This is a genomic window from Kitasatospora sp. NPDC093679 (assembly GCF_040683455.1).
Lineage (GTDB): Bacteria > Actinomycetota > Actinomycetes > Streptomycetales > Streptomycetaceae > Kitasatospora > Kitasatospora arboriphila.
Map to the genome: position 1 here is coordinate 1 of NZ_JBFBDW010000013.1, position 55,866 is coordinate 55,866.

A 55,866-nucleotide genomic window follows, 5' to 3' on the forward strand; every position below is an offset into this window, starting at 1 on the left:
GATGTCGTTCGTAAGCCGCTCGGGCGGGCAGGCCCCGGCCGCCGCCGTGGTGGACCCGGGCCTGGCGGAGTCCGTGCAGAAGACGGTGCACCGGCTGGCCCGCCAGTGCCCGCAGGTTCTGCGCCGGCCGGGAACCACGCTGCCCCGAAACGCCGCCTACGACCTGGCGACCGCCCCGGGCGTGCTGAAGGGCGCCGGTTTGTTCTACGGCGCGGCGGTCGTCATCTCCCCGCTGTCGTTCCTGATCATGACCGGGGTCCAGAAGGCGCAGGGCACCGCGCCGGTTTCCGTGGGCACGTTCGTGGCGGTGGCGGTGTGGGTCTACGTCGTGATCGCCCTGCTGGTCGCCGCGATCGAGTGGCGCCTGGTGCTGGTGCCCGGCGGGAAGCGGGCCGTCGCCGAGGACCTCGCCGCCGCGCAGGGCCGGTACCTGATGCTGGGTGAGGACCTGGACGGCACGGACCTGGAGATGGTGCTGCGGGCCCAGGACGCGGTGAACTCGGCGCTGGCCGCGGCCCGGTTCGTGACCGTAGTCGAGGTGCCGAACCGTGGGGCGCTCGCCGCCGGGGTCTGGTCGATGGCCCGGCGCCTGGCCGCCGGCGAGCCGCAGGGCAACGGCTGGGCGATGGTCGTCGCCGTCGAGGAGTATGCCGAGCGTCTCGAAGAGGCTGGCGCCGTCTGGCGGCGGGAGCTGGAGGCCAAGACTTGGCAGCCCGGCACCACGTCGGCGCCGCTGGCCAAGGCCGTCAAGCGGGCCGATGCCGCCGGTGCCCACGCGGTCGCCCTGGCCGCCAACGTCTGACCAGCCCTGCCCACAACGGTGCCCGGCCGCGATGCGGCCGGGCACTCACGTATCCACCCTGCGGCCAGCCGATCACCACCCTGCTGCTGGCCCGAGCGACGGGCACGCTCGGGTCAATCGGGCGCACTGGCCACGATGAGCTGCTTGACCAGGGCCACGGTCTGCGCCGGCGCGAGGGTTCCGTGGTCGGAGCCGACTGCGGCACAGGCCGAGATGAGCAGTTGCAGCAGCGCGGACTGCTGTAGCCGAGCGGGCGCGAGTTGCCACAGTGCGTGCGCCGCGGCCGCGCCCGCGTCCCGGTGCGCGGCGAGGCACTCCAGCACCAGGGCGGTCAGCGGATCCGGCGTCGTACGGGCGACCTGCCGCAGCCGCTCCACCCCGGCATGCTCCGGCAGGCTGTACACCGGCCGGGTGGCCAGGACGCCGAACAGGAATAGCGCGCCTTGCCACAGGTCGTCCTCGCCCCGGCGTGCCAACTCGGCGACGAGCTTCTGTGCCGCGGTGCCGTCTCCGGTGCGGACGCTCTCATCGACCGTACGGTCCACGAGCTCTTCGACCTGCAGCGATTCGGCGTCCATGGCCCGAACCTACGCCGCTGCTGCGACATGCCGGTTCGGCGGCTCGCGGTCAGGCTGTGGCGCCGGGTTCGGACAGGACGACGATGGCAGCGTCCTTGGCCTCGTCGACGGCCTGCGCCAGGGCCCGGCCGGCGGCCGCGGTCTACTCGGCCAGGATGCGGGTGCCCGCGGCAGCAAAGTCGCCAGCGGCAGTACGGGCGAGGAGGTCGAGGACCTGCTCGGCGCGGGCTTCGAACCGCGCGACGGCGGCGAGCTCCTCCAGGCGCCGGTCAGCCTCGACCGCGCCCGTCGCGGACAGCGCACTCCCCCCAATATTGAACACGTTCAAACGTGCTGCCAAGATGGACTCGCTCCGAGGGGAGTCGCCCCGCTGCAGGCAAGCGGCCGGGCATTGTGCTGGACGAGGGGGCCAGGTGGACGAGACAGCAACCGCACATCGACGCGGTAGCAATACGGCCGGAGGATCTGCGCGGCGATCGCGCCGGCTCGCCCGCGCCGTCGTCTGGCCGCTGGTGCTGGCGTCCTGCATCGCGGCGGCCCCGGGCTGCGGGGCCCTCGGAAGCCGTCCCGACGAGGTGCTGATCAACCAGGCCGACCTGCTCGGAACCTGGCACAGGCCCGACGGCGTGACCTTGCGATTCGACCCCGACCATCGCGTTATTGCCAGCGGCCCGGGCCGCTTCTGCCCCAGTGCGCTCGAAGGCACCTGGGAGTTCGAGGTCCGCTACTCCGACTCCTCCGGACACTCGGACAAGACCGCTACCGAGGGCTACGCGATCTTCGTCGACCTGCCCGGGGCGACCGGCCACGACTGCAGCCTCTTTCCGAGCATCTACCGCGACACCGCGGGCTACGCGCTGTGTCTCATCGAGGACCCCGACACGTTCTGCGCGGACAGCGAGCTCCTGCGCAAGACGCCGGCATCCACCGAGCAGAAGGCCCCCGCACCGCGTGCCCCGGCCCGCGCCCACTCCTGACGTGCCGTCCAAGCAACGAGAACTGTGGACTTCACCATGCTGATGATCAACGGTGCGTTCTTCGCCGTACTGCTCGCATCGCCGATGCTGGCCGTGTACGCGTACAGGCGGGTCGAGAGGGCCTTCGAAGTGTCCGTGCTGCGCGGCCTGACGGCCATCCTCGCGCTGGCGGCAGCAGTGCTCTGCTACATCGCGCTGTGGCTATGGCTCGGGATCTTCTCCGTGTAGCCCCGCTGCCGCGAGTAGCGCCTTTCGCCAGCAGCGTGGATACCGAGCGGCCGCGACGCGGCTGAAGAAGGCAGACAGGGCCCCGCGACGCCGCGGGCAGGAGAGGCGGCACCGGCACGACGGTGGCCTGGTCGGCGGCGTGCCGGTCGGCGGCCCACCGAGGACGGTGTCGCTCTTCACCGGCCGCCGGGCACCCTACTGCGCGCGCGGACGCCTGGAAGGGCCCCTATGTTGAGGATGAAATAGGACAAACCGTTCCCGATGCTGTTGTGGAGTCGTCGTCATGAACAAGGGACAGCTGGTCGAGGCGGTGGCCGGGCAGCTCGGCAGCCGCGCCGCTGCGGAGGATGCGGTGGATGCGGTTCTCGACGTCATGGTCCGTGCCGTGGTGGCCGGGGAGCGGGTGCAGGTCACCGGCTTCGGCACGTTGGAGAAGGTGGAGCGCGCCGGCCGCTACGCCCGCAACCCGCAGACCGGGGAGCGCGTGCGGGTCAAGAAGACCAGCGTGGCGCGTTTCCGGCCGGGTCAGGGGTTCAAGGATTTGGTCTCGGGCGCGAAGAAGCTGCCGAAGTCCGGCCCGGCCACGGCGAAGGCCCCCAAGGGCTCGCTCACCGCAGGGAAGAGCGCCGGGGCTGGGCCCGTCCGGAAGCGGACCGCGGCGAAGGCCGCCCCTGTCGCGGCCGGCATCGCCTCGGCGGTCGCGAAAAAGACCTCCGACACCGCCACAAAGACTGCTTCTGCAGCGACGAAGACCGCAGTGGCCGCCGCGAAGACCACCGCGCGGAAGGCCACCGCGGCTGCGAAGAAGTCAACGGCGCCCGCGAAGAAGGCAGCCACCATCGTGAAGAGGACCGCGCCGGGCGCCGCGAAGAAGGGGGCGCCGCCCAAGCGGGCCGCCCGCCGCACCAGCGCGTGAACAGGACGGCCCGAGCCCGTTAGGTATCGGGCCCGGGCCGTCTGTCTACTCGGTCGGTCACGGCCACGCGGATGTGCCCGCTTGCTCAGCGGCCGGTCCGGCCGCTCGCACCGTGGCAGTGCCGTGGTTCTTCCAGGTGGTGGCGCAGGACTTCGGCAAGCACATAGGGGCGAGGGCGCTTGACGGTTCCGTGGTCGCGGTCGCGGGTCTCGGGCTGGGCTCGGACGGCGGTGAGCACGGTGGGGCAGAGATCTGCGGTGCGCGTGCCCGTGTAGGGGGCGAGCGCAGCGGCGTGCGAGTCGGTCCGGCCGGGTGCGAGGTCGACGGCCCAGGCGTGCCACAGGCGGGCGTCGCGCAGGTCGCCGCGGGCGGCGGTCCACAGGTGCATGCACCAGGCGGCCTGCTGGGTGCCGGCGCCTGCGGCGAGTTGCCACCAGGTGCGGCCGGCGTCGGGGAACGCGAATGTCGCCCGGTCCGCGTCCTCACGGCAGGTGTGCAGCGCAGTCAGGTGGAGCAGGCAGGCGTGGACGAGCGCGCCGGCCGGGTCGATCAGGGGGTGGTTGGCCAGGCCGGCGAGGTGGACGGGGGCGGTGTCGTGGTTGACGACCAGCAGGCACAGTTCTTCGAGTTCGGCCGCTGCGCGGGCGGGGCGCAGCGCCGGTCGGATGCGGCCGGCCCGCGGGGTCGCGGGGTTGAGGAGGAGCCGGTCGATGGCCTGGCGGTAGTCGTAGACGCTTTCTGCGCGGCTGTTTGGGGTGATCTCGGCGGAGGCGAGCAGGCCGCGGTCGGGTGGAGGTGTGGTGGGGGTTGCATGCCGTCGCTGACGACAGGGGGCCATGGGCTGAGGTCGGGGTCGGCGAGTTGTTCCGTGCCGGGGTCAGTCACTGGTCCTCCGATCCGATGGCGGCGATTTCGTCGGGGTCGATGCCCAGGGTGCGGGCGAGGCGGCGGCGGGCGTCGCGGCGCAGGCTGTGGACGGTGGCGGTGGTGACGCTCATCATCCAGGCGGTGTGGCGCGGGGTGCAGCCGATGACGTAGGTGAGGACGACAGCGTCGAACTGCCGCTCTGGCAGGTTCGCGATCGCGCTGTACAGGCCGATGCGCTCCTCCATGAGTTCGAAGGTGTTCCGGGCGTCCTGCCGGACCCGGGCGAAGGCCGCGGTGTCGACGAAGCAGCTGCTGCCGCCGCGGGCGTCGAGGTGGTCGTCGAGGATCTCCTTGAACACGGCCCAGATGTAGGCGTCGACGCTGGGCTGTTCCAGCGCGAGGTCCCAGCACGTCGCCAGCTCGTAGAACAGCTCGTCGACGACCCGCACCGCGTGCTCTCGAGTGCCGAGGTGGGGCTCGGCGTATTGGACGAACTGCTCACAGCGGGCTGCGAACAGGGCGAGGAACTCACCGGGCAGCCGGTCAGGCAAAGGGCAGGCGCTCGCCTGCGGGAGCGCGGCCGACCGGGGCAGGTGGAAGAGCTGCTCGGGCAGGCGTTCTGCCGGATCACCCGTGTGGTCAAACATCTGCGCCGCCCGCGGCCGAGGTGGTGCTGCCGCTCATGGATGGTGGTCCCTCCCGGCCCGCCGCCGACAGCCCGGGTGGGCTGCGCTCGGTGCGGCTGGCTCGATCCATGTCCAGCCAACCCGGCGGGGGCCCGAATTCTGCACGTCCGTCAGATAGTGATCGTTATGGGTTGCCTCGGTCCGGTCCTGACCGGCCGTGGGTCGCGCGGGGGCTCAGGTGCTGGCCCAGCCCTCGCTGTCGTGAGCTCCCTGACGAAGGCCGTTGCCGCCGCCCCGAGGGTCACGGAGAAGTCGGCATCACCTCAGCGGGCTACCAGCTGTACCGGCTGGTGAACGGGACGGCCCGGGCCTGGTCATGAGTACGGGCCCGGGCCGTTCAGTGTGGTCGCTGCGACGGTGTGTTCACCCGTTCAGGGGGTTGGTGATGCCGAGCGATTGGTCGAGGTGCACGTCAGTGGCTGGTGATGTTCTGTCCGGTCAGGGCTTGGGCGATCTGCCAATGCTGCCCGCTGTTGGCGCCCTTCACCAGCACCCGGTCGCCCAGTCGCAGGATCGATTCGAGGTAGGCGGTGGCGGTGGGGTTGTCCGCGCAGATCGCGACCTCGGGCACGCCTGCGGCGCCGGCGGCGAGGGCGAGCTGCTTGGCGAGGTCTCCGCCGATGGCGAGGAGGACGTCGATGCCGTGTTCGGCGGCGTCCTGGCCGACGGCGCGGTGGCCCTCGACTGCGTCGTCGCCGAGCTCGCGCATCTCGCCGAGCACGGCGATCAGCCGGCTCCCGGTCGCCTTGGCCCCGATGTGCAGGGCGATGCCGCGGTGGGAGGCGAAGGTGTCGAAGACGTCCTCGGGCAGGTTGGCGGTGACGGCCTCGGGGGTGTGGCCGGACGGATTGCGGAAGGCCACGGTGCCGTCGTGGTGGCCGGTGACCAGGACCAGGTGGCCGCCGCGGCCGGGCGCGGGACGGTCGGGGCGGCGGATCTCCTTGTGCACCGAGGTGATCACCAGGTGGCCGGCGTCGAGTTCGGCGCGGAGCCTGTCCGGCGTCAGGTTAGTGATCACTTCGGCGGGCAGCTGGTGGACCTCGGCGGCGTAGTCGGCGAACTGCCGGTAGAACAGTCCGCCGACGGTGCCGTCCTCGCGCTCCTGGTAGGCGTCGAACTTCAGCGCTCCCTGCAGCAGCTCCCACAGCGTCGGGGCGTGGCCGTCGCGGGCGAACAGCGCCATGCGCAGGCACGCCATGCCGCACCAGCGGCCGGCCCAGTGCGCGTACGCCTCGCGGTCCGGCGCCCCGGAGTCGGCCCAGTTCGGGTCGTCGCCCTTCGGACGGCCCTCATAGGCGAAGGCGGCGATCAGGTCGGGCGAGGCGTACTGCGTGACGATCGGGATCGGGTGGCGCTGCGGCGACTCAGGCATGGGCGGCCTCTCTGCGGTGCGGCAAGGCGGTCATCAGCTGGTGGAACGAACCTATGCCGACGGACCCGCCGGAGATGACGACACCGACCGGTCCGGGCGGCAGGTCGAGCTGCTCGGCGGCGGCCAGTGCGACCGCGCCGGACGGCTCTGCGACCACCTTGAGGTGCTGGAACGCGGCCGCCATGGCGCGGATGATCTGAGCGTCCGTCACCGTGATGACGTCGTCGAGCATCACCCGGTTGACTTCCCACGGCAGCGCGGCCGGGCAGGTGTGGCGCAGGCCGTCGGCGATGGTGTCCGGAACGGAGGCCAGCGAGGTGAGCGCACCGGCCCGCAGCGAAGCGGCGGTGTCGCCCGCGGCCTCCGGCTCGACTCCGATGACCTTGATGGCGGGGTCGATGTGCTTGGCGGCGACGGCGGTGCCGGCCGCGAGGCCTCCGCCGCCGACGGGGACCAGGACCGCGGTGAGGCCGGGCGCCTGCTGGAGCAGTTCCAGGGCAACGGTGCCCGCACCGGCCATCACGTCCCGGTGGCCGGCGGACGGGATCACGGTGTAGCCGTGCCGGTCGGCCAGGTCGGCGACCAGGGCGTCCCGGTCGTCGCGTTCGCGGTGGTGGGTGACGACGGTGGCGCCGAGCGCCCGCGCGCCCTCCAGCTTCTGCCGGGGGGCGTCGTGCGGGACCACGACGGTCACCGGGGCGCCGAGCAGCTGGCCGGCGAGGGCTAGGGCCTGGGCGTGGTTGCCGGAGGACGCCCCGATCACGCCGTGGCGGCGGCTTGCGGGGGTGAGGGCGGCGAGTGCGTTGTAGGCGCCGCGGAACTTGAACGACCCGGTGTGCTGCAGTGCCTCCACCTTCACCGTGACCGGCCGGCCCGCGGCATGGTCCAGCACCGGGTTGGCGATGGCGGGGGTGAGGACGGCGATGTTCTGCAGGCGGCGCTGGGCCTCGTACACATCTGCCGCGGCCAGCGGCAGGCCCGCGGGGCTCACGGCCGGTACCCGGGGCGGTGGGCGGCTGCGAGGATGAGGCCGATGAGGTCGTCGTAGCCGATGCCGGCGGCGTGCGCCATGGTGGCGAGGTTCCCGTGCGGGGACAGGCCGGGCAGGGTGTTGACCTCCAGCCAGAACACCTCGCCGCTCTCGGTGACGATGAAGTCCGAGCGGGAGTGGCCGTGGCAGTCCAGTGCCCGGTGGGCGTCCAGGGCGGCCTGCTGGACGGCCGCGGTGACGGACGGCGACAGGGCGGCCGGGCAGCAGTAGCGGTGACCGTTCGGGTCGCGCTTGGCGGTGTAGTCGTAGAACTCGGCGCTGGTCGGCAGGGTCTCCAGCGGCGGCAGCGCACTCAGCTCGCCGTCGCGGGTGATCACGCCGCAGGTGACGGCGGTGCCGGAGCTGAACGGTTCGATCAGCCAGTCACCGCCGCTGGCGAGGACGGCGGCGAGCTCGACCGGGTCGCGGAAGACCAGCACGCCGATCGAGCCGCCCTCGGACGGCGGCTTGATGATCACCGGCAGGCCCAGGCGGGCGACGGCGTCCTTCGCCGCGGCCTCAGGGTCGTCACCGCCTCGGACCAGCAGGTGGGGCAGCACCGGGACGCCGGCCGCCTGCACGACGCTCTTCGCGGTCGGCTTGTGCATGCCGACCGCGGACGCCATCACCCCCGATCCGGTGTACGGGACGCCCAGGCTGTCGAGCAGGCCCTGCAGCTTGCCGTCCTCGGCCCACTGCCCGGCAATCGCCAAGAACGCCACGTCCGCCGTGCGGACGTGCTCGGCGAAGTGCTCGTCGGCGGGGTCGAGGACGACGTGCGGCACGCCCTGGCGGACCAGAGACTCGCGGACGGACCGGCCGGAGAGCAGGGACCGGTCCCGCTCCCCGGAGCGGCCGCCGGTGACGACGGCGATCGTCTGGGTGGAAGACATGGTGATCGTCCTTCGCTGGTGGAGGGTGGATGAGTGGTGCCGGTCAGCGGCCGGGGTACGGCAGCTGGGGCGGTCCCGGCGGCGGGGCGGCTCCGGTGGCGGAGACATGGCTGATCCCCTTTCGGCGGAAGGTGGTGTTCTGATCCCGCGCGGCGACTGCCGCGCGGGGCTGGGGTGTCCGGCCCAACCGGGTTGGACAGGTAGTGCTCTCGGCCTGGTGACAGGACCAGCCGGACGGGGACAGAGCAGCAGGAGCGCCGTGCGAAACCGGTGCCGTTGTCGGCCCCGCACGGCGCTGTGGGTGCAACTGCCCGCGCGGGGGTTCGGGGCTGCGCACCCTCCGCCCGGGCGGCCGGCCCGCGGAAGGGCCGGGGCTGCCGGGCGGGGTTCTCAGATGGCCGCAAACAGTCCGCGCGGTTCGGCGGCGGGCGACACGGTACTGGTTCCGGTCGGCCGGGCGGGCGGGGCGGCAGCGGCCAGTTCGGCGCGCAGCCGCTTGCCGTACACGGTCGGCACCACCTCCCACCGGCCGCGGGTGAGGTGCTCGACCAGCAGGGCAAGGCCGCGGCCGACAGTGGCCCGGTCGTCGGCGAACCGGGACGCCTGGCCCTCGCCCATCCGCCGGCCGGTGTCGTGGACCTCGACGGCCAGCCGGGCGTCGTCCGGCGACCAGGTGAGGACGACCAGCACCCGGCCGGGGGCGTGCAGGTGGGCGTTGGTGACCGCCTCGGAGGTGATGAGCAGCAGCGCGTCCAGGCGCTCCCCGTCGACACCCCATTCGGTCGCGATGGCGTGGGCGGCGCGGCGGGCGGTGGGCACCGCGACGGGGTGGGTGGCGTCGACGGCGAAGCGGCGCAGCAGCAGGCGGGTCGGAATGGTGGTCATGGCCGGGCGGCCTTTCTGGGGTCGCTGCCGTCGCCGCCCACTGGCTGCTGGGGCCAGCCGGCGGCGATGTCAGCGAGTTCGCGGCGCCGCAGCACCTGGGCGGGTGTGTGCCGGGCGGTCGTGGCCGGGCGCGGCACCCGGGCGGTGGGTGCGGGCCTGCGCTGGTCTGCGGCAGCGAGGAACTGGCCGCGGTCGCGGAGCAGGGCGGCGAGGCGGTCGAAGGCGGCGGTGTGCTGGGCGGGCAGGGCGGCCGGGTCGTCGTGGAGCATCGCCCGGCTCCAGGTGACCACGCCGCTCGCCCTGCGCTCGGACAGGGCCGCGGTGACGGTCCGCCAGCCGCGGCGCTGCTCCAGCGGCTCGGTGGGGTCGGTGTCGACGGCCGTCAGGGCGACGGTCCACTCGCGGGCCCAGGCGTAGCGGCGGGCGTGGCCGGCGAGCAGCTCGGCCGAGGCGGTGTCGTCGGCGCAGATGTAGAGGGCGATGGGCACCCGGCCGGTGCGGCGGTTCATCATTCCCCTACTGTCGCGGCCCAACTACCCGCAGTGAAGGCATGGTTGGTGGGAGCGGGCGAAGTTGTGGACGGGCGGGCGCCCCTCGGCGGCGGGCCTACCGGCAGCGGCACGGCCCGCACTCCTACCGGCGGTGGGAGTCGGGGCCGCCGTGGACGGGCTGGCTGTGCCCCAACGTCGGACGGCCGCGGGGCGGGGAGACTACGGGGGCGGACGGCTGCGGGGCGGACGGCTGCGGGGCGGACGGCTGCGGGGCGGACGGCTGCGGGGCGGACGGCTGCAGGTCGGAGGGCTGCGGGTAGGTGGTCAGCGGGTGCCGAGGGTCACTCCGCCGCGGGCGGCGATCCGGTTGACCCGCGGGCCCGGCACCGCAGCCGCCATGCGTTCGACGACCGCGCCAAACAGCGCCTGGTGCGCCACCCAGTTCGGCGCCATGCCGCACACCTTCTCCAGCGCGCTGCCGGCGGCCTCCCACTGCCGGGTCTCGGTACGGGTGAGGGCCACGTCCAGGTGGAACCGGGCGCGGGTCGCCAACGGCAGCGCCGCATCGAGGCGCACCGTGTCGATCAGGCGCACCGCCCGGCCGACGTCGCCGAGCGCGATCGCCACCGACAGCGCCTGCGTCGCCGCGTACGACGGGCCGAAGGGCTGGTTGTGGCCGCCGCGGGCGTGCTCGCTCCCGATCCGGGCCGCGACCGCGTGGGCCTGGCTCAGGTAGTCCCGCGCCGCCTCGGCCGCCCCGCCGCCACGGGAGGCGGCAACCGCCGCGTTCGTCACCAGCTGCCCGTAGACGCTGAGCCGGTCCGGGTCACGGTCCGACATCCGCGGCTCGATCGCCCCCGCGTACCGCTCCGCGACGGCCACGCCCTTGCCGGTGTGCCCGTCCCGCAGGTAGATCCACGACAGCGACGCCGCCAGGTGTGCGGTGCGCAGGTCGTCCCCGGCCTGCTCGGCGACCTGCCGGCCGTAGGTGATCGCCGCGTACCCCAGGTCCCGGGCGCCGAGCACGTTCGCCAGCACCGCCGCCGTCTGGTAGCCGTCCGCGAGCACGCCGGCCGCCCGCTCCCGCTCCGCCCCGCAGGCGGCGTCGTAGGCCGCCCGGGCCTGCGGCAGCAGGACGGACAGGGCGGCGCCGACCTCGGTGTAGCGGCCCGACCAGAACGCCGCATCCGCACGGCGCCCCTGCGCCGCAAGGTCCTCCACCGGGTCCGGCTCGCCCTCGGCGGCCAGCCCCATCGCGCTGTCGTGCACCGCCGCCGACACCGCGCGCAGTGCCGCACGCTCGCCGAGCTCCATGCCCTGGGTCGGCTCCTGCTGGCCCGTCACCACCGCCACGTCCGTGCCCAGCGCGACCGCCACGCGCAGCAGCGAGCGCACCGACAGATCGCCGCGGCCCTGCTCGACCTTCTGGATCGTCTTGACCGACAGCTCCGCGGCCGCCGCCAGTTCCTCCTGCGTCATCGAGCCGCCGCGCAGCGCCTTGATCCGGGCACCCGTGGTGCGCCTGGCCCACTCCGTCATGACCGTCTCCGTCCGCCCGCAGCGATCCCGACCCCTGGGACGGTACTCCACGTACCCGCTCGGACACGAGACGGCACCGCACAACAGGAAGGAAGTTGACGAACCGTCGGACCGAAGGACTCCGGTGCTGGGGCGGCCGGTCAGGCCGCGACCGCGGCCGCGCTCACGCCTAGGAGCTGCTCCAGCCGGGCGACCGTCTGCTGCTCGTCCTCGGCCAGCACGGTGGTGATCCCGAGCGCCTCGGCGGGCGGCAGGTTCACCGGGTGGTCGTCCACGAAGACACATGCCTCGCCGGGCAGGCCCATCCGCTCCAGCACGATCCGATAGATCGCCGGATCCGGCTTCGCCACCCGCTCGCGCTCCGAGATCACCGCGACGTCGAACAGCTCCCACACCCCGGCCGCCGCATACGGGTCGTACGGGTCCAGGCCGAAGGAGTTCGACAACAGCGCCACCGTGTAGCCCGCCGCCCGCGCCGCCCGCGCCAGCCGGATCATCCCCTCAGCCGGGCGCACCCCCGCCCACACCCGGCCCATCAGGTTCTCCGCCTCCACCCCCAGGATCGCCGCCGTACCGGCGTTCCACTCCGCCTGCCCGATCGCCCCGCACTCGAGAGCGGCATACAGCCGACGGCCCTCAGGGTGGTGGTTCAGCGCACTGCGCCACGCCTCCGCCTCCAGGCCCTGCTGCACGCACCACTGCCGGTGTGTCTCCAGCACACCCGTCGTCAGCACACCCGCGAAGTCCAGGATCAGCCCCCGGAACGCCGTCCCCGGCCCCATCCCACCAGCCACGCCACGCCCCTCTCGTTGCCCGTCGCTCCAGACCGTACCCGCCACCGACACTCCGATCGGCGGCTGCGCCGCGAGGACCATGCCACCGGGACGACTTGCTTCCAGATGTCGGCGCTGCGATCACCGTCCGTCCGGGTCAGCAATCGCGAGCGCCGAAGTGGCGAGGGAGCCGTTAGATCTCCGTAGCTGCGCCGACTGTCCTGCCGCGCGGTCCGGGGTTTACATAGTGGTAGCAACATTGGAGGTACCCGCGATGCTGAGTCTCTCTATGAAGGTGCTGGCGGTGAGTGCGGCAGGATTTTTGGCGGGTCTTGGCTTTGTCGCCTGCGGCTCGCAGGGCGAAGTCGGCGGGGCCAACACGGGACAATCGGCACCTGCATCATCGCCAAGGTCGGTTGTCTCGACTCCCGCGTCCGCACAAGCCTCGCCGGTGCCCACCCAGAGCTCGCCGACTGGAGGCGGAGAAGGCGACGTACAGCTTCTGAGCTGCACTGTAACCGACGATCCATTCGGGACGGGCTATCACAGCGGAAACTTCGTGGCAGTTGCCGATCTATCAGTGACGAACCATTCAAGCAAGGTCTCCGACTATTCCATCACTGTTGAAATCGTTGACCGTGCAGGGAACCGGCTCGACACCACGTATTCCTTCGTCAGCAGACTGGCTCCCGGACAGAGCCAGAACGACGGGGACGAGGATGCGAAAGGGATCAAGTCGATCGGTGAAGGCGCACAACCAACGTGCCGAATCCTCTCTGTCGATCGAATCGCGAGTTCGGTCTGATATGCCGCACGAGCAGATTCCACCGAGATGACCATGGCCGCCGCCTGCGGTCCAGTACGTCCCAAGTGAAGTGCCGGAGGCCGCTGCCCCCTGGGTAGCGGCCCCAACGTGCAGGTTGTCAGACGGAGAAGTCGGCCCAGGCGAGGCCGGTGAGGGTGACGTCGAGGCCGCGGGCGCGGCGGCCGCCGTCCTGGAAGTAGGCGCGGCCGAGGCCTTCGGCGATGATCTGTTCCTGTTCCTGCCGGCTGGCGCCGCGGTCGCGGGCGGCGAACAGGTCGCGGGCGACGCTGCCGGGCAGCCGCTGGGTGATGATCCGCTCCCGGGGGTCGTCGGTGCTCAGACCGGCGGACTTGAAGCCGAAGGAGGCCATGACCTCGACGGTGAAGCCGCGGGCCTCCGCGGCCTCCCGGACGCGCTGCCGCACGCGGGGCTGCCAGCGTTCGCGCACCGCGTCCTCGACCTTGCGGGCGTTCTCCTTGCCGATGCCGCCGCCGGTGCGCCAGCGCTCCACCGAGCGGATGGAGACATCGAGCGCGGCGGCGACGGCCCTGGTGGTCTTGTACTGCCGGACGAGGAAGTTCACCTGGCCGGGGAGGGTCTTGGGGATGGGCTGGGTCTGCAGGGCGCGTTCCAGCCCGCGGTCGATGGCGTCCATGTCTGGCTACTCCCCCTCGGCGACGGCGTCGCCGCCCTTGATGTGCCGGCCCGGGTTGGTGTCCTCGGCGATCAGTTCCAGGGCCCAGTCCATGGTCTGGGTGCCCTCGTGCTTGCACAGGCCCGGCGAGATCCCGAGCCGCCACACCGAAGTCAGCGCCCCGTCGCTTCCGCGCAGCAGGTCCAGGGCGGACGGGCCCGGCGACGGGTAGACGGTGCAGTCCGAGAGGATCGCGAGCGGGAACCGGCCGGTGGCCTGCGCGAATCGGCGGATCTTGCGGTGCTGGTTGACGGTGGCGGTGTCGATGATCAAAGCGCGGTTCAGCGGGTCCCAGGTCGGGCGCTCCAGGGCCGGCCAGCGCTGGCCGGGCCGGTAGGAGGCGCCGCGGGGGCGTTCGCGGAGCTTGCCGACGCCGCCCTTCGCGGTCGCCTTGATGGCGGCGAGGATGGCGAGCTCGACGGGGTCGCCGTGCTCCTGCAGGCCGGCCATCGCCGCCAGGAACGCCTCGGGGTCCTGCTGGCCGAGGTTCAGCGGGATGCCGAGCCGTTCCATGGTGGTGAGGTAGGCGGCGCGCAGGTGCTTGTGCCAAGGGTCGAGCCACGGACCGGACTCGTGCCGCAGCCAGCCCTCCGTGGGCCGGGGGTCGAGGCCGAGTTCGCGGGCGTAGGCGACCTTGGCGGTGGTGTACCAGGCCGGTCCGGTCGGCGGCAGGCCGTCCGGGGTGAACGGGTTCGGCAGCCGCGGATCCAACTCGGCGGTGGAGAAGTCGCACTTCCAGCTGCCGGGGATCTTCGGGTCGAAGACTGGGTTGAGCTCGTGCACCGGCTCCGACAGCGCCATCGTCAGCCGGCCCGCGGCGGCGAGGAACGCGGTGTTGATGTCCAGGCCCACCACGTGCGGCAGGGCACGCTCACCGTCGCCGATCGCCTCGATGGGGCGGATCCAGTCCCACGCCTCGGTGACCAGCACATCGGCGGGGTCGCGGTCCTGCGCGACCGGGTGCTCTCCTGGGGCCTCCGGCGGCGCCGGATCGAACACCCGCGAGCGCGAGCCCTCCACCGGGCCCGAGGTCCAGCCCTTCTCGGTGCGCACCGCGCGGGTCGGCGGGCGCAGCGCCTCCATCAACGAGAGGCCGGTGACGGCGGTGGAGCCGCGGGGAGTCATGACGCGTTCGGCGTAGCCGCCAAGGAGCGCCGCGAGGGCAGGAGCGTCCAGGCCTTGGGGGATGGTCCAGCCGGCGGAGGTGAGGGCGGCCCAGGCGGGGATGCAGTACTGGACGCAACTCCGCTTGGCTCCGTCCGGGGTGCGGTAGACGCGGGCCCAGGGGCCGAAGCCGCGCTGGGTGAGCTGCCAGCCGGCCTTGGTCAGGGCCTTGACGGTCTTGTGGGTCTCGGGGAGGCGGCCGAGGCGGCGCTCGAACTGGCCGGGTTCGGTGCCCATCGGCGGCAGGCCGAGCAGGGTGGCTGCGTCGTCGGTGAGGACGATCAGCGGGTCGCCGTCCTTGCCGTGCTTGTGCAGCCGCGACTCGCCCAGACCGGCCGTGAGCGTCCACTCGGTGAGCTCCGGCAGCGTCATCACGGCAGGGACGTCGAAAACGCGGCCGTCGACCAGGTGCGCGACCAAGCCGCGCCCGGACGGCGCCGGGTCGACAACGGCAAGCGGCCCGTTGGGGAACTTCTCGGCCGCCGCGGCCCGGACGTCGTCCACCGGGGCGGCAGCGCGGGCCGGTGCCTTCCGCGCCGGGCGGGCACCGGGACGCGACGCGGCGGCCGGGCGGGCCGGGCGGGCCGACCGGGTAGGTGCAGCAGGGGGCGCGGGCCGGTGCGGAGCTGCGGGGGCGGCAGTGGGCGCGGCGGCAGATGCGGGGGCCGCGCCGTGGGCGGCCGTGGGCGCCGGTGCCGGGACGGCGCCGGTCGGTGCGGGGGCCTGCACACAGAAGCCGCCGCCCACATGCACGGGCCGGCCGGCGGCACGGAAGATGCTGGGGCGCCCGCACCAGATACAGGGCTGCGGCTCACCGGTGACGAGGTCACCCGACGGCACCCGGTCCATCTCGACCGGGCCGGCCGGCGGCACCGGGGCGGCCGGCGACGGGGCTGCGGACGGGCTGTGCGCGGGCGCCGGGGGCTGAGCCGGGGCGGCCCCGGGTGGGGCCGGGGGCAGCAGACGGGCCGCCATGCCCTCCAGGAGTTTGGCGTAGGCGGCGCGGGCCTCGCCCTGCGGGTCGCGCTGGCCGGATTCCCACGCGGTGAACGTGGCGGGGCTGACGCGCAGGGCCTTCGCGGTCTCGGCCTTGGTCAGCCCGTACTCGGTACGCAGCCACTCGCGTTCGGCGGGTTCGGGCAGGGTGACGGCGCGGCGCGGGCCGGCGCCGAGGAGCGCGTCGATCGCGTCCGGGGTGTCGGTCATCGGTCAGTTCTCCGCGGTGCGGGCCGGCAGCGGTGCCCGGCCGGGGTCGGCGTCGAGGAAGGTGCGCAGCGCTGCGCCGGTCATGATCCGGGCGGGGTTGCGGCCGGGCGGCAGCGGGAGGCGCTCGCCGAGGGCCCAGCGGAAGCGTTCGGCGGGTGCGAGGTCGAAGGCGTACTTGCCGCCGGCCTGCGGGTCGGGTTCGGCGGCGCGGATCTCGAACGCGCCGACGCAGACGCCGCCGTCGACGAACGCGAGGAGGAAGTCGCCGTGGTCGGCGATGGTCTGCTCGCCGAAGCGCCACCAGCGGGACGCGGCCTCCAGGACCGTCTCACCGCCCTTGAGTGCCTGCCGGACGTCCACTGCGAGCACGAGACCCTCCCCAAGCCAGGACATGGTAAGCCGAACGATGCAATCGTAACGCAGATCAGGGCTGTTTATCAACTCATAAAGTCCAACGGAGCTGCAAAAGAGTACGTTTGACGGCCAGTCACGGGGACGCGCTCGCACGGGACGCCGACGGCAGCCGTGCCCGGAAACGCGGCAGGCCCGGCACCTGGGGTGCCGGGCCTGCCGGGATTGGTAGCGGGGACAGGATTTGAACCTGCGACCTCTGGGTTATGAGCCCAGCGAGCTACCGAGCTGCTCCACCCCGCGTCGGTGAGCACGACTGTACGGCACCGCACCTGAGCATGGGAAATGCATTCCGGTGCGACGCCGCAGGCCCGCGCCGCCCACCGGCCGACCGGGTGAACACGGACTCCAGGCCGCAACCGGGCCGCGCACCGGGCGGTTGCTTCCGTGTTCCCCGCTCCCGGCTGCTACGAGGAGACGATCGTCATGGGCTCCATCTTCAGGACCGCTGCGGCGGCTTCGGCCACGGCCCTGCTGCTGGCCCTGGCCGCACCGGCCGCCTCGGCGGCAGAGGACCGGCACATGCACCGCGGCACCGACGGCTGCTTCTCCTGGTCCTGGCGCGACGACTGGAACTGGAAGGCCCGGGTGTACTACCACAACCGGTGCAAGGACACCCGGCTGTTCAACGTCGCGTGGCGGGCCAGTGCCTACAAGAGAACGGTGGTCAAGGTGCCGGGCGGCGCCAAGGGCAGCACCGAGCAGATGAGCGACCCCAGCAGTATCTGGGACGGCGGCCGCGCCTGATCCCAGGGTTTGGGCGGCCGGCCATTCTCCGGGATGGAGTGCCGGTCGGGTGGATCGCGTGGTAGTGGGGACTGCCTGGCCTCAAGTGCGGCCGCTGCTTGCGGCGGGGTGCAGGCCGGGGGATCCGTCCGGCCTGCACCCCGCGGGCGGGGCGGCAGAGTGCCCAGCTGGTGTGACCGTACGACCCGGCCCCTGCAGCGCCCGGAAGGCGCGCGGCCTGGAAACGACAAAGGGCCCGGCACCGTGGGGTTCGGTGCCGGGCCCTGGGCCGGAGTGGGTGCGGGTGTCGGGACGAGCAGGCGTTCGGTCACGGTCGGATGCCCTCGGGTCGGCGTTCCGGCCCCGTCCGCGCGGCTGGGGCAGCCTCCGGCCGGCTCGTGGGTGGTGCGAGGGTGTCAGTGCGGGCAGTCGGTCGGAGCGCCGGAGTGGCCGGTCGGCGTCGGGCGGTGCTCCAGGCCTGTGACGATGAAGGTCACCCACCAGGCGAGCAGGCAGGCGACGGCGAGCGCCACCGTCACCTTCTCGACGGTGACGACGGATTCTCCATCATGGACGGACACGGGTTCTCCTTGGTCGGTGTGTTTGGCGCCGGTCGGTGCAAGCCGGCCGACGGGTGGCGGTGCCAGTCCGGTCGGGTGCTCAGGGGCAGATGCTGGCGGGGCTGTTCGGGTCGATGGGCCGGGCGCCGGCGGCGAGGGCGAGCTGGTCCGGGTCCGGGTCGTGGTCGTTGTCCTGGACGGTCGCTCGGGCGCGGGCCTCGGCGTGGGCGGTGTTGTTGCAGCCGCAGTCCAGCCGCCCGTCCGGCAGCCGGTGCCAGCCGTGGTTCTCGACGGCGTCGCCAGCGGCGGCGTCGGGGCCGGCGTGGTGGGGGACGAACTCGTCCTCCGGTGCCTCGCCGCACACCGAGCAGCGGGCGGTCCAGCACAGCGACGGGACGGCCGCGCCCGCGCCCGGACGGGCCGCGCCCTCGCGCCGCCAGGCGTAGCCGTGGGTCAGGACCAGGGCGTGGCCGGCGGGCTGGAGCGGGGCGTGGTCGTCGAGGTCGGCGGCGAGGGCGTTGTGCTCGGCGGCGGCCATCAGCGCGGTGGCGAGGTCCGGCATCGGCAGCAGAGTGTCGGGGCCGGTGAGCCACAGCTCCCAGGGCCGGTCGGGGGTGCCGGGGCGCAGCCGCCGGTCCCGGTCGGCGGTGAAGAGGCCGCGGCGGGCGGCCGGGACGATGGCGGGGCTGGTGGTCATCTGCGGTGTCTCCTTGGACGGTTCGGCCCCGGTCCGCTGGGGTGCGGGCCGGGGCCGGGTTGGTGGTGGGTGGTCAGGTGCGGTGAGCAGCGGGGCAGTCCCGGGGGGCGGCCGCCGTCAGGGTGGTCGGTTACAGCTGGCCGGCGGCGTGGGCCTCGGCCTCCTGGTCGATGTCGTGGTCGTCGTCGTCCTGGCCGGTGTCACCGGTGGTGGTCTTGGTGGGGAGGAGTTCGGCGATGGCGAGGTCCTGGCCGATGGCCGCCCACGGGTCGCCGGTTTCGTCGAGGTCGGCCGGCTGCTTCTCGGCGTGGTCGAGGAGCACGACCAGGTCGCCGATGCTGTGGACCGGTGTCGGCTGCCCGCCGTCCTGGACGAGCAGGTAGCTGCGTGAGCTGTAGCCGTCGCGGTCGCTGGGACGCGGGACGGAGAGCAGGTGGGCGGTGGCGGTGATCTCGCACGTCGCGGTGCCGTCTGCGGCCCCCGCCCAGTTCTCGGGCTTGGTGAGGGAACCGCGGCCGTAGTCGAGCCGGACCGCGCCGGAGGCGGCGCGCTGCGCGGCGTCGGCGATCAGATCCGCGGAGAGCTGTTCGGGCGTCGGGGCCGGCACGGCATCGCGGACCAGGCCGTGGTGCTCGGCCGCGAAGCGGCGGCGCAGCGGGGCGAGGACGCGGTAGGTGGTCCGGTCGGCGATGAGGGCGGCCAGGGTGCCGGCGGCGAGGGCCGCGGTGATGCGGGTCTCGGCCGGGCGGGGGTGGAGCGCGCGGTAGATGGTGAGGCCGGTGGCGGCCGCGGCGGTCACGATGGCGGCGGAGTCGGTGGTGTCGAGGGCGGCGCGGATCGCGCGGGTGCGCAGGGCGTTGGTCATAGGGGGTGTCCTCCGTGGCGGGAGTGCGGGGGTTCGGCCGGGCGGCGGGGCGCTCCGGTACGCCGCGTCAGTGTCCGGGGCGGCTCATCCCCGGGGCCGCAGGTGCCTCTGCCAGTCCGCGGCCGGGATGCCGTCACGCTCGGCGGCAAACAACGCGACATTGGCCGCCAGGACGTCGGCCGCATTCGGCGTCTGTCCGGTCTCCATCTGGTCCAGCACGGTGTCGACGGCGCGGGCCGCCCATGCAGCGGCCTGTTCGGTGCTCATCGGGTCTCCCTTGGGTGAGTGCGGGTCAGGTCCAGGCGCCGGTGGGGTCGTCGCTGGGCGCCTCGGGGGCGGTCGGCGCCGGGGGCGAGGTGGTGGGCTGGTGGTTGAGGAGGGCCAGGAGCAGGTCGGCAACCGTGAGAACGCCGACGCGGATCCACGGCTGGGGGCAGCAGTCGTAGAGGCCGTCGGTGCCGGGGTGGATCGGCGGCCCGCGCCGCGCACCACGGCGCCCCGCCCAGTCCACGCCTGCCAGGCGCGGCGGCGGGGCGCCGTGGTGCGCGGCGTCGGAGTCCGGTGTGGGACTGGCGGTGGGTCAGTCGGTCGCGGGTGAGGCGACGGGTGCGGGCAGGGCGAGGCAGTCGCGGGCGTGGTCGGCGGCCTGGGCGCGCATCAAGGTCAGGTCCTGGGCATCGGTGCCGCCGCTGGCGCGGCAGCCGGTGCAACGCCACCAGGCGGGGCCGGGCGCCACCTGGTGGGTGTCCGGCCAGGGATCGGCGCCGACGATCTCGACCTCGGCGCCGCCGCGGTTCTCCAGCCGGATCCAGGCGTGCTCGGGCCCGCCGTCACTGGGGGCGTCGGTGCGCAGCAGGATGTGGCCGGCGGCAGTGAGGCGGATCCGGTGGTGGTTGGCGGCCTCGCGGAGCAGGGTGTGCAGGACGCGGCGGCCGCCGAAGGCGTTGCGGGTGTCGATGCTGGCGATGGCGGCGTGGAGCTCGTCCGGGGTGGTGCGGTCGCGGCCGAGGTCGCGGAACGCGGCGAGGAGCAGGACCAAGACCTCGTAGGCGTCGTCGCCCTTGAGGCGGCCGGTGTGGCGGTCGGGGGTCAGACCGGAGAGGTGGGCGGCGAGCGCCGAGTCCATGATCGGCCCTTTCGTAGTGGGTGGGGTGCTGTCCGGTGTGCCGGGTGTCCGGTCCGATCTTCCGCTCGAGTACGACGGGGAAGATCATCAGGCTGCCCAGCGGCGCAGTTTGGTAGTCGGGACGAGGGTTCGGCCGGGCGGCCGCGCCGCACACCGGACCGCCGCGCCCGCTGGGGTGGGCGGGGTTCGGGCCGGTGGGCAGCGTGGGTGTCCGGCAGGGTCAGAGCGCGTAGTGCAGGCCGTCGGGAGCGGTCGGGCAGGTGGTGGCGTCGTCGGCGGTGCGCCAGGTGCGGGTGCGGTCGCCGGGCTCTTGGCCGGTGGCCCAGCGCAGCGGCCTCGAGCAGTGGCGGCACTGGAATCCGGCGGCGGCCGGGATGAGGTCGACGGGCGGCGGGGCCGGGGTGGCCGACTGCGGGAGCGGCTCGGCCTGCTCGTCGCCGGCCCGGGCCCCGGCGGCGGCGGTCGGGACGGTCGCGCGCTCCAGGGCTGCGGTCAGGGCCCGCTCGAGGAGCGGGGAGACGATCAGCTCGGTGCGGGTGCTGGTGGTGGTGTGGGTGGGGCGGGGCCGGTAAGCGGAGAGGGTGAGCAGCAGCCACAGGCCGGTGGTGGTGGCGGTGGCGGCGGCGCGCTGGCCGTCCGGGGAGGCCTGCCAGACGGCGGTGGCGGTGCCCGCGCCGACGAAGGCCCACACCAGGCGGCCGGCCGGGGAGCCGCCCCGCGCGGAGACGAACGCGATCGCGGCAAGCAGGATCCAGGCGACGGCCAGCTGATGGCCGGTCACCGGCAGGCCGGTGGCGTGCTGGTGGAGCCACGATACGGCGGGGCCGGTCACCACGTCGGTGAAGGCCTTCACCGCGGTGCGGGCGTGGTCGGCAATGTCGCTGTGCCAGAGCCCACCGGCGAAACCGGCGGTGCCGTGGAAGGCCCCGGCGATGATCCACACGAGGAAGCGGACGAGCCAGTAGAGCGCGCCACCGGCGATGACGACGGCCAGGACCACGCCCGCGACGGCGGCGGCCGCCTCGGCGGGACCGGTGGGGCGCGAGGCGGTGTGCTCGCGCAGCCGCCGGGCGGCGGCCCGGGTGGTCGCGCGGACGGCGGTGCGCCCACGCCGGACGGACGTGCCGCCGGGCTCGTGGGTACCCGGCTCGTGGGTGCCGGGTTCGTCGGTGCCGGGCTGGGGTGGGATGGACACGGGTGTGCACTCCTCGGTGTTCGGCAGGGACGGTGCGGGCGGGTCGGCCCCGGGGCGGCAGGGGTGCCGCCCCGGGGCCGGACCGAGGGGTCGTTCAGGCGGTGGTTGCGGCCTGGTCCAGGACCAGGCGGGCCGCTCGCAGGTCGGCCAGCCAGCGGGTCAGGTCCTCGCGCTCACTGGTGGCCGCCAGCGCGGTGTCCTGCTGCAGCAGCGGGACCATGACCGCCTCGGCGTTGCGGTGCGCCTCGCCCGGGTAGGCGGGCTGCGCCTCCAGCAGGTCCTCGGCGATGGTGCGGATCTCGTCGGCGATGTCCTCGGCGAGCCGCGTGCGCTGCCGGTCGTCGAGCCGGCCCTGAAAGCGGTGGGCGAGGGTGACGGTCAGGCGCAGCCGGGTCGTCTCGGTGAACTGCTCGCCGAGGACGGCGAGGTCGGCGCGGGCCTGGGCGTCGGCGAGCTGCTGGCGGCTGCGGACGATCTGTTCGCCGCTTGCGCCGGTGCCGGGCAGCTCGGCGCGGCGGGTGCGGCGTTCCTGCCCGACGGCCTCGGCCTGCCGGGTCAGGCGGGTGGTCTGCCAGGTGAGGCGGCGGGCGGGGTCGTGCAGCCACGGGCGGAGTGCGTGCAGCGCGGTCAGGTCGCGGACGGCGAACGTGGTCATGGCCGAATGGGTCCTTCCGGTCGAAGCAGGTCGTGAGAGCAGGGCCGGTCAGGCCTGGTGGAGGAAGTCGAAGCTGCCGGGGGCCCAGGTCAGGTAGGGGGAGCTGAGGGTCAGGGCGCCGTCCCAGTCGGCGCCGGTGACGGGCAGCTGGGCGGGGCCGTCCCAGCCGTGGACGTCCAGCAGCACGGCGGTGTAGTCGGGCAGCGCGGCGAGCACCGCGCGCAGCTCGCCGACGCTCAGCCCGCACTCACCCGCCCGATCGGCACGCTCGATGCCGTCGGTGGTGTTCGCGGGGGCGGCGAGGGCGGGGAACAGCGCCTCCGTCTGGGGGGCGGGGCGGAGGGTGGTCAGGAGCAGGGTGCCGTCCCAGTGGGCGGCGGCCACCGGCTGCTCCGCGCGGTAGTCCAGGTAGGGCGCGGCGATCAGCACCGGCGCGGTGTCGGGCAGGTCGGCCAGCACGTCCAGCAGCCGGCCGGCGGTGCAGCGGGTGGCGCGCTCGCTGACACCGAGTGCGGCGAGCAGCTGGGCGAGCGGGGAGGCAGTAGGTGCGGTCACGGCAGGTACCTCCAGCAAGGGATTGGGTGGCGGCCGGGCGGCCGGTCCCGTTCCCGGATGCGCCGCGCCCGCCCGGCCGGGGTTCGGCGGGGCGGGCGCTGTGCGGGCCGGGGGCGAGACCGGGCGGCCGGTCAGCCGTTGTGGTTGGTGATGCCGCCACGGCCCCAGGCGCTCTGACGGCCGATGGTCGTGCTGCTGGTGGTGGTGCGGTGGACCAGGGCGAGGACGGTGCCGGTCGCATTCGCGCCGGTGCCGCTGGCGGTCACGGCCGCCCCGGTGCCGGTGCCGGCCGTGGGGCCGGTGAGGGTGCGGAGCTTGCCGAGCAGCGCGGCCAGGCCGAGGACGGCGACGCCGACGAGGATCGCGGCGTACTGGAGGAGCTCACCGAGCTCGTCGGCGTGCGGGGCCACGGCGGCGACGGCCGCACCGACCATCCACACCGCCCCGCCCGCCGCCACGGCGGCAAGGGAGCCGTAGAGGAGGCAGTCACGCACCGCCCGGGGCAGGCCCGGGTCCGCCACCGGCTGCGCCGGGACGGTCGCCATGGCCGAGGCGGGCTGCAGCTGCGCCGCGGCGAGGACGGCGAGCGGGTTGTGCACTGGCACCGCGGCCACTTCGCCGTCGATGAGGGCCGGGACGAACGCCTCGTCCGTGGCGGTGTGCGGGTGCAGCGGGACGGCGAGGATCCGGCCGTTGAGGATGGCCGGGGTGTAGTCGGGCGCCAGGAGGCTGATCTGCGGCTCGGCCGCGGCCCGGGTGGTGCTGTGCGAGGTGGGCGGGGTGTGCTGGGTGCTGCTCATGGCAGTCTCCGATCGGGTGGAAAGTGGGGTGTGGCGGCCTCATGGGGGCCGGTCAGGCGCCGGTGAGCTTCTTGATGGCGTCCAGGGCCTGGCGGGGTGTGGTGACGGTGGACTGCGCGGGAAGCGTCCGGTCGGCCGCAGCGGCGCGGGGCTTGGATCGGCTGCCGGACGGCAGCTCGCTCTCGTCGTCGTCCTCGGGTTCGGGGCCGAACTCGCCGGGGCGGGGCGGCAGCGTCCAGTCGAACCACAGGTCACGGGCCTCGAGTTCGGCGATCTCGTGGTCGGTGAGGCCGTGGACGGTGTCGGGGAACAGCGGGGCGATGGGCTGCTGGAAATCCATGAACAGGGACCGCTGGACCTCGGGTTTGCGGGACTCGATGATCCAGCCGACGCCGCCGGTGTTGGAGTCGCTCGGTGGCTCCGGCTCGCCGTTCATGATCCGTGCGATGCGGCCGGACTCGGCCTTGGAGAAGGAGCGTGGCAGCGGGTCGGGGATGTCCTCGGGTGCGACGCCGAGGGTCTTGAACATCTCCGCGACCTTCTTCGGCGCGACCTTCAGGACGACGGGGATGCAGTTCTCGCGGAGGTTCTCGTTGAGGAGCTGCGTGAAGCCGTCCTGTACGTAGACGGACTGGCCGGCGACGTGCTCGCCGATGCCGTACTTGCGGCCCTTGACCGAGATCGTCTCGGCCAGGTTCATGATCTCCGCGCCGTACTCGCCGTTGCGGGCCGCGGACAGGAACTCGTCCCAGAAGCAGCTCAGGGGCCGGTAGGGGCAGCCAGGCCGCTTCGGGTCCCAGTCGTGGACCTGGCCGTCCGCCCACAGCATCATGCCGCGGATCTCCATCAGCGCGACCGCCGCTCGCATCGCCCGGACCATGTAGAGCGGGCCGACGCCGTAGCGGTCGCAGTGCTGACCCAGCACCGGTGTCTTCTCGTCGGGGGCCTCGGTGACCAGCCACACCACCGCGCCGAAGTTCGCGCTCGCGCAGATCGCCAGGGCCATCAGCTGGGTCTTGCCGCCGCCGGACGGGGCGACGTACAGGCCGTGGGCGGCGCCGCGGTCGGTGTAGACCCGGTTGCGGGCCGGCTGGCCGTTCGTCAGGAACCCGCACACCCACCGCCCCTGGGTGTCGGGGGTGAGGAGTTCGCGGGTGGCCGGGTAGACGGTGGCGAGCGGGGAGACGTCCCACACCGACACCAGGACGTCCTGGCCGTCCACGGTGACGAACACCCGCCCGTCGTCGACGGAGACGCCGAGCGCCTTGCACAACGCCTTCAGGTCGATACGCGGCTCGCCGTCGGGCAGGTGTGCGGTCCAGTAGGTGACGCCCCGCTGGGCGTTGCGGTGCTTGCCCGTGAAGCGGGAACCGGGAATGGCGGTGGCGCCGATGGTGTCGGCCCACTGCTCGGCCTCGGTGGGCCTCTCCCGGCGGCGCCGGTTCTCCTCCGGGACCAGGCGCACCTCCAGCCAGCCCGGCCCGCCCTGGCGGCCGGCCTGCTGGGTCACCGGCAGGAGGATCACGTCGGGTTCGGTGATGCCGAACGCCGCGGCGACCGCGGCCTCGCTCAGACCGGTGATCGGCCGGCCCGGCTCGCTCGCGCGCAGCAGCATGGTCAGGTCGTGGCGCTTGCCGGGGTGCCGGGCTGCGGTGACCACGTGGGTGCGGCCGGGGTTTCCGGCGCGCTCCCACAGCAGCCGCACGTCCCGGGTGAGGCCGTCCGCACTGTCGCCAGCCGGAGCGGGCGCCGGAGCCGGGGCCGCGGGGGTGGTGGCCGGGGCGGGCAGCGGCTGGGGCGCGGGGGCCGGGGCGAGGGCAGGCCGCAGGCGGCGGGAGGTGCGCGACAGCGGCAGCACGATGCAGCCGGCCGCCGCCCACACCCCGGCGAACAGGGCGTCCCAGCCCCAGCCGGGCACCGCGCCAGCGGCGACCTCGACCGCCGCGGCCAGGGCGAAAGGCGACAGCCGCATGAGCTTGCGGCCGGTGCCCTCGGTGCTCTTGGCCGCGACCGCGACGGAGCCGAGCATCCCGGCGCCGCCGGCCAGGACGACCGCGGTGTGCACCGGGTGGTCCTGCGGCAGGGACGCGGCCGCACCCAGGAAGGGCGCAGCCGCAACGTAGAAGGCTCGTTCGAGCACGGCGGTAGGCGGGATGGGCACCGGAGAGGTTCCTTTCGCGAAAGCGCCGAGGGCGGCCCCACCCATCTGGTGGGGCCGCCCTCGGCGCAAAGTTGTGGCGGGGTCAGTTCCGGGCGAAGAAGCCCGGCTTGGGGGTGCGGTGCTTGCGGCCCGAGCGGATCTGGTCCAGGGCCTCGTACATGCGCGCGTGCGTGCGCTGCGTGTCCGAGGCGTCCGCGGAGACGGCCTGTGCGCTCTCGTGCAGGCGTCCCGTCGCCAGGGCGGCGCCGTCCAGAGCGGTGGCTACGGCGTTCGTCATCTCCACGAACACCGGATCCAGGTCCGCGTCGGCAATGTGCCCGGCCAGGGTGGAGGCCCGGTCGGCGGTGGCGCGCATCCGCCGCCGCAGCGCCTCCAGCCGCCCCGTGGCACCGTCCAACGCCCCCGAGAAGGCCTTCAGCTTCTGCTGGACCGCCTTGAAGCGGTTGTCGCCATCGGTCGGCGCGGGCACCCGGTTCGAACCGTGCCGCCCGGGGCCCTGCAGCGCCGGCACGACGGCAGGGGCCTGCCGGGCGGGTTCGGCCAGGTACGTGAACTGCATGGCAGGGTCCGGCTGCGCGGGCACGGTGTGGGACGGCGGGTATTCGATGTCTTTGTCCATCGGTGAGTTCACCTCTCTGTCGGACTCGATTCGTTTGATCGCTTCCGCTGGCCGACCTCGTCGTTGATGATGTTCCTGTGGCTAACCGCATCAGCGCTCTGATCTCGGCTTTCGGCGTCCTTGTCAGCACATTTCTGCTTGTCACCGCCGTTCGTGAGTACCGCTCCGGGGCCTCGGTCCTCTGGCTCGTGGCTGCAGCCGTGATCTTCTTCAGCACCCTGCACGTCCTCGTGCGGGATGTACGGCGGCTCCGCGTCAGGCCGAGGGCCTGAAGCGGAGCAACGTCGACTGAGGTCGGCGGCCCGATCAGCGGGTGTTATCGACTTTCCAGCAGGACGCCGAAACGAGCGGGCCAGTGGCGGGATCACCGTGAGGTGATCGCTGCGATCGGCTGGAAGTTCCAGCCGCGGTGATCTGGTCAGTCGTGGTGAGCTGCGGCGGAGGCCTGCGCCAAGCCGCTCGCGTCCATCGCGGTGACGTCCTCGGTGTAGGCCTGCGCGACGGCCCGCGCCGCCAGGGCCGCCGCGGCGGCGGCCTCCTCGCACTCGGCCGAGCAGCGCTGCGCCTGGGCGGCCATCGCGGCGGCGGAGTCGGCGAGGTTCGTGATCAGGTCGACCACGTCGGTGTCGACGTTGTGGTCGCCGACCAGGTCGCCGGCCATCTCCCGCAGCGCGTCGGCCACGGCCGTCAGCGAGGCGGCGAGTTCCTCGGCGTCCTCCCTGTCCGCGGCCGCAGACACCGCGATGTTGGCGATCTCGACCAGGTACTCGTCGAGCGTGACCTCGGTGCGGTGCTGCGCAGCCATCTCCGGCCGGGCGGCCGTGCGCTGCCGGCCGCCCGTGCCCGTGGGTGCCACCATCGGCATCTCCTCCGTTTCCGTTGCTGTCGCGGTGGGCCGGGTGGTGCCGGGCCGCCGCGTGTGGGGCTCGGGTGCGGACGGCAGGGCGGCGGGCCCGGTGGCCGGCAGCGCGGGCACGACGATCTCCGCGTCCTGGATGTCACCGTCGCCGTCCGGTGTGCCGCGCGGCGGCTGCCAGGAACGGCCCGGGGACACGGTCTCCGGCTCAGGCTCCGGATCGCCGGGATCCGGCCGCGCCGTGCCGTTGCCCTCAGCAGGTCCGGCTTCGGCTGCGGTTCCGTCGGCGGTGCGCCGGTAGCCGAACCCGGCGCGCGGGTCCCACCAGGTGTACCGGCGCTCCTTCGACCGCCGGTCGCCGTCCGGATCCTCACCGCGAGCCTGCGGTCCGTCGTCTTTCGGCTCCGGCTGCTGCCGTTTCGGGTCCGCCTCCCGGCGTTTCGGGTCCGGCCCGCCGTCTTTCGGCTCCGGGCCGCCGGCCGCCTGTGCGCCGTCCTGGCCGTCGGCGCCCGTTGCCTTGCCCTTGGACAGGTCGGCCTTGGCGGCCGCCTTCTCCCTCTCGGCCTTCTGCCGCGTCTCCTGCCGCTCGTCCCAGCGCCGCTGTGCCTCCTGGGCCACGGCTTCGCCGAGGGTGGTGCGACCTGCCTCGGCAGCTGAGACCTTCGCCGCCTCCTTCCCGGCCGCCTTGGCGGCGGCGCGCTCGGCCTTCTTCGCGCGGCGCTCGGCCTTGTCGGTGCGGCGGTCCAGCCGGGCGGCCGCCCGGCGGTCGCGGGCCTGGTCACGGTCCTTGGTGCGGTCCGCGAGATCGGCGTTCTGCCGGGCGGCGAGCCGCTCCTGGCGGGCGCGGGACCGCTCGGCCGCAGCCTGCTGCCGGCCCTTGCCGTCCCGTCCCCCGCCGGAGCCACCAGAGCCGCCAGAGCTCTTCTGACGGCTCTTCAGGTCGCCCGCCGACTCCGTACCGCGGCCCGACCCCTTGCGGCCGCCAGAGGGCCCGCCTGGGCCGTTCTTGGCACCACCGGGCCCCGGGCCCCGCCCGTCGCTGCGGCCCGGCCCCTTGCCAGCACCGGCGCCGGGGTTGGGCCCCTTGCCAGCGCCGTTGCGGCCGGCGCCGCCGGGGGTTCCGGCCGGGGACTTGGTCAGGCCCTTGTCGGCGCCCTTGCCGACCGCGTCCGTCTTGCCCTGGGCCGCCGTCCGGGCCGCGGCCGCCTGCAGCTGGGCCTGGCGGAGCTTGTTCTGCTGCTCCATGAGCGCCGTTTCGCGGTCTGTTTTCGCCTTCAGACGCGCGATCGCGACCTCGATCTCGGCCTCACGCAGAGGTGCTTCGGCGTCCTTGCGGGCGCGTCCGAGGTCGATCCGGTATTCCAGCCAATCGCCGATCCGGTCGGCGAGGGAACGCCGCACCCAGTATTCGGCGGATTCCTCACCCATTTCCGCATCCTCGCCGGAATTTCCGGGCGCGGAACTGGCGGGAATTCCTTCCGAGGCCAGGTATGTCGCGGGGTGCGCGGGTGCGGGAATGGCGGGGAGTTCGAGGGTGGTCTCCTCCGCGGTCTCCGGGGGGACCGCGGTCTCGTCGCGGTAGAGCGGGATCGGCGGCGGGACGTACGAGCCGTCCCCGGCGCCGGGGAACTCGATCACCCGGCCATCGCCGCCGTCGCGGTCGCTGTCGTCGGACACGGAAACCTCCTTCCAGGGGTTGACAGACAGTGGGCTCTCGTGTGCACGCGTGCACGAGCACGTGTGCACGCGTAATGCGCGCGAGGCCCCGCCGGGCTTCCGGCGGGGCCTCGTATCTCACGCAGGGTCACGCGGGGGGTGCTGCGCCACGACCTGCTCCGCATAGCGCATCAGGTCGTCCCAGATCCGCCGGTCGCCCGCGGCGCGCTTCTGGAGCGCGGTCATCAGCAGCCGGCACACCAGCGCGAAGCCGGCCCACGCATCCGTGCGGCCGGCCCGGATTTCCTTGGCGATCTGGGAGCGTGCGGTGCGGAGCCAGAACTCCATCGCACCCTGCTCGCCGCGCTGTTCGCGGGCTTTGCGCTCCTCGTCGACGTACCAGGCCCGGCGCTTTTCCGTGCCGCGTTCGACGCCGGTCAGCGGCCGGTTCACGCGGACCGCTTTTCACTCAGGTCGAAAATCGTCGTGGGACCACCGTAGCGGGAATCCGCCGGGGCGGAACCCTTTTCGGTCGGCGAATTCTGCAGGGCGGCCGGGGGCTTCTTCCGGTCCTTGGCGATGGCCTTCTCCCTGCGCTTTCCGGGCAGGGCGTTCACCTCGTCGTCGTGGGCGCGGCGCTTGTAGGCGCCCTTCTCCAGGCCGGCGGTGACGGCCTTCAGGTGCCGCAGGACGTCCGTGAGCTGGCGCTCGAGCGGCAGGGCCCGCAGCCGGGCGTGGTACCAGCGGTCGCCCTCGACGTGGGTGGAGCGCAGGTGGACCCGGGTCTCGCGCTGCAGCGTCTCCAGGTTCTGCCCGATCCCCAGCAGCATGCGCTGGAGGTCGGCGAGGTAGGCGACGAAGGCCTCGGGGTTCTGGGCGACGGCCCGCAGGGCGTTCTCGTGCTCGTCCGTCATGGGCGGTTTTCTCCTTCGGGGTTCGGCCGGTGGTCCCGGCCGCGGGTGGGTGGTCTGTGGTTGACCCGGGCTCCGGCCGGACGGCCGGGTCTAGGGTGGTGCGCGGCGCTTCGGCGCCTTCGGCGGTCACCAGGGCGATTCGAGCGCCCTGGTGGCCACCGGAGAGGCCGTGCACGGGTGCGGCCGGCCGGGCCGGTCAGGGCCGGTAGCCGGAGGCAAGGAGTTCGGCGGCCTCCTGGCGGTACTCGGAGGCGGTGGCCGGGGAGGAGACGTCGAGCTCGCGCTGGATGTCCGCGAGCGGCAGCTGCTCGGCTGCGCCGTTGGCGGTCGCCAGGATCATCCGGGCGACCTTGCGCACCGCCCGCTCGCGCGGCCTCAGCTTGGCGATGTCCTCGGTTTCGACCGCGCGTCGCTCGATTTCGGCGGCGGCCAGCCGCGTTTCGGCGGCGGCCTTCGCCATTTCGGCAGCGTCCTTCAGGGACTCCTGGATGGCGGTGAGAGCCGTCTCCTCGAGTACCCGGGCCTCGGCCGCGCGGCGGTCGGCTTCGGCGGCGGCCAGGCGCGTTTCGGCGGTGGCCCGCTCCGTTTCGGCGGCGGCTGCGTCCGCTTCGGCCGCGGCCCGGCGGGCCACCGCGATGGTCTGCGTCTCGATCGCCCGCTCCTCCGCCGCGGCCACCTGGTCGGCCTCGGCGGCCGCCCTGCGCTCCTCGGCCGCGGCCCGCTCCAGCCGGGCCGCCTCCAGGTCCGCGGCGGCCGCCGCCTGCCGCTCCTCGGCCTCCTCCCGCTCCGCCGCCGCGGTGCGGGCACGGGCCTCGGCGACCAGCGCCGTCTCCAGCGCCGCCTTCTCCATCTCCGCGGCCCGCTCGGCGGCCGTGACCTGGGCCCTGGCGTGGGCGCGGGCCTGGCCCGTCTCGCCCTCGACCTCGGCGCGCACCGCCTCCAGGCGGCCCTCCGCCCGCAGCCGGTCGGCCTCGGCCTCCTTCTCGGCCAGCTGGCGGCGGGTCTCCGCCTCCAGGCGCCGGCGCTCGGCCTCCTCCGCACGCAGCTCGGCCTCCCGCTCCTGCTCGTCCGGCATGGCCAGCGCCTGGGCGACGGTGTAGCCGTAGGGGGCCATGGTCATCGGCAGCAGCTCGTCCTCGCTGGCCAGGTCCAAGCTGCCGCCGTGCTTGCGCTTGAGCCACAGCTCGTAGGCGATAAGCTCCTGCTCGCGGCGGACCATCTCCGGGTAGGAGGCGACGTTGTACAGCCGCATCCGCCGGTACAGACGGGCACTGGAGACCGGGGCCAGCAGCCAGCGGTGCAGCGGCACCCGGTCGGTCGCGGTACCGGCCTCCAGCCTGGCCTTCTGGATGATCAGGCGGCGTGCGGCCTCGACCCCGATCACGAACAGGATCGGCATGACGCCGTGCGCAGCCGCCCGCACCGGGTCGGCCTGCACCGGGCCCTGCGAGGAGGCGTTGAACCAGATCGTCGCGGCCGTCATCAGGTGGGCGGCCAGGCGCAGCACGTGCCAGGGCGTCAGCTTGCGGACCAGGTAGAGGTCCAGGGCGAGGAACGCCACGATGCTGGCGTCGACGCCGATCGGGAACCAGGGCGCCAGGTCCTTGCTGAATCCCCAGTGCAGCGCGACGGCGGCCAGCGTGTCGTAGGACATCGCGAAACCGATCGCCCCGACCAGGATGCCGCCGACGGCCGCCGCGAGGGACAGGCCGATCATCAGGGGGTTGCGGCCCTCGGCGGGTGTCTCCGAAGCGTCCGGGGCCGGAGGTGAAACGAACCGGGCCGCTCCCGAAACGGGTTCGGCCGGTGCCGAAATGGGGTCCGGCGCGTGCTGCGTCGGGATGGGTGGAGCCGCCGTGGGCGGCATGTCGGTGATCGTCACGGTGGCCTCCAAAGAGAGATCGTTCAGGTGGGCGCGAAACGGCCGGGGCTGCTCCCGAAACAGGATCAGGTGCTCCCGAAACGGGGCCGGGTGGTCCCGAAACGGCGGCCGGCCGGGGTGGGAAGCGGGCCCGCGCAGCCCGTCGAGGCGGGGGTGCGCGCGGCGTCGTGTGCGGTGGGGCCGAGGCAGCTGGTGCCGGTCCCGAAACCGGTCGGGGCAGCAGCAGGGCGGTGCCGAAATCAGTGGCGAAGCCAGCCGATGCGGCCGTTGTCGCCGTCGGCCTGTCCTTCCTGATCGGTCCGCCGGCATCCGGCGGGCGGCGCGTCGGGCACCGTCGAACACCACCCCGCCCGGCCCCGGTCCTGCCGGGGGTGGGCGCGGTGGCGAACGACAGCAACCGACGGTCAGGCCGACGGGGCCATGAGGGCCAGGCGCTGAAGCGCGGCGACGGTCTCCGGGTGCGCGGCCTCGTGCAGGGCGTGCCGCTGCTCCAGGAGCGCGCCGCCGCTGGCCGCCTGCTCCAGGACCGGGTCGGCCCAGCGCGCGACGTCGCGGGCGTCGAGCTCGTCCATGTAGGCGACGTACTCGGCCTGGTCGGCCTCCTCGTAGTCGCGGTTCATCTGCTCCAGCCCGGCCTGCCAGGCGTCGTACTCCTCGGTCGTCCTCACGGGCGGTCTCCTCTCGTGTCGTGGCTACTGCTGCTGTCCGCCGGCCTTCTCGGCCTGCGCCTTCGCGTGCATCTCGCGGGCCCGGCGCAGCAGCTCGTCCATCTGCCGCTGGGTCCAGGCCTGGTCCTCGGGGCTGCTCACCAGTCACCGTCGCTTGGGTCGGCCGGCGGGGCCGGGGGCGCGGGCGGGCTCGGCGGTGCAGGCGGCGGAACGGGGGTGCCCCCGCCGATGAAGGACCGGCACACGTGCAAGTGCTGGCAGAGCATCACCAGCCACCTCCGGCAGCGGCGCGGGCGGCCTCGGCGGCCGCCCGGTCGGCGGCGCGCTGCGCCTCCAGCCGGGCCGCCTGCTCCTGGATCTGGCGCTGCAGCTCGGCTGCGCCCTCGGGCGTCATCGTCACGGCGCTCACCCGGCCAGCGGGAGGCCGCACGTGGCGGCGACGGCCGCGGAGACCGTGGCCGGGAGCGCCCGGACGGTGGGGATCGCGGTGTGCGGCTCGTCGGCGAGGTCGTCCAGGTCGATGACGACCTCGCGGATCGCGCGAGTGGCGGCCAGCGCGCGATCCTGGACCTGTCGGGCCCGGCTGCGCAGCAGGATCAGCAGGCCGTCCAGGCCACGGGCGCCCTGCGGGTAACGGCCGGCGGCGACGTCAGACCAGACCGCCTCGGTCAGGGCCTCGGCGAAGTCGGTGGTCTCCGGGTTGATCGCGGCGAGCTGCTCGGCGGCGGCCGCGAGCAGCGGGCTCGCGTAGCGGGTGTAGAGGTCGTCGAGGTCGTCGAGGTCGTCGAGGTCGTTGTTCGGGTGGCTCGCCGGGGTGCCGGCGGATGCCATCATGGTTTCCACGGTCGTGGTCCTTTCGCTGGGAGCGACCGACGAAGGCCCCGGGGTCGCACCCCCGGGGCCTTCTCGTTGCGGTGGCTGCTGCACGAGCAGCCACGGCCGCCGCCCACCCGGTAGTCCGGATAAGCGACGGCCGTGGCTGCTCGTGCTGGCGGTGGATCAGGCAGCAGGATGCAGCGTCGTCGTGGGGACCTGGGCGCCATAGACGAGGTGGCGGGGCTCGGCGTGGCTGGCGAGGACGGCGGTCCGCCGCACCATGTCGGTGTGGTCCACCGCGGGCAGGACCTCGGTCCACTGCGCGGTGCGTGCGGCACCAGTAGACGCCGGTGCGGTCTCGCGGCGCTCGGCGATGTGGTGGAGCGCGGGAGCGGCCGGCGGCAGCGGCTTGTAGTGCTGGCGGGCCGCGCGACGGGTCTCGGCCGGCATCGCGTCCAGCTTCATCGGCCGGTCCTGCTCCCTCGCCCAGTCCGTGATCTCGTCGGGGGTGAGGTCGACCAGGACGACCCGCCGCGCGGACGGGCAGCGCGTGTCTCGCTGGCCGGCGTCCAGTTCGGCCCCGGACAGGTCGGTCGCGTGGTGGTCGCGGATCGTCAGGGTCGACGAGCCCATGATGCGCTGCCAGGTCTGGCAGTCGGGGCAGACGATCGTGTGCACCTCGCCGGGACGCACGTTGTAGGTGCTGGGGCGCAGCGAGCTGATCCGAACAGTGGGAAGAGCGGAGCGGCGCTTGGTGCGGACACGAGCAGGCATGGCAATACCTCCCGGAAGGGGCAGGGAAAGGGAAGAAAGCTGAGGAGCGAGTGCTGCTCCCATCGCCCGCCAGGGCCGGGCCGGTGAGCCGACGGTCCTGGCGCACAGACAGCGCAGCAGCGCTGCGGGGTAGTGCGGTGGTGCGCGATATGAAGTACAGCTGCCCCGGCCTGGGGAGCAGGTGGGCTCAACCCAGGCCGCCATGAGTGGCTGCTATGTCCAGCGGCGATGCAGCGGCAGCGGCTTGCTGGAAGTCAGACGACGATCGAGCGGCGGATCATGAAATCGGCCACGGACGCTTCCGAGACTTGGATGCCACTACGTCGGCTGGTTCCGGCTCCAACGTGGATGGCGACAAGCTGGCCAGAGTCGATGAGTCGGTAGACCGTACTGGGGCTGACGTGGAGCTTGTCAGCGACGTCGCGCACTCGTAGGCGCGGCTCCGGTTCAGCGAGTTCAGACATGAGGCTCCCGGGTTCGAGGGGTGCAGCGGGGATGCCACGCCGCTCTCTCTATAGAAGCACTTCTCTCTATAGAGGTCAATCTCTCTATAGATGCTCCATCTGCAGGACTCCCACAACGCAGAGAAGGCCCACGCCGTGAAGCGGGGCCTTCTCTTGATCCTTCAGTCAGGAGCTGAAGTCGTACTCCAGTACGTATCTGGTGGCATCCATGGTCATGTGGTTGACCTCAACGACGCGACCCTCGGCGTCTCGAGCGACGCGCACGATGAGGATGACCGGCGTCGCCGCAGGGAGATCCAACAGGCGCGCCTCCTCAGGCAGCGGCATACGAACGCGGACCTCTTCACGGAAGTGGGCAGGAGCGTGCCCGACCTCCGCCAGCCGAGCATAGGTGCCACCTGGCCCCGTATCCGGCTGAACAATCGCGGTGCCAGCAACGAGGTCCGCCGGCAGGTAGGAGACCGCACGGTTCACCGGCCGCCCGTCGACCTCGTAGGTTCGGCTGCGCCGCCACACCCGGGACTCGAGCGACAGTTCCATGACTGCCGCGAGCTCCTTCGGCACGTCCACCTCCTCTACCGCGAGGTCGACGGCCACTGGCACCTGATCCGACAGGTCAGCCTCCCAGATGGACTTGCCTTCACCCCACTGCTGCGCGGCCAGCCGCTTCACTGCGTTTCGCCGAATCAGCCGGTCGACCCGGACGTACACGCCCGAGCCTTTCCGAGCCTCTGTCAGGCCGGCATCCTTCAAGACCGCGAGCGCTTGGCGCGCCGTATTGCGGGCGACACCATAGAGCTGCATCAGCGCGTTCTCGCCAGGGATCCGCGAGCCAGGCGGGTACTCACCTGATGCAATGGCAGCCCTGAGCTCCTCCGCGATCTGCTGGTACCGCGGAACGGCAGGCTGCTGATCAGACAAAACTTCCCCTCTCTCAGGCTCTCTAGACAACGCTAGCGCGCGGGACCGCGCCCCGCCGCAAGGGGGCCGGGCTGAAGCGCAAAGGTGCCGCGAGTAGCAAATGCTCTATAGAGAGGTTACAGTTGCCCGAGACAGGCCGCTCCATGCCAGGGGTGTCCGCGACAGGGGTCGCGTCTGCCCTGATGCCTTTTCTTGATCGCAAGTTCTTCTCGTGGCTGCTGTGGTTGCGCGCCACTCGGGTGTTCCTCATCCATTCAATCGAGCCGGGGGTCGAAATGACCTAGGCCGCCACGGGCGGCGCTGATACCCGCTACTCCTCTTGCCAGAGAAGAGCCTGCGGTAGCGCCGCCCGGGTGCTCCTCGGCCACCAGGCCGATGGGCGCCCAGATCCTCCGTGTGAGGAGACCGCCCTGCCAGGGGCCCGTCGTCCTCACTTTTCGGTTCTCCCAGAACCACTTCAGCCCCCCATCGAGGGCCTCCGCGCGCCCTCAGTTGCCTTTTGAGGACGGGGACATGATGCAGGACAACCCTGCGCAGATCCAGTCAGCCATCCCTGGAAATCACGCAGACACGCGAATTTTGGGCGCTCCCGCCCTTCTGGTCATTCCCGGCCAGCGGTCTGCCCTACCACCCAAGCCTGCCGCTGAGGCGTCACAGGTGACGTGGGCGCCCCGAGAGCAGCACCTGCTGTCCGGCACCACGGGTCGGATCGCACTGGACGGCTACAGCTGGATGCAAGCGGTGCACTGGGTGCACGGCTCCGGCCTGTACGTCCCGCCGCCGCGCCGCCCGAGCTTCTGCGCGACCACGGTCCGGCTGGCGGAGGTGCTCTCGGCACTGGCGCCGTGCCGGCCGTCGATCGCGCACCTGATGCGCGCACTGAGCTGCTCCCGGCGGACCGTGCAGTACCACCGGGACATCCTCCAGGCGACCGGTCTGCTGGCCTGGCGCTCGGTCGGCACCCGGCTGCCGCCGATGCCCGGTCAGAAGCGGGTCACCTGCCTCGCGTCGGAGTACGAGCGGCTCATCCCCCTCTCCTACGACCAGGCGCTCGGGATCCGCACCGCTGGCGAGGGTGTAGAGCGGCGGATGACCGGCATCTCGGAGGCGGGCCGGACCCTGATCGCGAAGCTCGGGCAGAGGGCCTCGCGCAAGATCAAGGTCCCCCGGCCGAAGGGGTCCGCAAAGACTCCCCCGACCACCGCCCCGTCCCAGGGCCCACAGGCCACTGACAACACCTCAGCAGCCAACAGCCGTTGCACCCCAATGGAGGATGGTTGCTGTACTGCCCTTGCTGACGGTTGTACTCACCTCCCCTCTGAGACAGACGTCGCGAGCGGGAAGCCGAAGTCCACCAGCGCGAAGAAGCCCACGAAGCCGGGCCGAAACACCCGAAAGATCAACTCCGTGGGCCGCCGGTTCCAGTTGGCCGCCGAGCTGGTACGCCAGGTTCCGTGGCTGCGCCGCGCTCTGGTCCCGCGGATCGCCTGGGTCGTGCAGGAGGTCGCGGACGCAGGCTGGACAGCGGAGGAAGTCATCGCCTGGCTGTCCACGCTGGAAGAGCCCAAGCGCGGCAGCTACCGGCCCTCCGGCCTGCTCGCCCACCGGCTGCGCGGCATGACCCAGATGCCCGGCTGGCGCACCCAGAAGGAGCGCGCCGCGCAGGTCGAACGCTGGCGCGGGTCCCGCTCCGCCAAGCAGGCCCGGCACAACCGGCACTCGGACGAGTGGCGCCTCACCGACTGGCAGGACCCGGCCACCCGCGCCGCAGCCCGCCTCGTCGACGACGCCTTCGCCCAGGTCCGACAGGCCGGCGGCCAAGGCGCCCAGGAACTGCAGCTGTTCGCCCAGGACCAGGACGGCCTGACCGACCTGCACCAGCTCACCCGCGAGGACGTCATCGAGCTGCGCACCCTCGGCCAGCGCGACCCGGAGATGGTCCTGATGGCCATCCGGGACTGCGGCGAGAACTACGCCCGCCAGCTCTACACCCACGGCCTGGTCGACCAGGTCCTGCGCCTGCGGCACACCGGCCGCATGCTCATCCACCAGACCTGGAGGTCCGCGTGACCGAGACGTCCACCGGCGTCGACCTCGCCCGCATCGCCCTCAAGGCCGCCCGCGAAGCCGCCCGCACCCAAAGCGCCGACGCCCCCGGCGGCCGCAGCTCCACCACCCGCCCCACCCGCCGCACCACGGTCCGCACCGGCGGCCGCGACCCGATCGGGCTCGGCGCCGCCCTGGCCAGCCTGGTCACCGAGCGGGCCTGGGACACCCCCACCGCCGCCGGCGGTATCCTCGACCAATGGACCACCATCGCCCCCGAACTCGTCGGCAAGGTGACCCCAGTCCACTTCGACACCCGCACCGGCCGCCTCGACCTCCAGCCCGCCTCCCCCGCCTACGCCACCCAGCTGCGCCTGATCGGCCGCCAACTCGTCGCCCGGATCAACGGCAAGGTCGGCCGAACCGTCGTGCGGGACCTGCGGATCCTGGCGCCCCGCGCCATCGCCCAGCGCACCGAGCACCGTCCGGCTGTCGAGCAGCCCGAAGCCGAGGTCCGCACCCGTAACAACGCCAGCACCGGCTACCACCAGGCCCTCGCCGCGATCCGGCGCACCACCACCCTCACCAACCCAGCCATCGCGGCCGCTGTCGCCCGCCAGGAACAGGCCATCCTCAACCGACGCGAACCCGAGGACCAATTCGCCCAAGGCCTCGCCGAGAAGACCGACCAGGAGGAAGCCGCCGCCCGCACCGCAGCAACCACCACCACCAACCAGACCCTCGCCGAACACCGCGCCCGCCACGACAAGGCACTCCACGTCGGCGCCGTCCCGCTGCGCCCGAACCGGCTGCCGATGACCATCAGCGGCGCCGCGTAACAACCTGATCCCCGTGAGCGCGGGATCGAGGAAGGGCTCATCTACTCCTCACCTCGGGGCAGTGGACCATCCCCGCGAGCGCGGGGCCGAGATCGTGGCGCGTAGGTGGGCAGGGCACTTCCAGGGACCTTCCCGCGAGTGTGAGGGGAGGGCTCCTGGGAGGGCGACCCCACGCAGGGTATGACGGCTGACCCCCGCTCACGCGGGGAGGACTCCTCGGACGTCATGGACTCGCGGTTGCTGCACGGCTAACCCCCGCTCGCGCGGGGAGGACGGGCGGAGCGGGTGGCTCTCGCTCCCCGACTCCGGCTGACCCCCGCTCGCGCAGGGAGAACTCGAAGTCTGCGACGACGAGGCTAAACCACGGCGGCTGACCCCCGCTCGCGCGGGGAAGACGCGCTCCTCAACTCGCCCGTCAACGGCTCCAGCGGCTGACCCCCGCTCGCGCGGGAAGGACGACAGACGGGGTGGCCATCTCAGCGTCGCGTCCGGCTGACCCCCGCTCGCGCGGGAAGGACCTCCAGCCCCGGGCCTCCGGTTCCGGCGGGAACGGCTGACCCCCGCTCGGCGCGGGGAGAATATGTTGGCGCTGGTGCCGCTTGTCGAGACGAACGGCTGACCCCCGCTCGCGCGGGAAGGACCGACGCACGCTGATCCATCCCGTGAGGAGTGGAGGCTGACCCCGCTCGCGCGGGGAGGGCCGCTGCGGTTCCGTCTCCACGGCCCCCAGCTGCGGCTGACCCCCGCTCGCGCGGGGAGGGCACCTTCAACGAGGGCAGCCAGACCTGGGGCGGCGGCTGACCCCCGCTCGCGCGGGGAGGGCCCGGACACCGCCGCCGTCGGATCCGTCGCCTACGGCTGACCCCCGCTCGCGCGGGGAGGGCCCAGCGCTTCGCGCCGCCGCGTGCCGCAATTTCGGCTGACCCCCGCTCGCGCAGGGAGGGCGCGGCGGCCGGCTTCAGCGCGTCCCTCAGGTTCGGCTGACCCCCGCTCGCGCGGGGGGACGCCGTCATGGACGCGGCTGAGGACCCGTACGACGGCTGACCCCCGCTCGCGCAGGGAGGACATCACCGGCGACGTGGCCCGCACCGACGAGATCGGCTGATCCCCGCTTGCGCAGGGAGGACTTCAGCCGCTCGATCACCCGCCGCGCACTCATCGGCTGACCTCCGCTCGCGCGGGGAGGGCGACCGCGACCGGCTGGGCCTGCCGCGCTACAACGGCTGACCCCCGCCCGCGCGGAGGACTTGACGGCCTGCGGCCCGCCGTAAACGAGCTCCGGCTGACCCCCGCTCGCGCAGGGAGGACGTCTTCCGGGACAGCCCGGACAGCTCGGCTAACGGCTGACCCCCGCTCGCGTGGGGAGGACGACTTCGTCTTGATCCCGACGTCCTTGAGGGCCGGCAGACCCCCGCTCGCGCAGGGAGGACCTCGACACAGCCAACATGGGCCACCTCGCCGTCGGCTGACCCCCGCTCGCGCGGGGAGGACGTCCATTCGACCTTCTCCCCCTGCACCTTCTCCGGCTGCCCCCGCTCGCGCGGGGAGGACCGGTGGCAGCAGGGATTTTCTGACTGCTCATCCGGCTGACCCCCGCTCGCGCTGGGAGGACGCGCAGCTGGTTGATGAGCGGGCCGCTTTGGACGGCTGACCCCCGCTCGCGCAGGGAGGACGTATTGCGGTCCCGTGCGGTGTCCATGCGCTGCGGCTGACCTCCGCTCGCACGGGGACGACCCGGAATCGCCGTTGATCACCGCGTCCTGGAACGGCTGACCCCCGCTTGCGCGGGGAGGAGCTATGCCGCGGCCACAGCACCCACCCGGGCGGCGGCTGACCCCCGCTCGCGCGGGGAGGACCTCCGGCCCCGGGCTTCCGGTTCCGGCGGGAACGGCTGGCCCCCGCTCGGCGCGGAGAGGACAGGGATGCCGGCCCGGGCAATGCCGAAGGTCTCGGCTGACCCCCGCTCGTGCAGGGAAGACGCGTACCCAGATCGTCCACCTCAGGGACCGCCCGGCCGACCCCCGCTCGCGCGGGGAGAACATGTTGACGCTGGTGCCGCTTGTCGAGACGAACGGCTGACCCTCGCTCGCGCGGGGAGGACCCTGCGAGAGCCGCCTTGCCGAGCATGCCGGTCGGCTGGCCCCCGCTCGCGCGGGGAGGAAATCATGGCGATGGCGATGACGCCACCGACGAACGGCTGACCCCCTGTCGGCGTACTGGTCTGAGTGTTCCAGTCCGTACGGAGTTGTGTGCACCCACTCATTACCTGGCTCAGCGAAGTTCGAGGGACCGTGGTTGTCTCATCGGAGTTTGATCGTCAGGGCCGGCCTGAGAGCTCATCGTCGACGGTGAAGGCCACTGTCTGCATGACAGGCTCTCGCTGGATCAAATCTTCTCCCAGCGTTCCTGCTGTTCCCTGCTGTTCGGCCCGAATCCGCGGGGATCGTCTTCTCCTTCGCCACCCCAGAGGTCGACCGTGCCGTCCACGAAGCCCGCGCTGAACATCATCGCCTCGGCAACATGCCGCATGTCGGCCTCCTCCAGGTAGTAGAGGACGTTTCGCAGCGACGACTGCTCCGCTCCGACCAGGTTGGCGGCCACCATGAGGACCGCTCTGGCGGAACGCCCCAGCTGGGCCCGTGCGCTCTGTGGATCGCCATCGACAGTCCGGGCAAGTTCCAGCGCCCTGGCGAAGTCGACCTCCAAGTAGTCGTACCTGTCTGTCGACACGTGCTTGATGCACTTCCACCGAAGCAACCAGTCCCAGAGTGCCTCGACCTGGAAGACCAGCCTGACCGCCCCCTCGCCCTCGCAAGAAGGGGAGGCGGACCTCATCAGCGGCTCGTAGAGGTCCGCGCGATCCGCCGATAGATCCACTCGTGCATTCTTCACGCGGATCATCATGCAGCGTTACCCCTCTGCCGCCCGAACCGACCGCAGCAGGCTCGCGGACAGCAGCCAGTCACCGCATCAACTTTGGCGCACGGTCACCGTACGAGGTGGTGCATGTTGACTCGTACGCCGACACCCCCGCTCGCGCGGGGAGGACTTGCGGGGCTCGGCGCCGGTCGGGCGCTCCAGCGGCTGACCCCCGCTTGCGCGGGGAGGCCGCGGCGATCGCCGCCAAGTGGCTGTTGTCGGCTGGCTGACCCCTGCTCGCGCGGGGAGGACGATCATCGGATCGGTCATGCCCTGGCCCGAACCGGCTTACCCCCGCTCGCGCGGGGAGGACTCGCCGGCCTTGACCAGGATGAGCTCGACCTCCGGCTGACCCCTGCTCGCGCAGGGAGGACGAACTGGACGGCTTCATTGCCTACGACGGGAACGGCTGACCCCCGCTCGCGCGGGGAAGACCTCCCGGCCCCGGGGTAACCGGTCCGGTGGGACGGCTGACCCCCGCTCGCGTGGGGAGGCCTCGGCGCTTCCGGTGACGCCCTCCGGCGAGTCCGGCTGACCCCCGCTCGCGCGGGGAGGACGACCGGGCGGTCTCCTTCAGGTCGAGAGCGGTCGGCTGCCCCCCGCTCGCGCCGGGAGGACGTGGTGAACACCCAGGTGCGGCCGAGCTTGATCGGCAGACCCCCACGCGCGCAGGGAGGACTTCGTCACGTACTGCCGGGACACCCCGGCTGCTGGCTGACCCTCGCTCACGCGGGGAGGACGCGGGCATTCCCTTGCCGTGGCGGGTGGCCGTCGGCTGCCCCACTCGCGTGGGGAAGACCCTCTCGGTCGCCATGACCAGGCAGCAGACGCCGGCTGACCCCCGCTCGCGCGGGGAGGATGGCGACGTCGTCGAGACGCTCCGCCCCCGCGACGGCTGACCCCCGCTCGCGCGGGGAGGACGTACCGCCCCACAAGTAGGGCTTGTTGAGCTGCGGCTGACCCCCGCTCGCGCGGGGAAGACCTCCCGGCCCCGGGTAACCGGTCCGGTGGGACGGCTGACCCCCGCTCGCGCGGGGAGGACTACAGCACGTACCCCCTGCCGTACACCCTGGAAGGCTGACCCTCGCTCGCGCGGGGAGGACGAGCGCATCAAAGCCTCAATCCGCGACCACGGCGGTTGACCCCCGCTTGCGCGGGAAGGACACGCCGGTCGCGGGTCTGATCGCGCAGGTGAACGGCTGACCCCCGCTCGCGCGGGGACGACCGGTAGACGCCAGGTTGGTCCTGTTTAGATGTCAAAGAGCAGGTGGGTTGCCCAATCCTCCCACGACTGCATGACAGCCGATCGAGATCTGGGCGGCGTTGGAGCCGAGTGGTCGGCCTGTTGCGCGAGTGGTCAGCGCCGAAAGTCTTCTATCAATTTCAATCACATTGAGTCACTTTTGTTCGACTGTCAGTGATGGATGTTAGTTCTTCTCCTGATGCGGAGCAGTGTCGGGAGGAGTGGGTGAGTTGCTCATCGAGCAGGGATTTTCCGTGGCCACGAGTCCTTGGGTGCGGGCCAGGGTGCGGGCTGACATGAGCGGGGCAGAGCGGGAGGAGTTGGAGTCCGTGTTTTCCGGCGCGGAGCCGGGTGGACGCGTTGTCGCTGGTGTGGAGGGTGTGCTGTCGGGCGCGCACCTGCTGGAGGAGTTGGATTTCAGCGCGGTGCCGGTGGAGTCGGCGGTGCGGCCGGTGTTGGCGGCCTTTGCCGCGCGGGTGGCGGGGCTCGCCACCGGTTCGGGGGAGGGGTGGCTGGATCGGCTGGAAGAGGTCCTCGGCAGGGGGCGTTTCGAGCCGGAGGCGGTCCGCGCCTATCTCGATGAGCATGCGGGCGGGCTGTGGCTCCATGACCCGGTGCGGCCGTTCATGCAGGACCCGCGGTTGTTGGTGGAGGTCGCGGAGTCGGGTCCGGCCGGGCGGTTGGTAATGGACCGTCCGTCGGGGGCGAACGCGATGTGGAGCGGTCGGGTCGCGGAGTCCCGGCCGGTGCCGTCGGGGGAGGCGTTGGGGTGGGTTCTGGCCTGGCGGGCCTTCGGGCCGTCGGGCATGGGGGCGGTGCGTTCTCACGGGGGGCGGACGAGCAAGTCGTGCAAAGCGGGTCCGGTGAGGTCGCTGCTGCGGTGGTTTCCGCGTGGACGGAACCTGTTCGAGTCGCTGGTGCTGTCCATTCCGGCGCCCGAGTCGTGGCCGTCCGGGCCGCACAAGGATCTGGCGCCGTGGGAGAGCGCTGACCTGCCGGATCCGCTGGCGCCGGCAGCTCCGTGCGGCGTGGTGTCCCTGTTGACCGGCAGGTTCGCGCACGCGGTCCTGCTGACCCCTGACGAAGGCGGGGCGCAGACGGTCGGGTGCCGGATCGCGTGGGGCACGAGTGTGGATCTGCCGCCGGCGGTGGACCCGTATGTGATCGACCGGTCGAGCGGCGGCCCGGTGCGGGCGGATCATCGGCGGGCTGTATGGCGGGACGTGGACGCGCTGTTGCTGAAGGAGCGCGTCGGCGACAGGGCCACCACCCGCAGGCCGAGAGTGTTCGACAGCGTGGCGAACCTGCCGGCCGAGGTCTGCCGTGCACTGCGGGTGCGGGCCCTGGGATGGGACCAGGACAAGCAGGACAAGAACAGCGCATGGCTGGTCGGGGAGACACCGCCGGTGCTGGAGCTGGTGGAGGAACGCAGTCCTGACGGCGCGGCCGCGGTGGCGGCGGCGCACCGGTCGGCTGAGGAGTCGGCGTCGTTGCTGGGCCGGTCGATGGCGCGGGTGTGGCATGCGCTGAATCCCGGTCGTAGGAGTGATGACCGGGAGGGGTTCGTGGGGCCGACGGTCGCGGTGTTCATGGAGCGGGCGGAGGAGGAGTTCTGGCGGGTGGTGGCTGAGCCGGGTGGGAGTGCGCCGCGGTTTCGGCGGTTGGCCCTGGAGGTGTTCGACGAGGCGACGGCGGGGGTGCGGGGCGCGTCGGTGCGGGGGATGGCGACGGTGCAGGAGGCGCGGGGGTTGCTGGTCTTTGGGCCCGTGGCTCGGGCGCGTAGCGCGAAGAAGCGAAAGGGTGTGGCGGCGTGAGTGAGGTGACCGATGCCGGGACGGCGGCGGAGGGCGTTGCGGTGCCCGGCCGGGCTGGTGGGGAGGTGGTGGGTCCGCCGGCGTGGCTCGCGTACGAGACGGCGTTCATGGAGGAGGTCGCCGAGGCTTGTGGGACACCGGGCGGTCGGGCGCGGATGCGGCGGGTGCTGTCGTCGGCGGGGATGGTGGCCGGGTGGGAATTGCCGGTGAAGGTGGCGCGGCTGGTACCGCGGGGGCCGGCGGGGCGCTTGGCGTTCGGTGCGGTGGCGGGGATGTTCGCGGCGCAGACGCCGTCGGTGTCGGCCGGGCGGGGCGGCGGCGGGGGCCGGGGGGCGCGGGTGTGGCAGGCGTCCTGGGGTGATCTCGGGTGGACGGTGCGGCGGGCGGAAATCGCGGGGGTCTTGCGTGAGGACTCTGCGGCGGAGCGGTTGCAGCGTCTGGCGCGGCAGACGGATCTGGCGGGGCTGGTGGTGGAGTGCCGGCCGCTGGTGGCGCGGGTGGCCGGTGAGGGGGTGCCGGTGAACTGGCCGCTGCTGGTGCGGGATCTGCGGCGGTGGCCCGAGCGGCGGGTCGACATCGCGAACGACTGGTTTTTCTCCTTCGCGCACGGCGGTGCGGCCGGCGGCGAGGTGGAGGGCGCGGAGCCGGCCGGTGTGGCTGGCGGATCCGAGCCCAGCGGTGACAAGAGCGGTTCTTTGATCGAGGAGGAGTCCTGATGGCTGTTCACATCTGCGCGCACGTGCTGCACGGCTACCCGTTGTCGAATCTGAACCGGGACGACCTGGGCAGCCCGAAGACCGTGCTGTTCGGTGGGGCGCTGCGGGGGCGTACGTCGTCGCAGAACACGAAGCGGGTGGCCCGGTTGCGAGTGGAGGAGCGGATCGGTGAGCGGGCCCTGCGCACGCGGCGCCTGCCGTCGCAGGTTGCGGAGGCGCTGCAGGAGCGGGGCTGGGCGGAGGAGGAAGCGGTTACGGCGGGGCAGGCGGTGGTCGTCGCGTCGGGGATCCAGGGCCTTGGTATCGGAGATGGCGGGATGACGAGCGTGATGCTGTACGTGCCGCAGGAGGTGGTGGAGGCCTTGGCGGACCTGGTGGTGAAGGACCGGGAGGCGGTGTTGAAGGTGGCGGCGCACGCGGAGGCGGTGGCGAAGGCCTCGGCCGACAAGACCAAGAAGACGAAGGCACCCGCCCTGTCGAAGGAGGAGAAGGCGTTCGTCGCGCAGTTGCAGAAGAAGGTGCGGGAGATCCTGGCGAGCAGGAACGCGTCGATTGCCGCGTTCGGTCGGATGCTGGCGAACAGCTCGGAGTCGACGGTGGACGGTGCGGTGAGCGTGGCCCACACCCTGACAACGCACGCACTGGTGGAGCAGCCGGACTTCTTCACTGCGGTGGATGACGTTCCGGGTGAGGATGCGGGGTCGGCGCACATGGGGTCGGCGGGCCACACGTCGGGGACGTACTACCGGTATGGGTCGGTGAACGTGACGGAGCTGGTCGGGAACATGGGTGGGGACCGGGAGGCGGCGGAGGAGTTCCTGGGGGCGTTCCTGCGGGAGTTGGCGGTGCTGGTGCCGACGGCGAAGTCGCGGAACACGGCGCCGTTCACGCCGCCGGCACTGGTGTATCTGACGGTGCGCACGGACCAGCCGGTGAACTTGTCGGGGGCGTTCGAGTCGCCGGTGACGACGGCTGCGGGAAGCGGGTGGACGGCGCCGAGCATCGAGCGGCTGGATGCGCACGCGGGTGCGGTGGTGGAGTTCTTCGACCGCGGTGTGCTGGCGGCGTCGGGGCACGCCGGAACCGCGGACTTGTCCGGGATCAAGCATTTGGGGGAGCGGCTGGGAAGCCTGGGCGAGCTGGTGGAGCGTATGACGCAGGCCGCGCTCGCCTTGGAGAAGGCGGCGTGAACGGCGGGGTGCTGCTGCACCTGTCGGGGCCGTTGCAGTCGTGGGGCGGTCCGAAGGGCGGGCGGGTGCGGGGGACGCATCCGGTTCCGACGCGCAGTGGCGTGACGGGAATGCTCGCCGCGGCGCTCGGGCGTCCGCGTGGTGCGGACGTCGGTGATTTGGAAGAGCTGGTGCATCGGGTGCGGGTCGACCGGCCGGGCGTGCGCGTGCGGGATTTCCAGACGGTCGGCGGTGGGCTGCCGGCGGAGCGGACGGTGGTGACTGCGAACGGGAAACGCCGCGGTGAGGCGCTGCTGTTCGACAGCTGGTACCTGGCGGATGCCGCGTTCACGGTGGCTGTGACCGGCCCCGGGGAGACGATTCGCGCTGTGGCGCAGGCGCTGCGGCGCCCGGTGTTCCCGCCGTATCTGGGCCGTCGGTCGTGTCCTCCTGCGACGCCGGTGCTGATCGCGGAGCGTGACGACGTCGAGGTGCTGCTGGCCGGGATGCCGCTGCACCGGGAGGCGCCCCGGGTGCGTGGCGGGGTCGTGGAGAAGCCGGTGGGCGTCGCGTACGTCGCGGAGCGGCCTCCTGCGGGGGACGCCGGCCGGCCCGCGACCCGTCTGGTGCCGGACGTGGGGCTGGCGGGGCGGGAGTGGACGAGCCGGCCGGTGTGGGAGAGCCACCGCTCCCATCCCGTAGAGCAGTGCGGGGGCTTGGGGACGGAGTTCTTGTCGGCGCTCGGCGCGTGGCGGCGACAGATCGCCTGACCGTGGCGCCCGTTCCTGGGCTGGGGCGGGTGCCCGATCGGGCGCCCGCCCCGGCTCGGGAACGGGCCCGGCCGGCACGTCGGGCCCGCGCAGCGGGTGCGGATCGCGTCGGATGTCGGAGTTCTCAGACCTGATCGGAAGGAAAGCGATGGCCGATAGCGACTGCGGCGGCACATGGGGAAAGGCGAAAGGCCTGCCCGGGCCGTACCCGCTGCGCGGGCACCTGCTGGACGTGGCCGCGATGGCCGGGGAGCTGTGGGACAGCTACCTCTCGGACGGCCAGCGCCAAATGATCGCCGACGGCTTCGGTGTCAGCATCGCGCAGGCCCGCCCGATGGTGCAGTTCTGGGCCGGCCTGCACGACATCGGCAAGGCCTGCCCATGCTTCCAGTCGCTGCCCGGCGGGCCGTCGCCGGCGTTCCTCGCCGAGCCCGACTTCGCCGCAGCGACCGGTTGGATGCACCAGGACCCGATCGGCCACGACCGCGTCACCCACCTCGTCACCCCGCACCTGCTCGCCGCCCACGGCTACGACAACACCAGCCGGCCGAGCCGCTCGACCGCGCACCAGGTCGCACAGATCCTCGGCGGCCACCACGGCGTCTACGGGCGGGCGATGGACCGGGCGCACCTCACGGACGTGGCCGGGGGAGATGCCCGGGTCGGAACGGCACCGGGCTGGCTGCGCGAACGCGCGGACCTCGTCGAGCTGCTGCACACGCTCACCGGGGCACCGGTCGCGCCGCAGCGGGTCGCGCCTGCGGCTGTCGCGGTCGCAGTGACCGGCCTGATCGTCACCGCGGACTGGCTGGCCTCCCGCACCGGCTGGGTGAAGGCACGCTGGGCCCAGTGGCGTCGCAGTGACCGAAGCGACTGGAAGTCGCATCTGGAAAGGGCCGTCAAGCATGCCCCCTACGAACTGATGCGCGCAGAACTGCAGGCGCCGCGGTGGCGGCCGGCCCGCGCGTTCCGCGACGTCTTCCCGAAGATCAGAAATCCGCATCCGCTGCAGGCCGACCTCGACCAGCTGCCGGACATCATCCGAGCAGGCGGCGGGCACGGCGGCCTTGTACTGATCACCGCACCGACAGGCGACGGAAAAACCGAGTCCGCACTGTACGCGGCACGGCTCCTGGCGGCCGCGTCCGGCAGACACGGCCTTGCACTTCTGCTCCCCACCATGGCGACCACCAACGCCATGTGGGAACGCGTCACCGAGTACCTGGATCAGGCAGACCTCAACCGGGTCAAGGCCACGCTGCAGCACTCCATGGCCTGGCTTCACCCCGCCTACGCTCCAGGTGAGAGCCCGGCCGACGACACCGTCCTGACCAGTGTCCACGGCCGTACCCGGCCCAACGACTGGCTGCGCGGCCGCCACCGCGGCTGGCTCGCCGGCGTCACCATCGGCACCTGGGACCAGGGCGCCATCGCCGCACTGCCGACACGATTCGGCTGCCTGCGCTGGCTCGGCATGTCGGGCAAGACCGTCATCATCGACGAAGCCCACGCCTACGACGCCTACGGCCACACCCTGACCGTCCGGCTCCTCGAATGGCTCGGCCAACTCGGCGCCCCCGTCGTCCTGCTCTCCGCAACCCTCGCCGGCAGCCTCGCCCGCCGCCTGGTCGACGCCTACCGCGCCGGCGCCGGCCACACCGACCCCACCACCATCACCCCCTCCTACCCGGGCTGGCTGTACGCGGACGCCGCCAGCGGCACGGTCACACCCTCCCCCGCACTGAAGACCACCCGAGCACGTGACCTGGCCGTCAACCTCGTCACCGCCCGGCACAGCCGCAACAAGGCGCAGCACGGCGGTCGCGCCGCCGCTCTCCTTGCCCTCCTCGCGCCGCTGTACGACGCTGCGGCCGACACCGGAAGCGTCCTCGTCGTCTGCAACACCGTCGGCGACGCCCAAGCCACCGTCGAACTCCTCGACGCCCACACCGGTAGCCGCAGACCGACCGTTCTGCTGCTGCACGCTCGCATGCCCGAACACCAACGGGAGTCAGGCACCGACGAGCTGAAGGCACTCCTGGGAAAGCATGGACCCCGACCCGCCGAACCCCTCATCGTGGTCTCCACCCAGGTCGCCGAGCAGAGCCTCGACATCGACGCCGACCTCGTCGTATCCGACCTCGCCCCGCTCGCCCAGCTCCTCCAACGCGCCGGCCGCGGCCATCGCCATGACCTCGAAGGCCGCGGCACCCGCCCGGCATGGGCGCCGCTCCCCGCTCTCACCGTGATCATCCCCGACGGGCAGCTCCCACCCCCGGCCTGGGGCCGCGAAGACAAGCAGGTCTACGAAGCCGCTCTCCTGCGCCGGACCGCCGAGTACCTCGCCGGCCTGCCCGCCCACGGAATCCGGATCCCCGAGGACGTCTCGGAAGCGATCGACACCGTCTACGCCGACTACAACACCCTCGCTGATCAGGCCCTCGCCGAGGACGACGACCGGCAGCGCGCCGCCCGCGACGCAGCCAAGCAGGCCGCCGCCGACGTCCGCACCATCCCCGGCCCGCACGCCATCACCGACCTGTATCCGCTGACGACGTACGACGGCGACGAGGACGACCTGACGACCCGTCTGGGCGCCGACACCGTCCGACTCCTGCCCGTCTACACCGACGAGCACGCAGCACTGCATCTCGACCCCGAGTGCACGAAGCCACTGCCAATGCCCGACGACGGCGACGACCGGCTCACCCCGCAGACCGTGGCCGAACTGGTCCGCCTCAGCATCCAGGCTCCCGCGCAGTACCTGCCCGCCGGTGACCCCATGACCCACACCCCGGACGAGTGGAGCAACACACCCGTCGCCCGCGACCTGCGGCTGCTACCGCACGGGCCGGCCCACGGACCCACGCCACAGCCGTACCAGGCGCCCTCCGGGCACCTCCTCCACGTCGACCCGCGCCTCGGCCTCGTCCGCCGCCGAAACTGACCACCAGCGGCGCCCGAACAACTAGACACTCACCCGCCGGCCATCACCCCGACCAGGAAACGAGAAGGCACGCATGACGACCCTCTGGCTGAGCCGCATCATCCCCGACCAGCAGCACCGCGCCGCTCGCCGTGACGGCACCAGCGCGGTAGCCCTGCACCACCGGATCATGTCGTTGTTCCCCGACGGCGTCCCCAGTGCCGAGCCCCGCCGCCACCTCGGCGTCCTCTTCCGCACCGAGACCGGCCCCCACGGCAACCAGATCCTCATCCAGAGCAGCCAGGAACCCGACCTCACCCGACTGCCCGACCAGTACGGCCAGGCCCAGACCCGTACCCTCACCCCGTTCCTCGACGCCTTCCGGCCCGGCCTCCCGGTCCGCTACCGCATCGCCGCGAACGCCATCCGCAAGCCCGGACGCACCACGCGCGAGATGCACCGGCTCAGCTCCGTCGTCCCGCTGTCCGGCCTTGCCGCCGACGAGTGGTGGACCCGCCAGGCCGAGGCCGCGGGCCTCACCCTGACCACGCTCCACTCCACACCCCTGGACGCCGCACACGGCACGCGGCGCGACGACCGGCAGCAGGTCAAACACGCCCGTACCCTCTTCGAGGGCACCGCCCTCATCGCCGACCCGGACCGCCTCCGCACCCGCCTGGCAGAGGGGATCGGCAAGGGCAAGGCGTATGGCTGCGGCCTCCTCAGCCTCGCGCCGCACAAGGCATCCGCATGACCGGTCCAAGGAGGAGCTCCGACACAGCCGCACGCCGGAAGCCAGCGGCACCCACTGTGGCGATGCTGCCTCGTACCTCCGCGCCGGCCTGCAGCAGTCCTCCCCGCGCGAGCAGGGGTCAGCCGGTGTACCGCTACAAGCCAGTCGAGCCGCCTTCGTTCTCCCCGCGCGAGCGGGGGTCAGCCGACCGCCTTGATCCCGTGCACGAGGCCGGTCCGGTCCTCCCCGCGCGAGCGGGGGTCAGCCGGGTGCCGCGAACGGCGTCGCTTCGCTGGACTCGTCCTCCCCGCGCGAGCGGGGGTCAGCCGCGGCTCGCTGTGGCCGGCTGGGAGTTCCGGGTGTCCTCCCCGCGCAAGCGGGGGTCAGCCGTCGGTGATCAGGCCGGTCGCGGCGACCTGGAGGTCCTCCCCGCGCGAGCGGGGGTCAGCCGCCGTTCGCCTCGACGTAGCGCAGGCAGTCGTCGTCCTCCCCGCGCGAGCGGGGGTCAGCCGCCGTTCGCCTCGACGTAGCGCAGGCAGTCGTCGTCCTCCCCGCGCGAGCGGGGGTCAGCCGACCGGCGACAGGGCGTGGTGGTTCCTCGCCGCGTCCTCCCCGCGCGAGCGGGGGTCAGCCGACCGCCGACGGCCGCACCGCCACCGTCACCAAGTCCTCCCCGCGCGAGCGGGGGCAGCCGGAGGTCGCCCGGCGCGGCCGGGACCTGGTGAAGTCCTCCCCGCGCGAGCGGGGGTCAGCCGGAGGTCGGCAGCATCATCACCCTGCCGGGCACGTCCTCCCCGCGCGAGCGGGGGACAGCCGCCGAGCTCGAACTCGACGCCGGTGCGCTGGACGTCCTCCCCGCGCGAGCGGGGGTCAGCCGTCGGCGATCGACGGGGCCGGCGCGGGCTCGGCGTCCTCCCCGCGCGAGCGGGGGTCAGCCGGCATCAATCTCATCTACGCAGGTCAGCACATCGTCCTCCCCGTGCGAGCGGGGGTCAGCCGTGGCACAGCCTGCCCGCGTACGGGGCGCCGGCGTCCTCCCCGCGCGAGCGGGGGTCAGCCGGCCGTGGCGTTCATCTGGGAGGAGACGGCCGAGTCCTCCCCGCGCGAGCGGGGGTCAGCCGTCGTTGTTCGCGGCGAGGTTCGGTGTGCCGTTGTCCTCCCCGCGCGAGCGGGGGTCAGCCGATCGAGCGGGCAATCCCGCCTTACATGCAGGTGTCCTCCCCGCGCGAGCGGGGGTCAGCCGATGTTGCCGAACCTGGCCAGGACGTTCGTGGCGTCCTCCCCGCGCGAGCGGGGGTCAGCCGCTCTCCGGGAACCCGTGGTCGTCCGTCGGTATGTCCTCCCCGCGCGAGCGGGGGTCAGCCGTGCTGGTCAACGGTCCAGTCGGTGGCGGCGAGGTCCTCCCCGCGCGAGCGGGGGTCAGCCGCCGCGGGATCGCTCGTCGCGTCCGGGTCGGCCGTCCTCCCCGCGCGAGCGGGGGTCAGCCGGCATCGGTGATGATCTGGCCCTGCCTGTCCGCGTCCTCCCCGCGCGAGCGGGGGTCAGCCCAGCACGGCCAGTCGGGTGAAGCGTCGTTCGAAGTCCTCCCCGCGCGAGCGGGGGTCAGCCGGCGTGCCAGACGTGGGCCGGCGGCGCGTCGCAGTCCTCCCCGCGCGAGCGGGGGTCAGCCGCAGATCGGCTTCCCGTTCGAGGCGCTCGCCCTGTCCTCCCCGCGCGAGCGGGGGTCAGCCGATCATGCGGCCCGCGATCCGGTAGCCGTAGGCGTCCTCCCCGCGCGAGCGGGGGTCAGCCGCCAGGACGTGAATCCGTCGGTGTCCAGCTCGTGTCCTCCCCGCGCGAGCGGGGGTCAGCCGCTCGCCAACGCCCGCAAGGTCAAGCTCGACGAGTCCTCCCCGCGCGAGCGGGGGTCAGCCGAACGACATCGCGGGCCAGGTGTTCTAGTGGACGTCCTCCCCGCGCGAGCGGGGGTCAGCCGAACTACGTTCGGGTCACCAGCGCGGTCGGTGGGTCCTCCCCGCGCGAGCGGGGGTCAGCCGATTTGCGGCGCCGACGCTACGTGCCTCATGGCGTCCTCCCCGCGCGAGCGGGGGTCAGCCGCCGCCCGCCGTCATCGATCTCGGACGGCTCCGGTCCTCCCCGCGCGAGCGGGGGTCAGCCGCCGACGAGACAGTTGGCTTTCGCCTCGGTGTCGTCCTCCCCGCGCGAGCGGGGGTCAGCCGGCCGTTCGCGCTTTCCTTACGCATCCGAGTGTGTCCTCCCCGCGCGAGCGGGGGTCAGCCGAACTCGGGGGGGCCGAACCGACTCGGTCGGGACGTCCTCCCCGCGCGAGCGGGGGTCAGCCGTCCAAGCGCCCGACGACCCGCGCGGGCCGCGCGTCCTCCCCGCGCGAGCGGGGGTCAGCCGGAGCCGTCGTCCATGGCGGCGCCGGTGTCGGCGTCCTCCCCGCGCGAGCGGGGGTCAGCCGGCATCGTGCCCGCGGCCATCGCCAAGCTCTACGTCCTCCCCGCGCGAGCGGGGGTCAGCCGCCCGCGGCCCCCCGAACCGTCTGAGAGGAGGTGTCCTCCCCGCGCGAGCGGGGGTCAGCCGTTCGGGATGGGGAACCCGGACGAGGGGGTGGCGTCCTCCCCGCGCGAGCGGGGGTCAGCCGAACCGGCCCGCACCACGTCCGAGCCGCCCGGCGTCCTCCCCGCGCGAGCGGGGGTCAGCCGGCGTACGGCGTGATCTCGGGTGCGAACGCGTCGTCCTCCCCGCGCGAGCGGGGGTCAGCCGCTGTACGAGCGGTTGGCGGCAAGACCGAGTCCTCCCCGCGCGAGCGGGGGTCAGCCGTATGCGCTCACCGGTCGGCAGTGCACGGTGCGGTCCTCCCCGCGCGAGCGGGGGTCAGCCGCCGCGGAGCGCGTCGCTCACCGAGCTGGGGGCGTCCTCCCCGCGCGAGCGGGGGTCAGCCGGATGGTTCTTTGCTGCCGAAGGATGGCGTGAAGTCCTCCCCGCGCGAGCGGGGGTCAGCCGGCCCCGGGGGTCTCTGCATGCCCGGATGTCGCATCCTCCCCGCGCGAGCGGGGGTCAGCCGGTGGCCGGCCATGCGAGCTCCGCCGGGTGGGCGTCCTCCCCGCGCGAGCGGGGGTCAGCCGTCGCGGAGGCGTTCAGGAGCGGGCCATGGTGCGTCCCCGCGCGAGCGGGGGTCAGCCGGTGTAGAAGGCGAAGCTGCTGCGGCTGACGTCGTCCCCCCGCGCGAGCGGGGGTCAGCCGTCCGTGCCGGTGTGGGTGATGCGGATCAGGGTGTCCTCCCCGCGCAAGCGAGGTCAGCCTCGCCGTCTGGCTCAACGGGACCGCCCAGTGAAAAAGCACACCGCTACCCGCCAGCAGGTAGTCCGGGACGCCCGAGGCCCCTCCGCCCTGACCGCGGTCACGCCCGCCATGGCCGCGCACGCGGCTGGGCGCTGGGCACCGCTCAAGGTGCAGTGCGCAGCGGCTGGGCCAAGCTCGTTGGCCTGAAAGCGTCTCTCCACTGGTTCCCGGCCAGCTTCAACACGGGCCCCGTACGCTGCGGGTCACTTGCGGCTCCCCGGCTTGGGCCACCAAGCTCCGTCTTGACCAGCGCGCTGTCCTAGCCAGGCTCAACAGCGCCCGTCCCGGCGCTGTCCGTGCCCTCGATATCCGCGTCGGCCCGCCGCCGCCAGCCAGAGACCCGCATCCGACGATGTCGTCCCCGCCGTGCAGGAGCCTGACCGGGCCTCTGCACCGACGACACCACTCTTCGCCGACAGTCCCAGCTACCAGCAGCTTCGCCGGCAGATGCGCGCCCCCTCGCAGCCGTCTGCCAGAACGCGTTCGGCCAGGCTGCCGCCGACCGCGACCAGTGGTTCCGCGGACACCGTGGCTGGCTGCGGGAACCCGACGGGACCCAGCCCGCTGCCGCCGATAGCCACCGTCAGGAGACCGCCGACCACGCCCACGCCCGTGAGCAGCTCGCCCGCCACCACGCTGCCCTCGCAGCCGCCCGGGCGCAGCGGGCCGGGGCCAGTCCGCTGCGCCCCGTCCGGAAGACGACGCCGCTCACCGGGGCGGCGTGACGCCCCACACCATTCCGCTGCGCACCAGCCCGGCTGTGCCTCGCAACAGTGCTTCCTGATGGTCCCGGCTGCTCGCCCGATGCCGAGTACCCTCACACTGAAGGATTGGAGTGCCGCCATGAGTCAGCCTGTGCACGACGGAGCCGATCTCATCCCCCGGCCTGAACAGAAACCGGCCGCGCTCAAGGCCGCGCTGGCAGTGGTTGCAGCGGACCGCCTTCCGGAGATGATCGACGGGCAGACCTGGGCGATGGCCGAAGCCATCGAGACCGGGAGTGTCCAGCCGATCCGTAACTTCGTCGCACACTGGGCCGCTGTGGTGGAGATCGAGCGGCAGCCGGCCACCGCGCAGGCCTACCACCGGGCGAACTACCTGGCCAACCACGCCGCGACCGTCGCCCAGTGCCGCGAGCACGCCGCCACGGTCGCCGAGCTCTACCGCACCGCCTACACGGCGGTGACCGGGTGACCTGGAGCTGGGAGCACCTCCCGGACCAGGAACAGGCCGCGGCGGCTGCCCCACAACTTCCTCACCGCTGTCGAGCAACGGGCCACCGAGCCCGTCCGCGCCGCGGAAGCACTCCACCTCGACGGCACCTCCTATCAAGGCAGCGGCGGACCCATGCGCTACCTCGACGTCGCCGGCGGCCTCCTCGCCTACTACGTCGTCCCTCGCCTGGAACTCGTCGTGATCTGCCAGGTCACTCCCCCACCCGGGCAATCCCCCTGGCCGGGGAGGCGACGCACGAATCGGTGGATGTGCTGTCAGCAGTCAGACCGGGTGGGGCAGGGCCATCTCAGGCATCCTGTCCGGAGCCGCATCGTACGAGTACAGGAGGTCTGCGTTGATAGGAGGGCCCGCGCCGCGGCCATGCGAGAGCTGCCCGTATCGACGGGACGTGCCGGCAGGGGTCTGGGCAGCGGAGGAGTACGAGAAGCTCGTCCGGTACGACGCTCCGACTCCGGAGCAGCCGCCGAGGTTGTTCCAGTGCCACCAGAGTGATGCTGGCAGTGCGGGAAGACGGGTGTGCGCGGGCTGGGCGGGATGCCACGGTGACGGGCTGCTGGCACCGCGGATCGCAGTGATCCAGGGCCGACTCGATGCGGTCACGTACCGGGCGATCGCCGAGTACGTGTCGCCGGTGCCCTTGTTCTCCTCAGGCGCTGAAGCGGCCGAGCACGGCCTGTCCGGTATCAGCGAACCTGGCGCCGAAGCCCGCCGAGTCATCGGCAAAATCACCCGAGTCCGTTCGGACCTCAGCCAGTCCTAAGACGCGGACGGCGGCAGCAAGGCCAGCGACACACCCAGCACCAAGAGGTGCGAACCCGCCACCACGCCGCCCTCACAGCCGCCAAGGCGCAGCGCGTCGATGCCGCCCCGCCACGCCCGG

The 55,866-nt window shown here is 72.8% G+C and carries 54 protein-coding genes, 1 tRNA gene and 3 CRISPR repeat arrays; of the genes, 17 read left to right on the forward strand and 38 right to left on the reverse strand.

Annotated elements, in window-relative coordinates:
• The coding region (locus tag AB0O09_RS13680; protein WP_363541786.1) for a hypothetical protein at positions 1 to 802 on the forward strand (802 nt) is incomplete at its 5' end.
• A gap of 113 nt (positions 803 to 915) precedes the next feature.
• On the opposite strand, the gene AB0O09_RS13685 is transcribed toward AB0O09_RS13680, so the two are convergent.
• Both AB0O09_RS13685 and AB0O09_RS13690 read right to left on the reverse strand, forming a co-directional pair.
• On the reverse strand, positions 916 to 1,380 hold the full coding sequence (locus AB0O09_RS13685; RefSeq protein WP_363541787.1) for a hypothetical protein: 465 nt from the start codon (positions 1,378 to 1,380) through the stop codon (positions 916 to 918).
• A gap of 142 nt (positions 1,381 to 1,522) precedes the next feature.
• Complete coding sequence (locus AB0O09_RS13690) at positions 1,523 to 1,720, reverse strand: hypothetical protein (protein WP_363541788.1); 198 nt, start codon at positions 1,718 to 1,720, stop codon at positions 1,523 to 1,525.
• 73 nt (positions 1,721 to 1,793) lie between these two features.
• Between AB0O09_RS13690 and AB0O09_RS13695 the strand changes: the two genes are divergently transcribed.
• From AB0O09_RS13695 to AB0O09_RS13705, 3 genes are all read left to right on the forward strand, one after another.
• Entirely contained in the window at positions 1,794 to 2,357 is a 564-nt protein-coding gene (locus AB0O09_RS13695; protein ID WP_363541789.1) for a hypothetical protein, read from the forward strand.
• A gap of 24 nt (positions 2,358 to 2,381) precedes the next feature.
• Entirely contained in the window at positions 2,382 to 2,585 is a 204-nt protein-coding gene (locus AB0O09_RS13700; RefSeq protein ID WP_363541790.1) for a hypothetical protein, read from the forward strand.
• Between the two features lie 283 nt (positions 2,586 to 2,868).
• Positions 2,869 to 3,501, forward strand: a complete 633-nt coding sequence (locus AB0O09_RS13705) for an HU family DNA-binding protein (protein ID WP_363541791.1) — start codon at positions 2,869 to 2,871, stop codon at positions 3,499 to 3,501.
• Between the two features lie 85 nt (positions 3,502 to 3,586).
• Here AB0O09_RS13705 and AB0O09_RS13710 read toward each other — a convergent pair whose 3' ends face one another.
• From AB0O09_RS13710 to AB0O09_RS13750, 9 genes are all read right to left on the reverse strand, one after another.
• Positions 3,587 to 4,339: a hypothetical protein gene (locus AB0O09_RS13710; protein ID WP_363541792.1), complete on the reverse strand. Its 753-nt coding sequence runs from the start codon at positions 4,337 to 4,339 to the stop codon at positions 3,587 to 3,589.
• Positions 4,340 to 4,382: 43 nt separating this feature from the next.
• On the reverse strand, positions 4,383 to 5,015 hold the full coding sequence (locus AB0O09_RS13715; RefSeq protein ID WP_363541793.1) for a sigma-70 family RNA polymerase sigma factor: 633 nt from the start codon (positions 5,013 to 5,015) through the stop codon (positions 4,383 to 4,385).
• Between the two features lie 451 nt (positions 5,016 to 5,466).
• Positions 5,467 to 6,426 (reverse strand): C39 family peptidase, encoded by a 960-nt coding sequence (locus AB0O09_RS13720; protein ID WP_363541794.1) that lies wholly within the window; start codon positions 6,424 to 6,426, stop codon positions 5,467 to 5,469.
• Positions 6,419 to 7,417: a threonine/serine dehydratase gene (locus AB0O09_RS13725; RefSeq protein WP_363541795.1), complete on the reverse strand. Its 999-nt coding sequence runs from the start codon at positions 7,415 to 7,417 to the stop codon at positions 6,419 to 6,421. The genes AB0O09_RS13720 and AB0O09_RS13725 overlap by 8 nt, the downstream gene beginning before the upstream one ends.
• Positions 7,414 to 8,349, reverse strand: coding sequence for a D-alanine--D-alanine ligase (locus AB0O09_RS13730; protein ID WP_363541797.1), 936 nt, complete (start codon positions 8,347 to 8,349; stop codon positions 7,414 to 7,416). The genes AB0O09_RS13725 and AB0O09_RS13730 overlap by 4 nt, the downstream gene beginning before the upstream one ends.
• A 390-nt stretch (positions 8,350 to 8,739) precedes the next feature.
• A complete protein-coding gene (locus AB0O09_RS13735) occupies positions 8,740 to 9,234 on the reverse strand; it encodes an ATP-binding protein (protein WP_363541798.1) in 495 nt (164 codons plus the stop codon).
• Complete coding sequence (locus AB0O09_RS13740) at positions 9,231 to 9,746, reverse strand: hypothetical protein (protein ID WP_363541799.1); 516 nt, start codon at positions 9,744 to 9,746, stop codon at positions 9,231 to 9,233. The genes AB0O09_RS13735 and AB0O09_RS13740 overlap by 4 nt, the downstream gene beginning before the upstream one ends.
• A 303-nt stretch (positions 9,747 to 10,049) precedes the next feature.
• Entirely contained in the window at positions 10,050 to 11,264 is a 1,215-nt protein-coding gene (locus AB0O09_RS13745; protein WP_363541800.1) for a helix-turn-helix transcriptional regulator, read from the reverse strand.
• A 140-nt stretch (positions 11,265 to 11,404) separates the two neighbouring features.
• Positions 11,405 to 12,046 (reverse strand): HAD-IA family hydrolase, encoded by a 642-nt coding sequence (locus AB0O09_RS13750; RefSeq protein WP_363541972.1) that lies wholly within the window; start codon positions 12,044 to 12,046, stop codon positions 11,405 to 11,407.
• Between the two features lie 280 nt (positions 12,047 to 12,326).
• Here AB0O09_RS13750 and AB0O09_RS13755 point away from each other — a divergent pair, with 280 nt between their 5' ends.
• Positions 12,327 to 12,842, forward strand: a complete 516-nt coding sequence (locus AB0O09_RS13755) for a hypothetical protein (protein ID WP_363541801.1) — start codon at positions 12,327 to 12,329, stop codon at positions 12,840 to 12,842.
• Between the two features lie 118 nt (positions 12,843 to 12,960).
• Here the strand turns inward: AB0O09_RS13755 and AB0O09_RS13760 are convergent, their stop codons facing one another.
• The 4 genes from AB0O09_RS13760 to AB0O09_RS13775 all read right to left on the reverse strand — a co-directional run bounded on the left by AB0O09_RS13760 (position 12,961) and on the right by AB0O09_RS13775 (position 16,560).
• Positions 12,961 to 13,497 carry an XRE family transcriptional regulator gene (locus AB0O09_RS13760; RefSeq protein WP_363541802.1) on the reverse strand — a complete coding sequence of 179 codons (537 nt, stop codon included), beginning with the start codon at positions 13,495 to 13,497 and terminating at the stop codon, positions 12,961 to 12,963.
• A 6-nt stretch (positions 13,498 to 13,503) separates the two neighbouring features.
• Positions 13,504 to 15,906, reverse strand: a complete 2,403-nt coding sequence (locus tag AB0O09_RS13765; protein ID WP_363541803.1) for a helix-turn-helix transcriptional regulator — start codon at positions 15,904 to 15,906, stop codon at positions 13,504 to 13,506.
• A gap of 3 nt (positions 15,907 to 15,909) precedes the next feature.
• Complete coding sequence (locus tag AB0O09_RS13770; protein ID WP_363541804.1) at positions 15,910 to 16,275, reverse strand: hypothetical protein; 366 nt, start codon at positions 16,273 to 16,275, stop codon at positions 15,910 to 15,912.
• A 208-nt stretch (positions 16,276 to 16,483) separates the two neighbouring features.
• Positions 16,484 to 16,560: transfer RNA gene (locus AB0O09_RS13775), tRNA-Met, on the reverse strand.
• A gap of 144 nt (positions 16,561 to 16,704) precedes the next feature.
• Here AB0O09_RS13775 and AB0O09_RS13780 point away from each other — a divergent pair.
• The gene (locus AB0O09_RS13780; protein ID WP_363541805.1) at positions 16,705 to 17,064 is read left to right on the forward strand and encodes a hypothetical protein; all 360 of its coding nucleotides are present in this window, start codon (positions 16,705 to 16,707) and stop codon (positions 17,062 to 17,064) included.
• A gap of 395 nt (positions 17,065 to 17,459) precedes the next feature.
• Here the strand turns inward: AB0O09_RS13780 and AB0O09_RS13785 are convergent, their stop codons facing one another.
• From AB0O09_RS13785 to AB0O09_RS13890, 22 genes are all read right to left on the reverse strand, one after another.
• The gene (locus tag AB0O09_RS13785) at positions 17,460 to 17,624 is read right to left on the reverse strand and encodes a hypothetical protein (RefSeq protein WP_363541806.1); all 165 of its coding nucleotides are present in this window, start codon (positions 17,622 to 17,624) and stop codon (positions 17,460 to 17,462) included.
• 79 nt (positions 17,625 to 17,703) lie between these two features.
• A complete protein-coding gene (locus tag AB0O09_RS13790; protein ID WP_363541807.1) occupies positions 17,704 to 18,300 on the reverse strand; it encodes a hypothetical protein in 597 nt (198 codons plus the stop codon).
• Positions 18,301 to 18,430: 130 nt separating this feature from the next.
• Positions 18,431 to 19,165, reverse strand: coding sequence for a hypothetical protein (locus tag AB0O09_RS13795; protein ID WP_363541808.1), 735 nt, complete (start codon positions 19,163 to 19,165; stop codon positions 18,431 to 18,433).
• A gap of 84 nt (positions 19,166 to 19,249) precedes the next feature.
• Entirely contained in the window at positions 19,250 to 19,432 is a 183-nt protein-coding gene (locus AB0O09_RS13800; protein WP_363541809.1) for a hypothetical protein, read from the reverse strand.
• 25 nt (positions 19,433 to 19,457) lie between these two features.
• Positions 19,458 to 19,676, reverse strand: coding sequence for a hypothetical protein (locus tag AB0O09_RS13805; protein ID WP_363541810.1), 219 nt, complete (start codon positions 19,674 to 19,676; stop codon positions 19,458 to 19,460).
• A gap of 69 nt (positions 19,677 to 19,745) precedes the next feature.
• Positions 19,746 to 20,291 carry a hypothetical protein gene (locus AB0O09_RS13810; RefSeq protein ID WP_363541811.1) on the reverse strand — a complete coding sequence of 182 codons (546 nt, stop codon included), beginning with the start codon at positions 20,289 to 20,291 and terminating at the stop codon, positions 19,746 to 19,748.
• 220 nt (positions 20,292 to 20,511) lie between these two features.
• A complete protein-coding gene (locus AB0O09_RS13815) occupies positions 20,512 to 21,486 on the reverse strand; it encodes a hypothetical protein (protein WP_363541812.1) in 975 nt (324 codons plus the stop codon).
• 94 nt (positions 21,487 to 21,580) lie between these two features.
• Entirely contained in the window at positions 21,581 to 22,141 is a 561-nt protein-coding gene (locus tag AB0O09_RS13820) for a hypothetical protein (protein WP_363541813.1), read from the reverse strand.
• 48 nt (positions 22,142 to 22,189) lie between these two features.
• Entirely contained in the window at positions 22,190 to 22,696 is a 507-nt protein-coding gene (locus tag AB0O09_RS13825) for a hypothetical protein (protein ID WP_363541814.1), read from the reverse strand.
• A 131-nt stretch (positions 22,697 to 22,827) separates the two neighbouring features.
• Positions 22,828 to 23,496, reverse strand: coding sequence for a hypothetical protein (locus AB0O09_RS13830; protein ID WP_363541815.1), 669 nt, complete (start codon positions 23,494 to 23,496; stop codon positions 22,828 to 22,830).
• A 52-nt stretch (positions 23,497 to 23,548) separates the two neighbouring features.
• Positions 23,549 to 25,657: a chromosome segregation protein ParM gene (locus AB0O09_RS13835; RefSeq protein WP_363541816.1), complete on the reverse strand. Its 2,109-nt coding sequence runs from the start codon at positions 25,655 to 25,657 to the stop codon at positions 23,549 to 23,551.
• 82 nt (positions 25,658 to 25,739) lie between these two features.
• Positions 25,740 to 26,276, reverse strand: coding sequence for a conjugal transfer protein TraB (locus AB0O09_RS13840; protein ID WP_363541817.1), 537 nt, complete (start codon positions 26,274 to 26,276; stop codon positions 25,740 to 25,742).
• 418 nt (positions 26,277 to 26,694) lie between these two features.
• The gene (locus AB0O09_RS13845) at positions 26,695 to 28,809 is read right to left on the reverse strand and encodes an ATP/GTP-binding protein (protein ID WP_363541819.1); all 2,115 of its coding nucleotides are present in this window, start codon (positions 28,807 to 28,809) and stop codon (positions 26,695 to 26,697) included.
• Between the two features lie 117 nt (positions 28,810 to 28,926).
• Positions 28,927 to 29,241: a hypothetical protein gene (locus AB0O09_RS13850; RefSeq protein WP_363541820.1), complete on the reverse strand. Its 315-nt coding sequence runs from the start codon at positions 29,239 to 29,241 to the stop codon at positions 28,927 to 28,929.
• Entirely contained in the window at positions 29,238 to 29,702 is a 465-nt protein-coding gene (locus AB0O09_RS13855; protein WP_363541821.1) for a hypothetical protein, read from the reverse strand. Before AB0O09_RS13855 ends, AB0O09_RS13850 begins: the two co-directional genes overlap by 4 nt.
• A gap of 196 nt (positions 29,703 to 29,898) precedes the next feature.
• The gene (locus tag AB0O09_RS13860; RefSeq protein ID WP_363541822.1) at positions 29,899 to 31,419 is read right to left on the reverse strand and encodes a DUF2637 domain-containing protein; all 1,521 of its coding nucleotides are present in this window, start codon (positions 31,417 to 31,419) and stop codon (positions 29,899 to 29,901) included.
• 569 nt (positions 31,420 to 31,988) lie between these two features.
• A complete protein-coding gene (locus AB0O09_RS13865; protein WP_363541823.1) occupies positions 31,989 to 32,252 on the reverse strand; it encodes a hypothetical protein in 264 nt (87 codons plus the stop codon).
• Between the two features lie 265 nt (positions 32,253 to 32,517).
• Positions 32,518 to 32,652, reverse strand: coding sequence for a hypothetical protein (locus tag AB0O09_RS13870; protein ID WP_363541824.1), 135 nt, complete (start codon positions 32,650 to 32,652; stop codon positions 32,518 to 32,520).
• A 5-nt stretch (positions 32,653 to 32,657) separates the two neighbouring features.
• Positions 32,658 to 33,086, reverse strand: a complete 429-nt coding sequence (locus AB0O09_RS13875; RefSeq protein WP_363541825.1) for a hypothetical protein — start codon at positions 33,084 to 33,086, stop codon at positions 32,658 to 32,660.
• 165 nt (positions 33,087 to 33,251) lie between these two features.
• The gene (locus AB0O09_RS13880) at positions 33,252 to 33,842 is read right to left on the reverse strand and encodes a hypothetical protein (RefSeq protein WP_363541826.1); all 591 of its coding nucleotides are present in this window, start codon (positions 33,840 to 33,842) and stop codon (positions 33,252 to 33,254) included.
• Between the two features lie 254 nt (positions 33,843 to 34,096).
• Positions 34,097 to 34,306, reverse strand: a complete 210-nt coding sequence (locus AB0O09_RS13885) for a helix-turn-helix domain-containing protein (RefSeq protein ID WP_363519007.1) — start codon at positions 34,304 to 34,306, stop codon at positions 34,097 to 34,099.
• 165 nt (positions 34,307 to 34,471) lie between these two features.
• Positions 34,472 to 35,227 (reverse strand): GntR family transcriptional regulator, encoded by a 756-nt coding sequence (locus AB0O09_RS13890; RefSeq protein ID WP_363541827.1) that lies wholly within the window; start codon positions 35,225 to 35,227, stop codon positions 34,472 to 34,474.
• A 657-nt stretch (positions 35,228 to 35,884) separates the two neighbouring features.
• On the opposite strand from AB0O09_RS13890, the gene AB0O09_RS13895 reads away from it, so the two are divergent.
• Together AB0O09_RS13895 and AB0O09_RS13900 are read left to right on the forward strand one after the other, a co-directional pair.
• A complete protein-coding gene (locus AB0O09_RS13895; RefSeq protein WP_363541828.1) occupies positions 35,885 to 37,297 on the forward strand; it encodes a transcriptional regulator in 1,413 nt (470 codons plus the stop codon).
• Entirely contained in the window at positions 37,294 to 38,112 is an 819-nt protein-coding gene (locus AB0O09_RS13900) for a DciA family protein (RefSeq protein WP_363541829.1), read from the forward strand. The genes AB0O09_RS13895 and AB0O09_RS13900 overlap by 4 nt, the downstream gene beginning before the upstream one ends.
• A gap of 184 nt (positions 38,113 to 38,296) precedes the next feature.
• Positions 38,297 to 40,326: direct repeats of the CRISPR family, unit length 23 nt; unit sequence CGGCTGACCCCCGCTCGCGCGGG.
• 171 nt (positions 40,327 to 40,497) lie between these two features.
• Here the strand turns inward: AB0O09_RS13900 and AB0O09_RS13905 are convergent.
• On the reverse strand, positions 40,498 to 41,016 hold the full coding sequence (locus AB0O09_RS13905) for a hypothetical protein (protein ID WP_363541830.1): 519 nt from the start codon (positions 41,014 to 41,016) through the stop codon (positions 40,498 to 40,500).
• 117 nt (positions 41,017 to 41,133) lie between these two features.
• Positions 41,134 to 42,256: direct repeats of the CRISPR family, unit length 28 nt; unit sequence CGGCTGACCCCCGCTCGCGCGGGGAGGA.
• Positions 42,257 to 42,504: 248 nt separating this feature from the next.
• Between AB0O09_RS13905 and casA the strand changes: the two genes are divergently transcribed.
• From casA to AB0O09_RS13950, 9 genes are all read left to right on the forward strand, one after another.
• Positions 42,505 to 44,088 carry a type I-E CRISPR-associated protein Cse1/CasA gene (gene casA / locus AB0O09_RS13910; RefSeq protein WP_363541831.1) on the forward strand — a complete coding sequence of 528 codons (1,584 nt, stop codon included), beginning with the start codon at positions 42,505 to 42,507 and terminating at the stop codon, positions 44,086 to 44,088.
• Entirely contained in the window at positions 44,085 to 44,804 is a 720-nt protein-coding gene (gene casB / locus AB0O09_RS13915; RefSeq protein ID WP_363541833.1) for a type I-E CRISPR-associated protein Cse2/CasB, read from the forward strand. Before casA ends, casB begins: the two co-directional genes overlap by 4 nt.
• Positions 44,804 to 45,994 carry a type I-E CRISPR-associated protein Cas7/Cse4/CasC gene (cas7e, locus tag AB0O09_RS13920; protein WP_363541834.1) on the forward strand — a complete coding sequence of 397 codons (1,191 nt, stop codon included), beginning with the start codon at positions 44,804 to 44,806 and terminating at the stop codon, positions 45,992 to 45,994. The genes casB and cas7e overlap by 1 nt, the downstream gene beginning before the upstream one ends.
• The gene (gene cas5e / locus AB0O09_RS13925; protein ID WP_363541835.1) at positions 45,991 to 46,743 is read left to right on the forward strand and encodes a type I-E CRISPR-associated protein Cas5/CasD; all 753 of its coding nucleotides are present in this window, start codon (positions 45,991 to 45,993) and stop codon (positions 46,741 to 46,743) included. Before cas7e ends, cas5e begins: the two co-directional genes overlap by 4 nt.
• Positions 46,744 to 46,891: 148 nt before the next feature.
• On the forward strand, positions 46,892 to 49,690 hold the full coding sequence (gene cas3 / locus AB0O09_RS13930) for a CRISPR-associated helicase Cas3' (RefSeq protein ID WP_363541837.1): 2,799 nt from the start codon (positions 46,892 to 46,894) through the stop codon (positions 49,688 to 49,690).
• A gap of 73 nt (positions 49,691 to 49,763) precedes the next feature.
• Positions 49,764 to 50,423, forward strand: a complete 660-nt coding sequence (gene cas6e / locus AB0O09_RS13935; protein ID WP_363541839.1) for a type I-E CRISPR-associated protein Cas6/Cse3/CasE — start codon at positions 49,764 to 49,766, stop codon at positions 50,421 to 50,423.
• Positions 50,424 to 50,519: 96 nt separating this feature from the next.
• Positions 50,520 to 53,711: a CRISPR direct-repeat array (repeat unit 29 nt; unit sequence GTCCTCCCCGCGCGAGCGGGGGTCAGCCG).
• 235 nt (positions 53,712 to 53,946) lie between these two features.
• Complete coding sequence (locus tag AB0O09_RS13940) at positions 53,947 to 54,327, forward strand: hypothetical protein (RefSeq protein WP_363541973.1); 381 nt, start codon at positions 53,947 to 53,949, stop codon at positions 54,325 to 54,327.
• Positions 54,328 to 54,593: 266 nt separating this feature from the next.
• A complete protein-coding gene (locus tag AB0O09_RS13945) occupies positions 54,594 to 54,944 on the forward strand; it encodes a hypothetical protein (RefSeq protein WP_363541841.1) in 351 nt (116 codons plus the stop codon).
• Positions 54,945 to 55,320: 376 nt separating this feature from the next.
• Entirely contained in the window at positions 55,321 to 55,746 is a 426-nt protein-coding gene (locus AB0O09_RS13950) for a DUF6283 family protein (RefSeq protein WP_363541842.1), read from the forward strand.
• Positions 55,747 to 55,866 lie beyond the last annotated feature (120 nt).

What these genes read in the sequence shown, in the direction of transcription:
- AB0O09_RS13840 (WP_363541817.1), bottom strand. Translation starts at nt 26,276, where the DNA reads ATGGACAAAGACATCGAATACCCGCCGTCCCACACCGTGCCCGCGCAG.
- AB0O09_RS13715 (WP_363541793.1), bottom strand. Translation starts at nt 5,015, where the DNA reads ATGTTTGACCACACGGGTGATCCGGCAGAACGCCTGCCCGAGCAGCTC.
- AB0O09_RS13820 (WP_363541813.1), bottom strand. Translation starts at nt 22,141, where the DNA reads ATGACCACGTTCGCCGTCCGCGACCTGACCGCGCTGCACGCACTCCGC.
- AB0O09_RS13905 (WP_363541830.1), bottom strand. Translation starts at nt 41,016, where the DNA reads ATGATGATCCGCGTGAAGAATGCACGAGTGGATCTATCGGCGGATCGC.
- AB0O09_RS13710 (WP_363541792.1), bottom strand. Translation starts at nt 4,339, where the DNA reads ATGGCCCCCTGTCGTCAGCGACGGCATGCAACCCCCACCACACCTCCA.
- AB0O09_RS13810 (WP_363541811.1), bottom strand. Translation starts at nt 20,291, where the DNA reads ATGGACTCGGCGCTCGCCGCCCACCTCTCCGGTCTGACCCCCGACCGC.
- AB0O09_RS13730 (WP_363541797.1), bottom strand. Translation starts at nt 8,349, where the DNA reads ATGTCTTCCACCCAGACGATCGCCGTCGTCACCGGCGGCCGCTCCGGG.
- AB0O09_RS13885 (WP_363519007.1), bottom strand. Translation starts at nt 34,306, where the DNA reads ATGTCTGAACTCGCTGAACCGGAGCCGCGCCTACGAGTGCGCGACGTC.
- cas3 (WP_363541837.1), top strand. Translation starts at nt 46,892, where the DNA reads ATGGCCGATAGCGACTGCGGCGGCACATGGGGAAAGGCGAAAGGCCTG.
- cas7e (WP_363541834.1), top strand. Translation starts at nt 44,804, where the DNA reads ATGGCTGTTCACATCTGCGCGCACGTGCTGCACGGCTACCCGTTGTCG.
- AB0O09_RS13750 (WP_363541972.1), bottom strand. Translation starts at nt 12,046, where the DNA reads ATGGGGCCGGGGACGGCGTTCCGGGGGCTGATCCTGGACTTCGCGGGT.
- AB0O09_RS13795 (WP_363541808.1), bottom strand. Translation starts at nt 19,165, where the DNA reads ATGACCAACGCCCTGCGCACCCGCGCGATCCGCGCCGCCCTCGACACC.
- AB0O09_RS13880 (WP_363541826.1), bottom strand. Translation starts at nt 33,842, where the DNA reads ATGCCTGCTCGTGTCCGCACCAAGCGCCGCTCCGCTCTTCCCACTGTT.
- AB0O09_RS13755 (WP_363541801.1), top strand. Translation starts at nt 12,327, where the DNA reads ATGAAGGTGCTGGCGGTGAGTGCGGCAGGATTTTTGGCGGGTCTTGGC.
- AB0O09_RS13720 (WP_363541794.1), bottom strand. Translation starts at nt 6,426, where the DNA reads ATGCCTGAGTCGCCGCAGCGCCACCCGATCCCGATCGTCACGCAGTAC.
- AB0O09_RS13685 (WP_363541787.1), bottom strand. Translation starts at nt 1,380, where the DNA reads ATGGACGCCGAATCGCTGCAGGTCGAAGAGCTCGTGGACCGTACGGTC.
- AB0O09_RS13875 (WP_363541825.1), bottom strand. Translation starts at nt 33,086, where the DNA reads ATGATGGCATCCGCCGGCACCCCGGCGAGCCACCCGAACAACGACCTC.
- AB0O09_RS13735 (WP_363541798.1), bottom strand. Translation starts at nt 9,234, where the DNA reads ATGACCACCATTCCGACCCGCCTGCTGCTGCGCCGCTTCGCCGTCGAC.
- AB0O09_RS13945 (WP_363541841.1), top strand. Translation starts at nt 54,594, where the DNA reads ATGAGTCAGCCTGTGCACGACGGAGCCGATCTCATCCCCCGGCCTGAA.
- AB0O09_RS13765 (WP_363541803.1), bottom strand. Translation starts at nt 15,906, where the DNA reads ATGACCGACACCCCGGACGCGATCGACGCGCTCCTCGGCGCCGGCCCG.
- AB0O09_RS13800 (WP_363541809.1), bottom strand. Translation starts at nt 19,432, where the DNA reads ATGAGCACCGAACAGGCCGCTGCATGGGCGGCCCGCGCCGTCGACACC.
- AB0O09_RS13740 (WP_363541799.1), bottom strand. Translation starts at nt 9,746, where the DNA reads ATGATGAACCGCCGCACCGGCCGGGTGCCCATCGCCCTCTACATCTGC.
- AB0O09_RS13705 (WP_363541791.1), top strand. Translation starts at nt 2,869, where the DNA reads ATGAACAAGGGACAGCTGGTCGAGGCGGTGGCCGGGCAGCTCGGCAGC.
- AB0O09_RS13860 (WP_363541822.1), bottom strand. Translation starts at nt 31,419, where the DNA reads ATGATCGGCCTGTCCCTCGCGGCGGCCGTCGGCGGCATCCTGGTCGGG.
- AB0O09_RS13790 (WP_363541807.1), bottom strand. Translation starts at nt 18,300, where the DNA reads ATGACCACCAGCCCCGCCATCGTCCCGGCCGCCCGCCGCGGCCTCTTC.
- AB0O09_RS13745 (WP_363541800.1), bottom strand. Translation starts at nt 11,264, where the DNA reads ATGACGGAGTGGGCCAGGCGCACCACGGGTGCCCGGATCAAGGCGCTG.
- cas6e (WP_363541839.1), top strand. Translation starts at nt 49,764, where the DNA reads ATGACGACCCTCTGGCTGAGCCGCATCATCCCCGACCAGCAGCACCGC.
- AB0O09_RS13855 (WP_363541821.1), bottom strand. Translation starts at nt 29,702, where the DNA reads ATGACGGACGAGCACGAGAACGCCCTGCGGGCCGTCGCCCAGAACCCC.
- AB0O09_RS13760 (WP_363541802.1), bottom strand. Translation starts at nt 13,497, where the DNA reads ATGGACGCCATCGACCGCGGGCTGGAACGCGCCCTGCAGACCCAGCCC.
- AB0O09_RS13830 (WP_363541815.1), bottom strand. Translation starts at nt 23,496, where the DNA reads ATGAGCAGCACCCAGCACACCCCGCCCACCTCGCACAGCACCACCCGG.